This is a genomic window from Pseudactinotalea suaedae (assembly GCF_009733815.1).
Lineage (GTDB): Bacteria > Actinomycetota > Actinomycetes > Actinomycetales > Beutenbergiaceae > Pseudactinotalea > Pseudactinotalea suaedae.
The window spans coordinates 230022-286327 of record NZ_WNXY01000003.1; the positions used below are offsets into that span (position 1 = coordinate 230022).

The 56306-nt window shown below is 71.7% G+C and carries 53 protein-coding genes (2 of these 53 cut by a window edge); 20 read left to right on the forward strand and 33 right to left on the reverse strand.

The window, feature by feature from the left end; translation table 11 throughout:
* The 7 genes from GPA04_RS06625 to purL all read right to left on the reverse strand — a co-directional run.
* Positions 1–1705 carry the start of an ExeM/NucH family extracellular endonuclease gene (locus tag GPA04_RS06625; RefSeq protein ID WP_156223286.1) on the reverse strand. It extends 3254 nt beyond the left edge of the window, so only the first 1705 of its 4959 coding nucleotides appear in the window; the start codon lies at positions 1703–1705; its stop codon lies beyond the left edge, outside the window.
* A 189-nt stretch (positions 1706–1894) separates the two neighbouring features.
* Positions 1895–2911, reverse strand: coding sequence for a ribosome small subunit-dependent GTPase A (rsgA, locus tag GPA04_RS06630; RefSeq protein WP_241680645.1), 1017 nt, complete (start codon positions 2909–2911; stop codon positions 1895–1897).
* A 48-nt stretch (positions 2912–2959) separates the two neighbouring features.
* Positions 2960–3499 (reverse strand): AAA family ATPase, encoded by a 540-nt coding sequence (locus GPA04_RS06635; protein ID WP_156223288.1) that lies wholly within the window; start codon positions 3497–3499, stop codon positions 2960–2962.
* Complete coding sequence (locus tag GPA04_RS06640; protein ID WP_156223289.1) at positions 3499–4488, reverse strand: NAD-dependent epimerase/dehydratase family protein; 990 nt, start codon at positions 4486–4488, stop codon at positions 3499–3501. Before GPA04_RS06640 ends, GPA04_RS06635 begins: the two co-directional genes overlap by 1 nt.
* Before the next feature lie 138 nt (positions 4489–4626).
* Positions 4627–5679 (reverse strand): hypothetical protein, encoded by a 1053-nt coding sequence (locus GPA04_RS06645; RefSeq protein ID WP_156223290.1) that lies wholly within the window; start codon positions 5677–5679, stop codon positions 4627–4629.
* Positions 5680–5908: 229 nt separating this feature from the next.
* Positions 5909–7525 (reverse strand): FAD-dependent oxidoreductase, encoded by a 1617-nt coding sequence (locus tag GPA04_RS06650; RefSeq protein WP_156223291.1) that lies wholly within the window; start codon positions 7523–7525, stop codon positions 5909–5911.
* 48 nt (positions 7526–7573) lie between these two features.
* On the reverse strand, positions 7574–9901 hold the full coding sequence (gene purL / locus GPA04_RS06655) for a phosphoribosylformylglycinamidine synthase subunit PurL (protein WP_156223292.1): 2328 nt from the start codon (positions 9899–9901) through the stop codon (positions 7574–7576).
* Between the two features lie 183 nt (positions 9902–10084).
* Here purL and GPA04_RS06660 point away from each other — a divergent pair, with 183 nt between their 5' ends.
* Complete coding sequence (locus GPA04_RS06660; RefSeq protein WP_156223293.1) at positions 10085–11980, forward strand: beta-propeller domain-containing protein; 1896 nt, start codon at positions 10085–10087, stop codon at positions 11978–11980.
* A 26-nt stretch (positions 11981–12006) separates the two neighbouring features.
* Here the strand turns inward: GPA04_RS06660 and GPA04_RS06665 are convergent, their stop codons facing one another.
* Together GPA04_RS06665 and GPA04_RS06670 are read right to left on the reverse strand one after the other, a co-directional pair.
* Positions 12007–12798 carry an HAD-IIA family hydrolase gene (locus tag GPA04_RS06665; RefSeq protein WP_156223294.1) on the reverse strand — a complete coding sequence of 264 codons (792 nt, stop codon included), beginning with the start codon at positions 12796–12798 and terminating at the stop codon, positions 12007–12009.
* A 28-nt stretch (positions 12799–12826) separates the two neighbouring features.
* Positions 12827–13438 carry a TetR/AcrR family transcriptional regulator gene (locus GPA04_RS06670; protein ID WP_241680664.1) on the reverse strand — a complete coding sequence of 204 codons (612 nt, stop codon included), beginning with the start codon at positions 13436–13438 and terminating at the stop codon, positions 12827–12829.
* An 81-nt stretch (positions 13439–13519) separates the two neighbouring features.
* On the opposite strand from GPA04_RS06670, the gene GPA04_RS06675 reads away from it, so the two are divergent.
* The gene (locus tag GPA04_RS06675) at positions 13520–14983 is read left to right on the forward strand and encodes a DHA2 family efflux MFS transporter permease subunit (RefSeq protein WP_156223296.1); all 1464 of its coding nucleotides are present in this window, start codon (positions 13520–13522) and stop codon (positions 14981–14983) included.
* 264 nt (positions 14984–15247) lie between these two features.
* On the opposite strand, the gene GPA04_RS06680 is transcribed toward GPA04_RS06675, so the two are convergent.
* The 3 genes from GPA04_RS06680 to GPA04_RS06690 form a co-directional block, all read right to left on the reverse strand.
* Positions 15248–16390, reverse strand: coding sequence for a pyridoxal phosphate-dependent aminotransferase (locus GPA04_RS06680; RefSeq protein ID WP_156223515.1), 1143 nt, complete (start codon positions 16388–16390; stop codon positions 15248–15250).
* A gap of 115 nt (positions 16391–16505) precedes the next feature.
* Positions 16506–18590, reverse strand: a complete 2085-nt coding sequence (locus GPA04_RS06685) for an acyl-CoA dehydrogenase family protein (RefSeq protein WP_156223297.1) — start codon at positions 18588–18590, stop codon at positions 16506–16508.
* Complete coding sequence (locus GPA04_RS06690) at positions 18587–19249, reverse strand: TetR/AcrR family transcriptional regulator (protein WP_241680646.1); 663 nt, start codon at positions 19247–19249, stop codon at positions 18587–18589. Before GPA04_RS06690 ends, GPA04_RS06685 begins: the two co-directional genes overlap by 4 nt.
* Positions 19250–19335: 86 nt before the next feature.
* Here GPA04_RS06690 and GPA04_RS06695 point away from each other — a divergent pair, with 86 nt between their 5' ends.
* The 6 genes from GPA04_RS06695 (at position 19336) to GPA04_RS06720 (ending at position 25029) form a co-directional block, all read left to right on the forward strand.
* A complete protein-coding gene (locus GPA04_RS06695) occupies positions 19336–20688 on the forward strand; it encodes an acetyl-CoA C-acetyltransferase (RefSeq protein ID WP_156223298.1) in 1353 nt (450 codons plus the stop codon).
* A complete protein-coding gene (locus GPA04_RS06700) occupies positions 20688–22040 on the forward strand; it encodes a 3-oxoacyl-ACP reductase (protein WP_156223299.1) in 1353 nt (450 codons plus the stop codon). The genes GPA04_RS06695 and GPA04_RS06700 overlap by 1 nt, the downstream gene beginning before the upstream one ends.
* Positions 22040–22951: a MaoC/PaaZ C-terminal domain-containing protein gene (locus tag GPA04_RS06705; protein WP_156223300.1), complete on the forward strand. Its 912-nt coding sequence runs from the start codon at positions 22040–22042 to the stop codon at positions 22949–22951. Before GPA04_RS06700 ends, GPA04_RS06705 begins: the two co-directional genes overlap by 1 nt.
* Before the next feature lie 166 nt (positions 22952–23117).
* Entirely contained in the window at positions 23118–23678 is a 561-nt protein-coding gene (locus GPA04_RS06710; RefSeq protein ID WP_162458537.1) for a HEAT repeat domain-containing protein, read from the forward strand.
* Between the two features lie 80 nt (positions 23679–23758).
* Positions 23759–24682 (forward strand): SRPBCC domain-containing protein, encoded by a 924-nt coding sequence (locus GPA04_RS20980; protein ID WP_162458538.1) that lies wholly within the window; start codon positions 23759–23761, stop codon positions 24680–24682.
* Entirely contained in the window at positions 24679–25029 is a 351-nt protein-coding gene (locus GPA04_RS06720; protein WP_156223302.1) for an ArsR/SmtB family transcription factor, read from the forward strand. Before GPA04_RS20980 ends, GPA04_RS06720 begins: the two co-directional genes overlap by 4 nt.
* A 16-nt stretch (positions 25030–25045) precedes the next feature.
* Here the strand turns inward: GPA04_RS06720 and rnhA are convergent, their stop codons facing one another.
* The 5 genes from rnhA to GPA04_RS06745 form a co-directional block, all read right to left on the reverse strand.
* A complete protein-coding gene (rnhA, locus tag GPA04_RS06725) occupies positions 25046–25516 on the reverse strand; it encodes a ribonuclease HI (protein WP_436277905.1) in 471 nt (156 codons plus the stop codon).
* The gene (purQ, locus tag GPA04_RS06730; RefSeq protein WP_156223303.1) at positions 25513–26193 is read right to left on the reverse strand and encodes a phosphoribosylformylglycinamidine synthase subunit PurQ; all 681 of its coding nucleotides are present in this window, start codon (positions 26191–26193) and stop codon (positions 25513–25515) included. The genes rnhA and purQ overlap by 4 nt, the downstream gene beginning before the upstream one ends.
* Positions 26190–26447, reverse strand: a complete 258-nt coding sequence (gene purS / locus GPA04_RS06735) for a phosphoribosylformylglycinamidine synthase subunit PurS (protein ID WP_156223304.1) — start codon at positions 26445–26447, stop codon at positions 26190–26192. The genes purQ and purS overlap by 4 nt, the downstream gene beginning before the upstream one ends.
* Positions 26448–26488: 41 nt before the next feature.
* On the reverse strand, positions 26489–27532 hold the full coding sequence (locus GPA04_RS06740) for a LacI family DNA-binding transcriptional regulator (protein WP_162458539.1): 1044 nt from the start codon (positions 27530–27532) through the stop codon (positions 26489–26491).
* A gap of 62 nt (positions 27533–27594) precedes the next feature.
* Complete coding sequence (locus GPA04_RS06745) at positions 27595–28467, reverse strand: phosphoribosylaminoimidazolesuccinocarboxamide synthase (protein ID WP_156223306.1); 873 nt, start codon at positions 28465–28467, stop codon at positions 27595–27597.
* A gap of 136 nt (positions 28468–28603) precedes the next feature.
* Here GPA04_RS06745 and GPA04_RS06750 point away from each other — a divergent pair, with 136 nt between their 5' ends.
* The 5 genes from GPA04_RS06750 (at position 28604) to GPA04_RS06770 (ending at position 34712) form a co-directional block, all read left to right on the forward strand.
* Positions 28604–29707, forward strand: a complete 1104-nt coding sequence (locus GPA04_RS06750) for a TNT domain-containing protein (RefSeq protein ID WP_156223307.1) — start codon at positions 28604–28606, stop codon at positions 29705–29707.
* Between the two features lie 25 nt (positions 29708–29732).
* The gene (locus tag GPA04_RS06755) at positions 29733–31166 is read left to right on the forward strand and encodes an ATP-binding protein (RefSeq protein ID WP_156223308.1); all 1434 of its coding nucleotides are present in this window, start codon (positions 29733–29735) and stop codon (positions 31164–31166) included.
* Positions 31167–31318: 152 nt separating this feature from the next.
* Positions 31319–32692, forward strand: a complete 1374-nt coding sequence (locus tag GPA04_RS06760) for an ABC transporter substrate-binding protein (RefSeq protein ID WP_156223309.1) — start codon at positions 31319–31321, stop codon at positions 32690–32692.
* Positions 32689–33807, forward strand: a complete 1119-nt coding sequence (locus GPA04_RS06765; protein WP_156223310.1) for a carbohydrate ABC transporter permease — start codon at positions 32689–32691, stop codon at positions 33805–33807. The genes GPA04_RS06760 and GPA04_RS06765 overlap by 4 nt, the downstream gene beginning before the upstream one ends.
* Positions 33804–34712 carry a carbohydrate ABC transporter permease gene (locus tag GPA04_RS06770; protein ID WP_241680647.1) on the forward strand — a complete coding sequence of 303 codons (909 nt, stop codon included), beginning with the start codon at positions 33804–33806 and terminating at the stop codon, positions 34710–34712. The genes GPA04_RS06765 and GPA04_RS06770 overlap by 4 nt, the downstream gene beginning before the upstream one ends.
* Positions 34713–34800: 88 nt before the next feature.
* Here GPA04_RS06770 and GPA04_RS06775 read toward each other — a convergent pair whose 3' ends face one another.
* The gene (locus GPA04_RS06775) at positions 34801–35019 is read right to left on the reverse strand and encodes a hypothetical protein (protein WP_156223311.1); all 219 of its coding nucleotides are present in this window, start codon (positions 35017–35019) and stop codon (positions 34801–34803) included.
* An 86-nt stretch (positions 35020–35105) separates the two neighbouring features.
* On the opposite strand from GPA04_RS06775, the gene GPA04_RS06780 reads away from it, so the two are divergent.
* Together GPA04_RS06780 and GPA04_RS06785 are read left to right on the forward strand one after the other, a co-directional pair.
* A complete protein-coding gene (locus tag GPA04_RS06780) occupies positions 35106–36059 on the forward strand; it encodes a GlxA family transcriptional regulator (protein WP_156223312.1) in 954 nt (317 codons plus the stop codon).
* A gap of 187 nt (positions 36060–36246) precedes the next feature.
* A complete protein-coding gene (locus tag GPA04_RS06785) occupies positions 36247–37182 on the forward strand; it encodes a GNAT family N-acetyltransferase (protein ID WP_156223313.1) in 936 nt (311 codons plus the stop codon).
* 100 nt (positions 37183–37282) lie between these two features.
* On the opposite strand, the gene purD is transcribed toward GPA04_RS06785, so the two are convergent.
* From purD to GPA04_RS06800, 3 genes are all read right to left on the reverse strand, one after another.
* A complete protein-coding gene (purD, locus tag GPA04_RS06790) occupies positions 37283–38536 on the reverse strand; it encodes a phosphoribosylamine--glycine ligase (protein WP_156223314.1) in 1254 nt (417 codons plus the stop codon).
* 52 nt (positions 38537–38588) lie between these two features.
* On the reverse strand, positions 38589–40289 hold the full coding sequence (locus tag GPA04_RS06795; RefSeq protein WP_156223315.1) for a BCCT family transporter: 1701 nt from the start codon (positions 40287–40289) through the stop codon (positions 38589–38591).
* A 123-nt stretch (positions 40290–40412) separates the two neighbouring features.
* Complete coding sequence (locus GPA04_RS06800) at positions 40413–40847, reverse strand: PPOX class F420-dependent oxidoreductase (protein ID WP_156223316.1); 435 nt, start codon at positions 40845–40847, stop codon at positions 40413–40415.
* A gap of 72 nt (positions 40848–40919) precedes the next feature.
* Here GPA04_RS06800 and GPA04_RS06805 point away from each other — a divergent pair, with 72 nt between their 5' ends.
* Entirely contained in the window at positions 40920–41582 is a 663-nt protein-coding gene (locus tag GPA04_RS06805) for a DsbA family oxidoreductase (protein ID WP_156223317.1), read from the forward strand.
* Positions 41583–41586: 4 nt separating this feature from the next.
* Here the strand turns inward: GPA04_RS06805 and GPA04_RS06810 are convergent, their stop codons facing one another.
* The 3 genes from GPA04_RS06810 to GPA04_RS06820 all read right to left on the reverse strand — a co-directional run bounded on the left by GPA04_RS06810 (position 41587) and on the right by GPA04_RS06820 (position 43622).
* On the reverse strand, positions 41587–42684 hold the full coding sequence (locus tag GPA04_RS06810; protein ID WP_156223318.1) for a hypothetical protein: 1098 nt from the start codon (positions 42682–42684) through the stop codon (positions 41587–41589).
* 7 nt (positions 42685–42691) lie between these two features.
* Positions 42692–42886 (reverse strand): hypothetical protein, encoded by a 195-nt coding sequence (locus GPA04_RS06815; protein WP_156223319.1) that lies wholly within the window; start codon positions 42884–42886, stop codon positions 42692–42694.
* Positions 42887–42983: 97 nt separating this feature from the next.
* A complete protein-coding gene (locus GPA04_RS06820; RefSeq protein WP_156223320.1) occupies positions 42984–43622 on the reverse strand; it encodes a LysE family translocator in 639 nt (212 codons plus the stop codon).
* A 180-nt stretch (positions 43623–43802) separates the two neighbouring features.
* On the opposite strand from GPA04_RS06820, the gene GPA04_RS06825 reads away from it, so the two are divergent.
* On the forward strand, positions 43803–44366 hold the full coding sequence (locus tag GPA04_RS06825) for a DUF488 domain-containing protein (RefSeq protein ID WP_156223321.1): 564 nt from the start codon (positions 43803–43805) through the stop codon (positions 44364–44366).
* A gap of 1 nt (position 44367) precedes the next feature.
* Here GPA04_RS06825 and GPA04_RS06830 read toward each other — a convergent pair whose 3' ends face one another.
* From GPA04_RS06830 to pyrE, 9 genes are all read right to left on the reverse strand, one after another.
* Positions 44368–45654 carry an adenylosuccinate synthase gene (locus GPA04_RS06830; RefSeq protein ID WP_156223322.1) on the reverse strand — a complete coding sequence of 429 codons (1287 nt, stop codon included), beginning with the start codon at positions 45652–45654 and terminating at the stop codon, positions 44368–44370.
* 67 nt (positions 45655–45721) lie between these two features.
* A complete protein-coding gene (locus GPA04_RS06835) occupies positions 45722–46174 on the reverse strand; it encodes a DUF3151 domain-containing protein (protein ID WP_156223323.1) in 453 nt (150 codons plus the stop codon).
* Between the two features lie 99 nt (positions 46175–46273).
* Positions 46274–47578, reverse strand: a complete 1305-nt coding sequence (locus GPA04_RS06840; protein ID WP_156223324.1) for a hypothetical protein — start codon at positions 47576–47578, stop codon at positions 46274–46276.
* 25 nt (positions 47579–47603) lie between these two features.
* Positions 47604–49100 (reverse strand): hypothetical protein, encoded by a 1497-nt coding sequence (locus GPA04_RS06845; RefSeq protein ID WP_156223325.1) that lies wholly within the window; start codon positions 49098–49100, stop codon positions 47604–47606.
* 222 nt (positions 49101–49322) lie between these two features.
* Positions 49323–50342: a class II fructose-bisphosphate aldolase gene (gene fbaA / locus GPA04_RS06850; RefSeq protein ID WP_156223326.1), complete on the reverse strand. Its 1020-nt coding sequence runs from the start codon at positions 50340–50342 to the stop codon at positions 49323–49325.
* Between the two features lie 375 nt (positions 50343–50717).
* Positions 50718–51338: a TrmH family RNA methyltransferase gene (locus GPA04_RS06855; protein ID WP_436277906.1), complete on the reverse strand. Its 621-nt coding sequence runs from the start codon at positions 51336–51338 to the stop codon at positions 50718–50720.
* Complete coding sequence (locus tag GPA04_RS06860; protein WP_156223328.1) at positions 51335–52048, reverse strand: hypothetical protein; 714 nt, start codon at positions 52046–52048, stop codon at positions 51335–51337. The genes GPA04_RS06855 and GPA04_RS06860 overlap by 4 nt, the downstream gene beginning before the upstream one ends.
* An 83-nt stretch (positions 52049–52131) precedes the next feature.
* Positions 52132–52887: a LemA family protein gene (locus GPA04_RS06865; protein ID WP_156223329.1), complete on the reverse strand. Its 756-nt coding sequence runs from the start codon at positions 52885–52887 to the stop codon at positions 52132–52134.
* A gap of 75 nt (positions 52888–52962) precedes the next feature.
* Entirely contained in the window at positions 52963–53535 is a 573-nt protein-coding gene (gene pyrE, locus GPA04_RS06870; RefSeq protein ID WP_156223519.1) for an orotate phosphoribosyltransferase, read from the reverse strand.
* A 42-nt stretch (positions 53536–53577) separates the two neighbouring features.
* Between pyrE and GPA04_RS06875 the strand changes: the two genes are divergently transcribed.
* The 3 genes from GPA04_RS06875 to GPA04_RS06885 all read left to right on the forward strand — a co-directional run.
* Entirely contained in the window at positions 53578–54393 is an 816-nt protein-coding gene (locus GPA04_RS06875) for an exodeoxyribonuclease III (protein WP_156223330.1), read from the forward strand.
* Between the two features lie 140 nt (positions 54394–54533).
* On the forward strand, positions 54534–55322 hold the full coding sequence (locus tag GPA04_RS06880; protein ID WP_162458540.1) for a DUF4190 domain-containing protein: 789 nt from the start codon (positions 54534–54536) through the stop codon (positions 55320–55322).
* Positions 55323–55336: 14 nt separating this feature from the next.
* Positions 55337–56306 carry the 5' portion of a septum formation family protein gene (locus GPA04_RS06885; RefSeq protein ID WP_156223332.1) on the forward strand. Its footprint extends 125 nt past the window's final position, so only the first 970 of its 1095 coding nucleotides appear in the window; the start codon lies at positions 55337–55339; its stop codon lies beyond the right edge, outside the window.

Consider the following 56306-nt stretch of genomic DNA (forward strand, 5'->3'; position numbering starts at 1 on the left):
GGGCGGCCACCAGCGCCGCGAGCGCCTCGTCCCGGTCCTCGCCGAACTTCGCCGAGTTCTCGATCTCCTCGAGGGAGACGACGTCGGCGTCGAGCCCGTTGATCGCCGCGACGATCTTGTCCTGCTGGCGCTGGAGGTTCGTCTCGTCCCAGGCACCGCGGGCGTCGCAGCCGCCGCTGACCGTGATCGGGTTGCCCGCACGGTCGGTGTAGGGCTCGCAGCCGGCGAGGTCGACGCCCAGGGTCGTGAAGTAGTTCAGGACGTTGAAGGTGGCGATGGTGACGTCACCACCGACATCCTCCGGCGCGGCGTTCGCGGCCTGCGTGTTGCCGCCCGAGACCAGGACCACGTCGTCGCCGTTGCCGGTCACCGGAGTCGCCGGCTGGAAGTTCCACTGGAACCGGTAGTCCACGACCACCGGCGACACGAAGTGCAGCTCGGCACCGGTGCGCACGTCGGGGTTGCCCGTCAGGTAGGGCACATCGGCGTCGACATCGGTGCGTTCGGACTGGCCGTCGTCGAGCGTGACGGAGCGGGCGGCGTTGTCGGCGGCGACCTCGTCGAACTCGGCGGTGCCCGGGAGGGCGACGTCGGTCTCCTGGACCAGCGGGCCGTCGAGACCCAGCCCGATCGAGCCGAAGCGGGTGTTTCCCCAGCCACCGAGAGCGTAGGTGTCCGAGACCACGTAGCGCGCGGCCGGTTCGACCAGCATGCCTTCGAAGACCTCGCGTCCGGCCTCCTCGGCAGGGAGCACGAAGTCGGTGATCGGCTGCACCGGCTCGAACGCCTCGGTCAGCTGCGTGACGCCGCCCGCGGGCACCGTGAGCTCGGTGAGACCGTTGAACTCGGTGACCGTGCCGGTCACCTCGATGTGCTGGCCGATCGCCACCTCGCCGACCGTGGCCTCGGAGAACACGAAGATGCCGTCCGACGCGGTCCGGCTGCCCGGATCGACGTCGCCGCCGCTGCCCGCGGTCTGGATGTAGTAGCCGTCGAAGCCGCCGGTCGGGTAGACCCCGGTCACGACGCCCGTGGTGGTGACGGTCTGGCCCACGAGGGTCGAGGCGTCACCGGTGCCCTGGATCTCCGCGATCGTCACCGGGTCGCCGGGCTCAGGATCGGGATCCGGGTCGGGGTCACCGCCGGTGTTGAGGGCCCCGAACGTGCTCGCGGCCGGGCCGGTCCACGTCCCGTCGATGCGTTGCAGGGACTGCCCGGCCGGGGTGGTGTTCGTCTCGGCGACCCCGATGTCGGTGCTGGTCAGTCCGTCCGCGGCGCCGCCGACCCCCGTGAGGACGCCTTCGTAGGAGAGGAACTCGACGACGGCACCTTGCAGATCGACCAGAGCGACGCCGTCGGAGACGCCGTTCTGGATCCCGTCCGACGGGTACTCGGCCACCGCGACGCCTGCCTCGCCGACCACACCGGACAACGTGCTCGTGCTGTACACGGCGCCGTTGCTCCCGTTGTAGAGCACCAGGCTCCAGCCGCTCAGGTCGGTGCCGACCGGCGCCTGGATCTCGATCGCTTCACCGGCGTCGGTGCTGGCGTTGTCGTAGTGGATCTCGCTGATGAAGATGTCGCCATCGGTCGTGACGGCGAGGGCGGGGGCGGCCATGAGGCCGAATCCGGCGAGGGAGAGCGCTGTTGCTGCGGCGAGTGCACGGACGCCAGGACGGGCGGGCGCGAGCCGGGAAGAGGACATGCGTGACCCTTTCGGGGGTGTGATCCAGGACACGGAGAGCCCCGACGGTAGCGGAGGCCGTCAGCCCGTGGAGGTCGATTCGATGACGAACATGAAACATTCGTCCATCGGGCACCGGACTCACGGAACGTTCGTCCATCGTTCACCTCCCGTCACTTCCATCACCCGCGGGAGCGCGTCCCGGGCGGGTCACCCCTCGACGTGGATGTGCCCGGAGCGCCGCATCGACCTGATCGTGCGGGCGAGCTGCTTGGCCTCCCGCGTCTTGGCCGCCGCCACCCGGGCGTCGGCACGCGCCGCCTGGCGCGCGGCCTCTCGACGAAGCGAGTGCCAGGACTCGAGCCGACGTTCGGGCAGGTCACCGGCGTCGACCGCCGCGACGACGGCGCAGCCTGGCTCGGTCGTGTGGAGGCAGTCACGGAATCGGCACCCCTGGGCGAGGTCCTCGACGTCCGAGAACGTGGCGGCGACCGCGGCCTCGGTGGCGACCAGCCCGATCGACCGGACTCCTGGGGTGTCGATGAGCCACCGGCCGTCGGGCAACCCGATCAGCTCGCGGTGGGTGGTGGTGTGCATGCCGCGCCCGTCGCCGCGCACCTCACCGGTGGCCATGACCTGGCCGCCGGCCAGGGCGTTGACCAGGGTCGACTTCCCGGCACCCGACGGTCCGACGAGCACGAGCGTGCGCGCCGGCCCGATCACCTCGACGAGCTCGGGCAGCCCCTCGCCGGTGCTGGCCGACACGGCGACGACCTCGACGCCGGGGGCGACCTCGCGCGCGTGCTCGAGCCAGCGCTCGGTGTCGTCGACGAGGTCCGACTTGGTCAGCACCACGAGCGGCGTGGCGTCCGAGCGCCAGGCGATCGTGACCAGCCGCTCGATGCGGCCGAGCGAGGGCTCCGGCTCGAGGTGCTCGGCGATGAGCACGACGTCGACGTTGGCGGCGATCACCTGCACCCGCGAAGTCGTGCCGACCGTGTCGCGCACCAGCTCGGAGGTCCGGGGCAGGATCAGGGTGCGGTCGCCGTCACGTACCGCTCGGTCGCCCACGGCCGGGACGACCGGGTCGCCGACGGTCATCGGCAACGTGCCGTCGCGATCGGTGCGGACGACGAGGGTCTCGCTCGAGGGCACGGCGGCGTCGCCGTCAGGCGTGATCCTGACGGCTCCCCTGTCCACGCGCGCCACGCGCCACATCGAGCCCATCGCCATCAACGCTAGGCGCGGGCGGCAAGCGAATACCCTCCCCGGCGATCAGCTGCGGTCGGGCACCCAGCCCAGCAGCGCGAGGATCTCCTCGACGACGGCCTCCCGCGGGCGCCCGTCCGTGCTCACGACGTGGTCGTCGAGAGCGGCTCGGTCCAGGGTCGCCGCCAGCTCCGGGGCACGGGCCACGTGCCAGTCCCGCTCCGCGTCGGTGGCCGAGCGCGCGCTGACCCGCTCCTGCAGCACCGCCACCGGCGCAGTCAGCCGGATCAGTGTCGGCCGCAGCCCGAGCGCCTCGGTGAGGTGGTCGCGCTGCGTCTTCGTCTCCACAACTCCCGCCAGCACCAGCGAGGTCATGCCGTGCCGGGCGTAGACCGCGGCGACCGCGGCCAGGTTCTCCCACGTCACGGCGAGCCGGAACGGGTCGCCCGGCGGCGCCGGCCATCCCGAGGCGAGATGGTCGAGGTCGACGACGGCGCCCGGCACCCCGGCCGCCGCGAGCGCCGTCCCCAGCGCGGACGCCGTGGAGGTCTTGCCCGAGCCGACGCTGCCGTTGAGCAGCACCGCACGCCGCAGGGAGGGCGGCATCAGCGGCTGCTGAGCGCCGTCAGCAGCTCGAGCTCCTCCGTGCGTGTCAGGCCGGCGCGACGACCGCGGTCGAAGCCGAGGCGGCGCTCGTCCGTGAGCGCCTCGTCGATCATGCGGCGGTAGGGACGCCAGCCCAGACCGGCGTCGCACGCGCGCCGCGAGGCACGCGTGACCGTCAGCTCATGGCCGGCGGGCAACCAGAACGGCAGCGACCGCGGCCCCATGAAGTAGCCGACACCCTGGGCCAGCAGCCAGTCGTGGTCGGCCGTGACGACCGGCCCGCTGTGCCCGGCGGCCGTGCGCGCCTGAGCGATCAGGTCGGTGAAGGCGATCGGCTGGCCGTAGGTGTCGTAGATGCCGTGCTGGCTCGGGTCGGCACCCACCGCGACGAGCCAGGTCGCCAGGTCCGCGGCGCTGACCGTCTGCACCTGTGCGTCGCCGAGGTCGGGCAGCAGCACCGGCTCGCCGCCCGCGCGGGCGAAGGCCGCGGGGTAGTACCCGAACCGGTCCGAGCCGTCGCCACGCCCGCCGATCAGCCCGGCGCGCGCGATCACGGCCCGGTCGCCGAGACGGGTCGTGACGATGTTCTCGCACGCCACCTTCGCGCAGGCGTACTGGTCCGCATCGGCATGGTCGGCGTCGAGGGGGTCGTGGAGCGGGTCCGTCTCGTCACCGGCCGGGGTGTCCGTCGCGCGGTACACCGAGCCGGACGAGACGTAGGCCCAGCGGGCCGCCCGGTCACCCAGGGCGTCGACCGCCGAGCGCACGAGGCCAGGCTGCCACGCGACGTCGAGCACCAGGTCCCAGTCCCGGCCGCGCACGTCGTCGTACGCCCCGGGATCGGCGCGGTCCGCGCGCACGAGTCTCACGCCGTCGGGCACCGCTGCGGTCCCACGCGCCAGCGCCGTGACCTCATGACCGCGGGCCAGACCGGCGCGGGCGATCTCCCCGCCGAGCCACCCGGTCCCTCCCAGCAGCAGCACGTCCATCGCCCCACCTTGCCACGCCGGCCCCGGACCACCCGTCCCCCACGCCCCACCTCGGCCAGCCCGGCCCCACCCCGCCCAGCTCTCCCCTTCTCGTACCTGAGCGCGGTTCTCGTACCGTGCGCACTACGAGACGCGCGCTCAGGTACGAGAACCGCGCCCGGGACGGAGCTGCAACGCGCGTCGTGCCGTCCGTCCGACCGGGACCGGGAACGCGTTGCGGAGCCGCTGGCCAACCGCAGGCGGATCGAGCAGGTCGGCTGTGGTGAACCGCTCGAACCGCACGATCGGCGCTGCAGTCCGCCGGATGAGGTCCTCCCGTTCCTTCTCTTCGAGGACGATCCTGGCCGCGCGCGCTGGGTCCCGTTCGTCGCCCGCGTACTTGACCGCGCCGTCGAACTCCGCCACCAGCAGCCAGCGACCCGCTGGGCCCTCGCCCTCCCACCCGAGGTCGGTGAAGAACTGTCGGGCCCTGGATGAGCAGACGATGCTGCACATCCGGTTCCGGAAGGCCCGCGGTGAGTGCGATCCAACGCAACCGGCTCTCCGGCGGCGTGTCCGCGAAACCCGTGCCAGCGGCGATGACGGCGCGAGCCCGTACCACCCCCGGCACCGACCCGAGGCCGGAAGACGGCGCAGCACCGTCGCCCGCAGCCGTTCCTGCCGCACGACGGACTTCTCCCAGCGGTGCACCGACACCCGCGCGAGCCGTCGGAAGGCACTGTCGACCACGACCAGCGCCCGATCGGCGGGCAGGAACCGGGCGCAGTCGAGGATCGTGCGGACCGCTGCGGTGGCCGGCAGCCCTTCGATCACGATCACGTCATCGTCGACGAGCTGGGCACGCACGTGGCGCTCGACGTCATCCGTTCCGACGCCACCTGGGTTGACCGTCTGGATCAGCCGGATCCGATCGTCCACCGTCGCGACCGACCAACCGTGCAGCAGGGCTGCCGTCTCGTGGCTGAAGGCGAACCTGGTGGTGTAGGTCGCCGCCACCGCGACGCACCGCGCCAGCATCATCGTCCGACGACGCTCCCACCTCGCCTGCGCAGGATCCGGTCGGATGTAGGCGCCACGTCGCAGTCTCGTCAGGGCGCCGGCCTGGATCGCCGGGCGAAGCGTGTCGAACCCGTGATCGCGGGTCGTCATCACCTCGGGCAGCTCGATGGGCATGTCGACCTCGATGGGCATGTCGACACCGTGGCCCACATCCACACAGGCCGGTAGGCGCGTCCCGTGGCTGCTGTGGATGGACGTGCATCGGCGAGCCCTGTGGATGACGCGCAGGATGCAGCCGACATTCTCGTAGCTGAGCGCGGTTCTCGAACTGTGCACGCTACGAGAACCGCGCCACGTTACGAGAAGGCGGTTCCCGGAGGCAGGAGACCGGGCCGCGCCGAGGCCGGGTGGGCGGCGCCCATCAGACCAGCGCCAGGTACTGATGGACGAAGGCGATGCCCATGCCACCCTCACCGACGCCCGCGGCGACCCGCTTGACCGAGCCCGAGCGGACATCACCGATGGCGAAGATGCCCGGGACGCTGGTCTCGAGCGCGAACGGACGGCGAGCGAGCGCCCAGTGCCCGCGCTCGGCGGCGTCGGGGCCGGTGGCCACGAAGCCGTGCTCGTCGCGTGCGATCTCCTGGGGCAACCACTGGGTGACCGCGTCCGCGCCGATCATGACGAACAGCACCCGCGCCGGTCGTCGCGTGGTCGACCCCGTCTCGGCGTCGGGCCCGCGGACCTCGATCTCCTCCAGGTCGGCCTCGCCGTGGAGGGCGACCACCTGGCTGCGCGTCTCGACGCGGATCGCGGAGTTGGCGGCGATCTGATCGATCAGGTACCGCGACATGCTCGTCTCCAACGACGCGCCGCGCACCAGCATGGTGACCGACCGCGCGAACCGCGAGAAGAAGATCGCAGCCTGACCGGCGGAGTTGCCCGCCCCGATGATCACGATGTCCTGCCCCGCGGTGAGCGCCGCGTCGCTGCGGGCCGCGCCGTAGTAGACGCCGCGTCCCAGATAGCTCTCGACGTTCGCCACCCCGAGCGTGCGCCACTCGACGCCCGTGGCGATCATGATGACGCGCGCACGCAGCGTCTGGCCGCCGTCGAGCACGACGGCGTGCTCGCCGGGTGTGAGCGAGGTGACCGACCGGGTCACGACGATCTCAGCACCCAGGCGCTTGGCCTGCTGCAGGGCGCGGCTCGCGAGCTCGTCCCCGGAGACACCGAAGGGGAAGCCGGTGTAGTTCTCGATCCGGCTGGACGTGCCGGCCTGCCCGCCCGGTGCCAGGCACTCGACGACCAGCGTCCGCAGCCCCTCGGCCGCGGCGTTCACCGCCGCCGTGAGGCCCGCGGGGCCGGCGCCCAGGATCACGACGTCGTACTCCTCGTGGGTCGGCTCGACGTCGAGCCCGACGGCCACGGCCGCCTCCCGCATCGTCGGCGCGAGCAGCCTGGTGCCGTCACGCAGCTCGAGGACCGGGTCGGTGACGACGTCGCCGTCGGGCAGCACCCGCTCGATCGCGACCTGGTTCCTGGTCAGGAACGTGGCGAGCTCACGCACACGGGCGTCGACGCGCGGTCCGTGCAGCCGGGCCACCGGGTCGGGCTGGGTGGCGGCCCAGGTCTGCAGATCGCCCAGGTAGCCGCGCGCGACATCGCCCACCGTGGTCGTCACCGAGGGCGCCATCGCCGCGAGCGTGTAGTACTCGGCGGGGCCGAGTCGCAGCACGCGCGAGGCCCGCGTCGCCCTGCCGCTGGCGGGGAACTTCGTGCTCAGCGTCATCGGCACCTCGCCGAACGCCATGCCGTGGGTGCGCTCACCGATGACCCGTTCGTCGCCGTTGACGATCTTGGTGATCTCGACGTGACCCTCGAGCACCACGAACAGCGACCGCTCGTCGCCCTCGTGCGCGAAGTACTCACCCGGGACGAGGTGGATGTCCTCGACCGCTCCGACCAGGTGATCCAGGGCCGGCTGCTCGAGCGCGGCGAACAAGGGGACCTCGCGGAGCTCCGCGCTCGTGATCACGGCCAGACGCTACCGCGCCGGGCGGTCCAGCCTCTAGGGGCCCGCGCCTCAGCCGAACGCCTGCGGCAAGGTGCGCCCGCTGACGTCGCGAAGCTCGCTGACCGGGATGCTCACCTCGTTCGCCCCCGGCAGCGTGAGCGTCAGGCTGTCGCCGCCCGTGACACCGACACCGGCTGCCGGCACGCCGTGCTCGGCGGCGAGCAGCAGGAGGCGGTCACGGTGATCCGCGCGCACGGCGACCAGCGCGCGGGCGCCGGACTCGCTGAAGAGCGCGGACGTGGCGTCGACGCCGTCACGCGTCGCCGGCTCCTCGAGCGCGACGGTGGCACCCAGGCCGAACCGCAGCACGCTGTCGACGAGGGTCTGGGCCAGCCCACCGACCGAGACGTCGTGCGCGGCGGTCACGAAACCTCCGCTCGAGGCCTGCACCAGCACCTGCGCGAGCGCGCGCTCGGCCGTCAGGTCCGCCATCGGCGGGCGGCCGCCGAGGTGGCCGTGCACCACGCCCGACCACGCCGATCCGGAGAGCTCCTCGCGGGTGGTCCCGAGCAGCACCAGCTCGAGACCGTCCTCGCGCCAGCCCGACGGTGTCACCCGAGCCACGTCGTCCAGGACCCCGAGCACCCCGATCACCGGGGTGGGGTTGATCGAGGCGTCGATGTGCCCGACGCCGACGTCACCGGCCAGGGTCGAGTTGTACAAGGACACGTTGCCGCCGGTCACCGGGACGCCGAGCTCGGCGCACGCGTCCGCGAGGCCGGTGATCGTCTGCACCAGCTGCCACATCGCGTCGGGGTCCTCGGGCGAGCCGATGTTGAGGCAGTCCGTCACCGCGAGCGGCCGCGCACCGACCGTGGCGACGTTCCGATAGGCCTCGGCGAGCGCGAGCTGGGCACCCGTGTACGGGTCGAGCTTGCTGAACCGGCCGTTGGCGTCGGTCGCGATGGCGACCCCGAGCCCGCTCTCCTCGTCGACGCGGACCACGCCGGCGTCGTCGGGCTGGGCGAGCGCGGTGTTGCCCTGCACGTACCTGTCGTACTGGTCGGTCACCCAGGACTTGCTCGCCAGGTTCGGGGAGCCGGCGACGGCGAGCACCTGAGCGCGCAGCTCCGCCGCCGTGCCGGCCCGCGGCAGGGCCTCGGCGGCGTCGGCGTTGAGGGCGTCCTGCCAGGCCGGCCGCGCGTGGGGGCGGTCGTACACCGGGCCGTCGTGCGCGACGGTGCGCGGGTCCACGTCGACGATGCGGTGACCGTGGTGGTCGATGGTGAGCCGACCGGTGCCGGTGACCTCGCCGATGACGGCGGACTCGACGTCCCACTTGGTGGTGATCGCCAGGAAGGCGTCGAGCTTGTCGGGCGTGACCACCGCCATCATCCGCTCCTGCGACTCCGACATCAGGATCTCGCCCGCGGTCAGGCTGGGGTCGCGCAGCAGCACGTTCTCGAGGTCGACGTGCATGCCGCCGTCGCCGTTGCTGGCGAGCTCGGAGGTGGCGCAGGAGATGCCGGCCGCGCCCAGGTCCTGGATGCCCTCGACCACGCCGGCGGCGAACAGCTCGAGGCAGCACTCGATGAGCACCTTCTCCATGAAGGGGTCACCGACCTGCACGCTGGGCCGCTTGGACGGCTTGTCGGCGTCGAAGGTCTCGGAGGCGAGGATCGAGGCACCGCCGATGCCGTCGCCGCCGGTGCGCGCACCGAAGAGGACCACCTTGTTGCCGGCACCGGAGGCGTTGGCGAGGTGGATGTCGTCGTGGCGCAGCACCCCCACGCACAGCGCGTTGACGAGCGGGTTGCGCTGGTAGGAGCTGTCGAACTCGGTCTCACCGCCGATGTTGGGCAGGCCCAGGCTGTTGCCGTAGCCGCCGACGCCACTGACGACGCCATGGACCACGCGTGCGGTGTCGGGGTGGTCGATCGCACCGAAGCGGAGCTGGTCCATGACCGCGACCGGGCGTGCGCCCATCGAGATGATGTCGCGCACGATCCCGCCGACGCCGGTCGCCGCACCTTGGTAGGGCTCGACGTAGCTGGGGTGGTTGTGGGACTCGACCTTGAACGTCACGGCCCAGCCGTCGCCGATGTCGACGACGCCCGCGTTCTCCCCGATGCCGACCAGCAGGTGCTCGCGCATCTCCTCGGTGGTCTTCTCGCCGAACTGCGCCAGGTGGATCTTGGACGACTTGTAGGAGCAGTGCTCGGACCACATCACCGAGTACATCGCGAGCTCGGCGTTGGTGGGCCGACGGCCGAGGATCTCGCGGATCCGGGCGTACTCGTCGTCCGCCAGGCCCAGCTCCCGGTACGGCTGCTCGAGATCGGGGGTGGCGGCGGCGGTCTCAATCGTGTCGGCAGGGCCGGCAGCAGCAGGGGTCACGTGCACTTCCTTCGGGCGCGGGCAGGCGGGGCCAAATCTACGTCAGCCGCGGCGGGTGGGACGAAGGCGTCCACGGCCGGTGGCCGCCCCGCCGTCGAGAACCGAGCCCCGGCCGCGCGTCGGCGAGGCGACCGCCACGACAGAGGGTTGAAACCGGGACGTCGCTGGTGACACAGAGAGGACATGAGACCCACGCGAGGTGTGCTCGCCGTCGCCGCGATCGGTTCCTTGCTGCTGACAGCGTGCACAGCCACGCAGCTCCCTCCGCCGCAAGCGGCAGGCCCGGGTGCGATCCCGTTGGCCGCGTTCGACTCGTGCGACGACCTGCTCGCCCACCTCAAGGGCGAGGCGGCCGAGCAGGTGACCGCGTGGGGCCTGGGGCCGTCCGGGCCGATCATGTTCGCCGCTGAGGACCAGGCCGTGACCGACGGTGCGGAGAGCAACGCCGGTGGCGGCGACTCGGCCGTCTCGAGCACCAACAACCAGGTCGAGGGCGTCGACGAGGCGGACGTCGTCAAGACCAACGGCGAGGTCGTCGTCACGTCGGTCAGCGGCAAGATCCGGGTCGTCGACGCCTCGACGGCCGAGGTCGTGGCCACGATCGCTGTGCCCGGTATGTCCGAGGGTTTCGCCGAGCTGCTCCTGGACGGCGACGACCTCGTGGTGCTCGCCGCCGAGTGGGGTGGCTGGGCGGCCGACGGCGCCGCGCCCGTGGAGCGCACCACGATCCACCGCGTGGACCTCAGCGACCCGGCGAACCCGCGAGCCGTGGGCAGCACCCGGGTCGAGGGCAGCTACCGCTCCGCGCGGATGATCGACGGCACCGTGCGGCTCGTGCTGGTCAGCCAGCCCCCGGGCCTGGCGTTCACGCACCCCGCGGACGGCTCCTTGTCGGCGGAGTCCGACGCGCTGGAGGCCAACCGGCAGATCGTCGCCGACTCCACGATCGACGACTGGCTGCCGCACCGGCAGCCGATGGACGCCTCAGGTAACGGTGGCGAGCCCGAGCTGCTGCTCGACTGCACGGCGATCGGCCGCCCTGGCGACTTCAGCGGCTTCTCGACGGTCTCGGTGATCACGCTCGACGACGACGGCGACGCCACCCCGACCTCGGCGGCGGGCGTGCTCGCCGAGGCAGGGACCGTGTACGCCTCGACCGACCGGCTGATCGTCGCGACGACCCCCTGGTGGATGTTGTGGGCGCAGGACACCGACGACGGCCCGCACACCGACCTCCATGCCTTCGACATCTCCGAGCCCGGCGCCACGACCTACGTCGCTTCGGGTCGGGTCGAGGGATGGCTGCTCAACCAGTTCTCGCTCGACTCCGCCGACGGCATCACGCGCGTGGCGACCACGCGCAACCCGCCCTCGGCTGCCGAGCCGAGCTCGTCCTCGCTGGTGGTGCTCACCGAGGACGGCGACGAGCTGGTCGAGGCGGGGCGCGTCGACGGTCTCGGCGAGACCGAGCAGATCTATGCGGTGCGCTACCTCGGACCCGACCTCGCCGCCGTCGTGACCTTCCGGCAGACCGATCCGCTGTACCTCATCGACACGAGCGACCCGAGCAGTCCGCGGGTCACCGGTGAGCTCAAGATCCCCGGCTACTCCGCCTACCTGCACCCGTGGGGCGAGGACCGGCTGCTGGGGGTCGGCCAGGACGCGACCGACGAGGGTCAGACCACCGGCTTGCAGGCGTCGCTGTTCGACATCGCTGACACCGCCGCACCGGAGCGGGTGGGGCTCCTCACCTGGGAGCACACCTCGTCGACGGTGGAGTGGGACCACCGAGCGTTCCTGCTCTGGGAGGACCGGGTGTACCTGCCGGCGGAGACCTACGACTGGGAGTCGGACACCGACGGCACCGGCAAGCTGCAGATCGGGATCGTCACGGTCGACCTCGCCGACGGCACCCTCACCGAGGGTCCACGCATCGACACGGCGGGGGCGAGCGATGCGTGGGCGGGCAGCGTGATCCGGGTGCTCGTGACGGGCGACACCCTCTGGGCCGTCGGGCAGAACGACCTCTACCGGTTCGACCTCGCCACGCTCGAGGGTGGGCACGTCACCAGGATCTGACCCGGCCGACCTGGCTCGGTGTGGTCTCAGACCAGGTCGGCGACGCCGTCGAGCACATGGGCGGGGCGCTGCCGCTCGGGCAGCGCGCCGGCCTCGGCGGCGGTCGAGTCACCCGTGAGCACGAGAGCGGTGGCCGTCCCGGCGGCCACACCCATGGCGATGTCGGTCGCCAGCCGGTCGCCGACCATCAATACGCGGTCGAGCGAGATCTCCGACCCCGCCAGCGCGAGCTCCAGCACCGCCGGGTCGGGCTTGCCGAAGGTCCGCTCGCAGCGTGTCCCCGTGCTGGCCTCGATCGCCGCGACGATCGCTGCCGCGTCCGGCTCGCCGCGCCCGCCCGGGTACGGGCAGAACCGGTCCGGGTTGGTGCTCATCAGGCGTGCGCGCCGGTGGTACCAGATCGCGTCGAAGGCGATCTGCAGCTTGGCATAGCTGAAGGATCGGTCGTAGGAGGCGAGCACGATGTCGATGCGCTCCGGGTCCTGCCCGACGGCGATGCCCGCCTCGGTCAGAGCGCTCACCACGGGCTCGGGCGCGATCGGGAAGACCACCGCGTCGGGGGCGTGCTCGAGCAGCCAGCGGACCGCCGTCACCGTCGGGGTGAGGACCTCGTCGAGGTGGACCTCGATGCCGAGTCGGGTGAGCTTGTCGACGTACTGCTGCGGCGAGCGAGTGACGTTGTTGGAGACGAACCTGACGAGCGCCCCGCCCTCACGGAGCGAGGCGACGGTCGCGGACGCACCCGGGAGCAGGTCGTCGCCGAGGTAGAGGGTGCCGTCGAGGTCGAAGACGTAGGCGTCGTAGCGCGGGAGGGGCACCTCGTCAGGCTACCCAGACCGGCACCGGTCAGCCGCGCTCGTCCGCGAGGGCCCGCACGATGCCGGCCTTCTGCGGCATCGCGGTGGTGATCATCTCGCTGACGTCCGGATCGTCCCAGTCGGCGGCGAGCCGCAGACCGACGAGGGTGTTGATCAGCATGCCTCGGTCGAGGATCCCGACGACCTCCTCCGACGTGAGGCCGATCTCGTCGCGCAGGCAGCGGTACACGCGCATCCAGCCGGCGCGCGCCACCGGACCGATCTCGGGATCGGCTCCGAGCATGAAGGCCTGCATGAGGCTCAGCAGGATCCCCCGGTCCCGCAGCAGGTCCACGTAGTTCCGCCCGATGCAGAGCGCGAGCTCGGTCTCCGGATCGGTGGCGCGCTCCTCCTCGAAGGCCGCGGCCGCGTCGCGGAACATGGCGAGCAGGCGGTCGAGCGAACGCGTCAGCACCGCCTCGAACAACGCCGCCTTGGAACCGAACATGCGCACGACGTAGGGCTGGCTGACGTCCGCCTCGCGTGCGACGGCGTCGGTGGTCGCGCCCACGTAGCCGCGCTCCCCGAACACCTTCGCGGCCGCCTCCAGGATCAGCTCGCGACGCTCGGTCGCGGGCATCCTGCGCGCCGGTGGTGACATCACGGTTGACAGGTTATCACTTGATTACTTACGCTTCCGAGAGCAAGTAATCATTCGATAACCACTCCGAACGGAACCTCCATGTCAGTCGAGCTCGCCGGGCGCCGCCCGGCCTTCCCGCTCGTGATCCTCGCGACCGGCATCCCGATGTTCATGGCGACGCTCGACAACCTCGTCATGACCAACGCCCTCCCCGTCATCCACGTGGACATGGGCGCCACCGTCGAGGAGCTGCAGTGGTTCATCAACGCCTACACGCTCGCCTTCGCCGGCGTCATCCTGCTCGCCGTCGCGCTCGGTGACCGCCTGGGCCGCCGCAACGTCTTCATCACGGGGATCGTCCTCTTCACGCTGGCCTCGGTCGCTGCCGCGCTGAGCACCGACCCGACCCAGCTGATCATCGCCCGGGCGGTGCAGGGCGTGGGCGGCGCGGGCATCATGCCGCTGTCGTTGTCGTTGCTGGCCGGCGCCGTGGACGAGCGGCGTCGACCGCTGGCCATCGGCATCTGGGGAGGTGTCGCCGGACTCGGGGTCGCGGCCGGACCACTGGTCGGAGGTGCCGTCGTCGAGGGGTGGGACTGGCACGCGATCTTCTGGCTCAACGTGCCCGTCGGGCTGATCGCCGTCCCGCTCGCGCTGCTCGTGCTACCGGCCGGGACCCGGTCGCGGCTCCCGATCGACGTGGTGGGCATGCTGCTCGCCGGTGTGGGGGTCCTCGGTGTCGTCTACGGGATCGTGCGCGGCAACGACGCGGGCTGGGGCTCGGCGGAGGTGATCGGAGCGCTGGTGCTCGGCACCGCGCTGATCGTCGCGTTCATCCGCTGGGAGCATCGCCATCCCGCGCCGCTGCTGCCGCTGCGGCTGTTCCGTGATCGCAGCTTCGCGATCGCGAACGTCGTCGGTCTCGGCTTCAGCTTCGGCATCTTCGGCGCGGTCTTCATCCTCATCCAGTACCTGCAGGTGGTGCAGGGCGCCTCCCCGCTGGAGGCGGCCGTGCAGACGATGCCCTGGACGATGGCTCCCATGGTGGTCGCGCCGCTCGCCGGGCTGATCGCGCCCCGGGTCGGTACCCGGCTGCTCATCGTCACCGGGCTCACGCTGCAGGCCGGAGCGCTCGGCTGGCTCGGGCTCACCCTGGCGACCGAGACCCCGTACGGTGAGATGCTGCCCGCATTCCTCGCCGCGGGGATCGGCATGAGCCTGGTGTTCGCACCCTCCTCGACGGCGGTGCTCGCCACCATCACCGAGGCCGACACCGCGAAGGCGTCGGGGACCAACTCGACCATGCGGGAGGTCGGCACCGCCCTCGGCATCGCGGTGCTGACCGCGGTCTTCACCGGTGCCGGCGGCGAGCTGACGCCCACGGGCTACGTCGCGGCCGCCCAGCCCGCCGTCCTCGTCGGCGCCGTCGCGCTCACGCTCACAGCCGCCGCAGCGCTACTGCTCCCCGCCGGCCGCAGCCGCACGCGGACCGCCCCTGCGCCCCTGACGGCGACACCCCCGCACGACCGCGACCCCGACCAGATCTCGGCCCTCACCCCCTGACCGATTTCAACGCACTTTCGACCCAGCCCCGATTTCACCGCACTTTCCGCACCGACCAGGTTTCAACGCACTTTCCGCACCGACCAGGGTTCAACGCACTCACCGCGACGGCCGGGTATCACCGCATCCCGACCCGGAGTTCGGTGCATCAGTCCCCGGGCCGGAAGTGCGGTGAAATCGGACTCGGGGCGAAAGTGCGTTGAAATCGAGTCCTGCCGAAAGTGCGTTGAAATCGGGGCTGGGTCGAAAGTGCGTTGAAATCGGTCAGGGATGGGCGGCCTGGAAGGTGGCGATCCGGTCGAAGGCCTCGGTGACGGCAGGTGCGCCGGCGGCGAACGAGAGCCGGACGTACCGGCCGCCGTCGACACCGTCGAAGTCGACCCCCGGCACCAGCGCGACACCCTGCTGCTCGAGCAACGCCTGGCACCACGTGGCCGAGTCCGGGTAGGTCCCGAGCGGGACGCCCGCGTACAGGTAGAACGCGCCGTCGGCCGGCGCGACCGGTCCCCACCCCAGGCGGGCTGCGCCGTCGAGAGCGAGCGCTCGCGTGCGGGCGAGGTCGGCCAGCCGCGCGTCGGCCTCGGCGTAGGACTCCGGCTCGAACGCGGCGAGCGCCGCGTGCTGAGCGGGAACCGGCGGGCACAGCGCCAGGTTGCCCGCGAGCGCGTCCACGGCGTCGCGCAGGTCCGCAGGGATCAGCGCCCAGCCGAGACGCCAGCCCGTCATGCCCCAGTACTTCGAGAACGAGGACACCACCACGGAGCTCGCGGCCGCCTCGAGCTCCCATGCGCACGTGCCGCGTGGGTCGGGCATGCCGGGCTCGGGATAGGTGAGGCCGTGGTAGATCTCGTCGGAGACCAGCCGGGTACGGTGCGCGGCGCACCACGCGGCGATCTCGGCGAGCTCGGCGCGCGAGGTCATCGACCCGGTCGGGTTGGCCGGCGAGGCGAGCACGAGACCCGCGAGCGGACCTGCCTGGTCCAGCAGCGCCGTCGTCGGCTGAAATCCGCTCTCGGGACCGACCGCGATCTCGACGACCTCGCACCCGAGCGCCGCCAGGATGTTCCGGTACGCCGGATAGCCGGGCCGCGTCAGCGCGACCCGGTCGCCGTGCTCGAACGCCGCGAGGAACGCCAGCAGGAAGGCACCCGAGGAGCCGGTGGTGACGGCGACGGCGTCCGGCTCGAGCTCGAGGTCGTACCAGCGCCGGTAGTGGCCGGCGATCGCACGCCGCAGCGGCTCGACCCCCACCGCGGGGCTGTAGCCGAACGGCGCCGCGTGCTGGTGCAGCTCAGCCGCCCGGGTGTGCACGAGCGCGGGCGCTCCCCCGGCGGGCTCGCCCGCGCACAGCGAGATCACGTCCCTCCCGGCGGCGCGCATGCGCTCGACGGCGGCGAGCACCGTCATCACCTGGAACGGCGGTACCTGCGACCGGCGCGAGGCCGTCACGACTGCGCACCCGCGGCCCGCTCGGTGCACCACGCCACCTGAGGTCGCATGGCTTCAGGCTAGTGCCGCCGCGTCAGCGGGCCTTGGCCGCCTTCTTCTCCGCGTCGCGGAGCGCCTTCTCGCTGATCGCTTCCTGCCCGCTCGCCCGCAGGCGCCGGTAGTAGTCACGCGCCTCGTCCTGACGCTGCGCCTCGACACCGGTCCCGATCGTCGCCCCGACGTGCTCCGGTGAGTACCCGAAGGACTCGACGAGGTCGAGCGCGTACGGGCGCAGCCGCGCGAGCAGCCGGTTGATGTAGGAGGTCACGGTGCGGGCGCGCTGGCTGGAGATCCGTCCGTTGATGAGGTACCACGCGAGGTTCCGCTCGATCGTGACCAGCCCGAACAGGTCGCGCAGCCAGGTGAGGACCTTCCTGGTCTCGGCGTCCTTGATCGTCGCGAGCGCCTCGGTGAAGGCCTCCCACTGCAACAGGTCGGCGTGCGCGCGGGCGGCCTCGATCAGGTCGTTCTGGTGGTCGTTGAACAGCGCGGCGGCGACCTCGGGGGCGGCGGTGCGCGCCGGGCGCAACCCGTCGGCGATCTCCTCGACCATCGTCTCCACGCGCTCCTCGAGCAGCTCCCGCTGCACGGCGGGGTCGCGGATCTCGAGCGCGGAACGCGCAGCCGAGCCGAAGTCGGAGATCGACTGCGCCGCACGGCGCAACGGGGTGCGGTGCAGCGTCATGTCGGCGGCTCGGTCGGCCACGTAGCGCACGGTGCCGGCGACGTTCATGCGGGCGATCGAGCGGCCGTAGTCGGTCAGCAGCCGCTTCCCGACCAGCTGCAGCAGCACGGTGTTGTCACCTTCGAACGTGGCGTACACGTCCAGGTCGGAGTGCCACCCGGTGAACTTGTTCTCCGCCATGTATCCGGCGCCGCCGCAGGCCTCGCGGCACTGCTGCACGGTCTCCAGGCACAGCCAGCTGGTCATCGGCTTGCTCGCCGCGGCGAGGGTCTCGAGGTCCTCGCGGTCGGCGTCGGTGTCGAACTCGCCGGAGAACACCTCGTGGAACCGCTGCAGCAGGTGGTTGTGCATGAACTGCGCCGCGTAGGTCCGAGCGATCAGCGGCAGCAGCCGCCGCTGGTGCCGCTGGTAGTCGAGCAGCACCATCTCGGTGTGCGGGTCGGCAGCCGTGAACTGGCGGCGCTCGTTGCCGTACCGCACAGCGGTGGCCAGCGCCATCTTCGAGACGGCGTTCGCGGCACCGGACAGCGACACCCGGCCCTGCACCAGCGTGCCGAGCATCGTGAAGAACCGGCGCCCGGGGCTGTCGATCGGGGAGCTGTAGGTCCCGTCGGCGGCGACGTCGCCGTACCGGTTGAGCAGGTTCAGCCGCGGCACCCGCACGTGGTCGAACGCGAGCCTGCCGTTGTCGATGCCGTTGAGCCCACCCTTGAGGCCGTCGTCCTCGCTCGAGACGCCGGGCAGCAGCGCGGCGGCACGACCATCCGGCCCGACCTCACGGATCGGGGTGTAGAAGGCGTGCACGCCGTGGTTGACGCCCTGGGTGATCAGCTGCGCGAACACGACGGCGGCGGTGCCATCCTTCGCGGCGTTGCCCAGGTAGTCCTTCCACGCGGCGCGGAACGGGGTGTGGAGCACGAACTCCTCGGTCGCGGGGTCGTACGTCGCGGTGGTGCCGATCGCGGCCACGTCGGAGCCGTGTCCGATCTCGGTCATCGCGAAGGCGCCGGGCGTGGTCAGGTCCAGCGCGCCGGGCAGGAGCTCGTCGTGGTGCCGCTCGGTGCCCAGGTGCAGGATCGCCGAGGCGAACAGACCCCACTGCACGCCCGCCTTGATCTGCAGCGAGGGGTCGGCGACGACGAGCTCCTCGAACCGCGCGAGGCTGCCGCCCGGGTCGTCCTGGCCGCCGAGCCGCTCGGGGAAGGCGCGCTGCACGGCGTGACGCCGGACCAGCTCGTGCATCTGCTCGAGCACGCGTTCACGGTGCTCGGGGTAGGTGAGCCCCGGGACCCGGCGCAGCTCAGGTTCCAGGCAGAGGTCGCGACTCTCACGACGCAGGTCGGCCCAGCGGCCGTCGAGCGCCGCGTTCACGGCGGCCCGGTCGACCGTGAGGCCCTCGGTTCCGGTCTCGGGCGAGGTCAGGGTGGCGCTCATGATTTCTCTCCTGTGCTTCTGATCCGTGAGGTCGCGCTGGCACCACGCCAGAGCCAGCCGGCCAGCAGGTCGACCATCTCTGTGGCACCGAGTCGTTGTGAGGGTTCGAGGTCGAGCCAGCTCTCGCCGGCGCCGCGGACGAAACCGACCATCCCGTCGGCCCACAGCCGCGACAGGTGCCCCTCGGGATCCGCCTCGCCGAGGAGCTCGGCGAGCGGTGCCGACACGGCGCGTGCGACCGTGTCGAGGAAGGTCGACATCGTGGCGCCGTTGGGCTGCGCGGTGACGAACCGGTAGACGTTGGGCGAGTGCGTGAGCGTGCTGACGTAGACCTCGACCATCGCTCGCATGCGCTGCTGGGCCGGACCCTCGGCGCGCGAGGCCTCCTCGAGCGCGTCGGCGATCTCGTCGAGCACGTCCTGCCCGACGGCGGCCTGCAAGCCCGACTTGTCGGTGAAGTACCGGTACACGATCGACTTGCTCGTGCCCATCGCTGCGGCCATCTCGTCCATCGACAGGTCCGGGCCGCGGCGGTGCACGGCCTTGCGCGCGGCACGGCTGAGCTCGGCGCGCCGCTGCTCGCGGTGCGCCTCCCAGCGGGTGGAGCGGCCGTCGGCCGCCTCCGCGCGTTCGAGATCTTCCGACGTGATCGAGGTCACGGACCGAGAGTATCAGGTACTCTAGGTTCTAGACAGTTCCGCCGACGGCACCGTCGGCGAGGTCCACAGCCAACGAGCGAGGTTCGATGAGCACGACCAGCACGACGACACAGTCCAGCCAGGCACCGGCGAGCCCTCCCACCCAGACGCGACGCGCCGCCGTCGTCGGGGCGAACCGGATCCCGTTCGGCAAGGCGGGTGGCGCCTACTCCTCGGCCTCGAACCTCGACATGCTGACGGCGGCCCTGTCGGGTCTCGTGGCGCGGTACGGGCTGGCCGGCGAACGGCTGGGTGAGGTCACCGCGGGCGCCGTGCTCAAGCACTCCCGCGACTTCAACCTCACCCGTGAGGCCGTGCTGGGGGCGAGCCTGTCGCCGCAGACACCGGCCTCCGACGTGCAGCGCGCGTGCGCCACCAGCCTCGAGGCCACCTGGGACATCGCGAACAAGATCGCGCTCGGCCAGATCGAGTCGGGCATCGCCGGCGGCGCCGACTCCACCTCGGACGCCCCGATCGTGGTGACCGACCGGCTGCGCCGCACGCTGCTCAAGCTGGCGCGAGCCAAGACCCTGCCGCAGCGCCTGCAGCTGCTCGCCGGGCTGCGCCCCGGCGACCTCGCCCCGGTGGCGCCCGACGTCGCCGAGCCCCGCACCGGCCTCTCGATGGGCGAGCACCAGGCGCTCACCACCCGCGAGTGGGGCATCGCACGGCAGGCGCAGGACGACATCGCACTCGCGTCGCACCACCATCTCGCCGCCGCCTACGAGCGCGGCTTCTTCGACGACCTGATCACGCCCTACCGCGGCCTGACCCGGGACGAGGCGCTGCGCGCGGACACCTCCGCCGAGAAGCTCGCGAAGCTCAAGCCGGTGTTCGGGCGCAACGGCGAGAACCCCAGCATGACGGCGGGCAACTCGACGCCGCTCTCCGACGGCGCCGCCACCGTGCTGCTCGCCTCCGACGCCTGGGCCGCCGAGCGCGGGCTGCCGGTGCTGGCGCACGTCGTCGACGCCGAGGCCGCCGCTGTCGACTTCGTCCGCGGCGAGGACGGCCTGCTGATGGCCGGCGCCTACGCCGTGCCACGACTGCTGCACCGCACCGGTCTGACGCTCGACGACTTCGCGTTCATCGAGATCCACGAGGCGTTCGCCTCGACCGTGCTCACCACCACGGCCGCGTGGGCCGACGAGGACTGGTCCCAGCGCAAGCTCGGGATGCCCGCGATCGGCGAGATCGACCGCAGCCGGCTCAACGTCGTCGGGTCCTCGCTCGCGGCGGGCCACCCGTTCGCCGCCACCGGCGCCCGCATCGTCGGCACGCTCGCCAAGCTGCTCGCCGAGCGCAAGGCCGCCGACGGCGGCGAGACACCGGTCCGTGGGCTGATCTCCGTCTGCGCCGCAGGCGGTCAGGCCGTCGCGATGATCCTCGAGGCCGCCTGATGGCCACCGACACCTACCTCGAGCTGGTCAACACCGGCGTCACGAAGCAGATCGCCAAGAAGCTGGGGCTGCCGCGACCGGCCCAGCTGCGCCGCACCGACCCCCGCCGCGTCGACAGCCCGCTCGCCACCGGACCCGTGGTCGTGCTCGGCGAGGGGCACGACGCCGACACGCTCGCCACCGCCCTGCTCGACTGGGACGTGGACGTGCGACGGCACGTCACGATCGGCACCAAGGTGGGGGCCATCGTCGTCGTGCTCACCGACATCGTGGACCCGACGCAGGCGAGCCAGCGCGTGCTCGCGACCGCCGGGATGCTGCGCGACCTGCTCCCCAGCGGCCGCGTCATCACGGTGTCCCGGGCCGCGACCGATGAGGACGCCCCGGCCGTGGCCGCCGCCCGCGCCGGTGTCGACGGGTTCGTGCGGTCCCTCGGCAAGGAGCTGCGCGCGGGAGCGACGGCGAACGGGGTGGTCCTGACCGACGGCGCCGACGTCGCCGGCGTGAGCGCGCTCGGCACGCTCCGGTTCTGCCTCTCGGCGCGCAGCGCCTACGTCGACGGGCAGCTGCTCGCCGTGCGCGACGGCGGCCAGGCGCCCTCGGACTGGACGCGTCCGCTCGAGGGTCGCGTCGCCGTCGTCACCGGCGCGGCGCGCGGCATCGGTGCGGAGATCGCGCGCGTGCTGACACGCGACGGCGCCAGGGTGCTCGGCGTCGACATGCCCGCGTCGGGCGAGTCGCTCAGTGCGGTGATGAACCAGGTGTCGGGCGTCGCCCTGCAGCTCGACATCACCGCCGAGGGGGCAGCGGAGGCGATCCTCCGCCTCGCGCGCTCCCGCTTCGGTCGCCTCGACATCGTGGTCCACAACGCCGGCATCGTGCGCGACAAGCTGCTCGCCAACATGACGCCCGACAAGTGGGACGCGGTGATCGCCGTCAACATCGCGGCGCAGCTGAGCATGAACGAGACCTTCATGGCGGCCGACGACCTCGCGCCCGACGGGCTCCGACTGGTCTCGCTCGCATCCACCTCCGGCATCGCGGGCAACCGTGGCCAGAGCAACTACGCGTTCTCGAAGGCGGGGGTGATCGGGGCGACCCGTTCGCTCGGCCGGACGCTGGCCACGACCGGTGGCACGGCCAACGCCGTCGCCCCGGGCTTCATCGAGACCGACATGACCGCCACGATGCCGCCGCTGACGCGGCAGGTCGCGCGGCGCCTCAGCTCGCTGCAGCAGGGCGGGCTCCCGGTCGACGTGGCCGAGGCGATCGCCTTCCTCGCCTCGCCGCAGGCCGGCGGGGTCAACGGAGAGGTGCTGCGGGTGTGCGGCCAGAACATGGTGGGTCGCTGATGGCTGAGCACACCGAGCTGCGCGAGGTGCACCTCGACCGGGTGCCCTCGCTCGGGTCGCTCTACGCCCAGGCCCTGGGGAGGATGGCCCAGACCGTGATGGCCGGGCGGCCACCGACCACGCTCCCCGCGGTGCGCTACGCCGCCGACGGCGTCCGAGCCGACGCCGACCAGCTGGCCGGTTACCAGCAGCTGCTGGGCGAGCCCGGCACCGATGCGCTGCCGGCCGGATACGTGCACGTGATGGCCTTCCCGGTCGCGGTGGCCGTGATGGCTCGCGTCGACTTCCCGCTGCCGCTGCTGGGGATGGTGCACCTGGCGAACGTGGTGGAGCAGCGCGCACCGATCCACCTCGGCGAGACGGTCGACGTGCGTGCCTGGGCCGAGAACCTGCGCCCGCACCGGGTGGGCACGCAGGTCGATCTCGTCACCGAGGTGAGCCGGGACGGCGAGGTCCGCTGGCGCGGTGTGAGCACCTACCTCGCCAAGGGCAGGAAGCTCGCGGGCGCGGACGCCACCCAGGGCACCGAGGGCTCCGAGCACACCGAGCGCTCCGAGGTGGCCCTGCCGCCGGTCGCGGGCCGGTGGAAGCTGGGGGCCGACATCGGGCGCCGCTACGCGGCGGTCTCGGGTGACCGGAACCCGATCCATCTGTCCGGCCTCTCGGCGAAGCTGTTCGGCTTCCCCCGCGCGATCGCGCACGGCATGTACACCGCCTCGCGCGCGCTCGCCACGGTGGGTGTCGCACGCGGGGAGGCGTTCCGGTGGAGCGTGGAGTTCGGCAAGCCCGTGCTGCTCCCCGGGGCGGTGACGTTCGGGCTCGCCCCTGCCGCCGGCGGCGGCCACCGCTATGCCGGCTGGGACGCGAAGAGCGGCAAGACCTACTTCTCGGGTTCGATCACCCCCCTCTGACATCGCGGCGACCCCGCTTCCCGCGCCGATCCCGCTGACCCCCGAACCCCACACCGATCTCCCGCCCCTCGCCCCCACACACCCGGAAAGCGCTCTGGGGTCGCCCGGGTCCACCGGCTGGACCCAGATGACCCCGCACAGCGCTCGCGCCGGGCACCATGGCGGGATGACGACGGCGCGTGGCCACCCACGAGAGTGGGTCGCCGACGCGTGCGCCCGCCACGGCGAGGAAGCCGTGCTCGCGTGGTGCGCGGAGCTGCTCGGTGGGGCAGCGCCCGAGAGTCGCGACCTCGACGTCCACCTGGACCTCGACCTGATCGGCGGCCCAGGCGCCACGCGCATGGTGCGCGACTCGGGGGCGGAGTACTTCCCGCGCGTCTGGGCAGCCCGCGCGATGCGGTACGCCTGGCGCGAGAGCGGACCGGCCGGCGCAGCGGCGCAGGCAGCGCTGGTCGTCGGGCTGCGCGATCCCCACTGGCGCGTGCGCGAGATGTCCGCGAAGGTCGTGGCGCTGCACGAGGTCGGTGCGGCGGCCGACGCGCTGGCCCCGCTCCTGAGCGACGAGGTGCCGCGCGTGCAGGCGGCAGCCGCGAGGGCGATCGGCGAGATCGGCGAGCACGAGCACCTGGCCGCCGTCGATGCGGCGGTCACCGATCCCGACGGCATGGTCGCCCGCGCGGCCGAGCGGGCGCTCGACCGACTGCGCGAGCGGCTCGACCTGACATAGCACATGCAACATCCGGGTTGCACTTCACACGAAGCGGCGTTACCGTTACTGCAACCTACTAGTTGCACCTGGAGGACATCATGACCGCAGCAGAGATCGACGTCGACACCAGCACGGTCCACCGCACGATCCGCATCGACGCCCCGCGCCCGCTGGTCTGGGCGACGCTGACCTCGCCCGAGCAGATCGCGCAGTGGTTCGGCGACCGCGCCGAGTTCCCCGACGGCGTGCATGCCGGCGCGCAGGGCTTGTTCGGGTGGTCCGGGCACGGCGACCACCCCGCCCGCATCGAGATCTACGAGCCGCACGCGCGGTTCGCCTTCACCTGGGGCAGGCCGGGAGAGCCGATCCGCGAGGACAACTCCACCACCGCCGTCTTCACCCTCGACGAGGAGGGCGAGGCCACCGTGCTGACCGTGGTCGAGTCCGGTTTCGACACCCTCACCACCGACGACCTCAAGCGCCGTGCGGCCCTCGAGGACAACGCGCAGGGGTGGACCAGCGAGCTCGACGAGCTCACCGCCTACGTGACCTCGCTGCGCGAGGGTCGCTCCGCCGTCGCCGATCTCGAGACCGGCACCATCACGCGCACGGTCCTCGTGGCGGCGGACCAGGGCGCGACCTGGACCGCGCTCACCACCCTGGCCGCGATCGAGGCCTGGTGGGGGCACCCGGCCACCTTCGCCGACGGCGTCCGGCCCGGTTCCCTCGGCACGTTCGAGTGGGCGGGGCACGGGTTGTTCCCGGTGGTCATCGACGTGGTCGAGGAGCCCGGTCGGTTCGCGCTCACCTGGGGCGAGCTGGGCGAGACGACTCCGGGTGCGACCGCCACGCACGTGACCTTCGCGCTGACCGCGGTGGGCGAGCAGACGCTCCTGACCGTCGTCGAGACCGGCTTCGAGAACCGCGTGGCTGCGGCTCGACGCGAGGCGATGGAGGGCAACGTCGACGGCTGGAACGCCGTGCTGGACTCGTTCACCCGGTTCGCCGAGGCGCGGCGATGACGACCCCGGTCGACCTCGAGGACCTGGCGGAGATCACCGACATGTGCGGCGCCCTGTCCGACCAGACCCGCTGGGAGATCCTGCGGCTGATCGGGGTGGAGGCGCTCTCGGCCAGCGAGCTGGCGCAGCGGTTGCCGATCACGAGACAGGCGATCGCGCGCCACCTCGGCGTGCTCGCCGAGGCCGGCCTGGTCGAGACCGAGCACGCCGGACGCCAGCTCCGCTACCGGGCCCTCGGTGGCCGGCTCAGCGAGCTGGCCCGCCATCTCGAGACCATCGGTCGTGGCTGGGACCGTCGCCTCGAGCGGATCAGGTCGATCGCCGAGGAGCAGGCCTCGCGCGACTGACGAGGTCCCGTCGGAGTCAGCGGACGGTGTCGACGCCGAGGTTGGCGAGCTGGTCGGCGCGCTCGTTCCCGGGGTCGCCGGCGTGGCCCTTCACCCAGATCCAGGTCACGTCGTGCCGCTCGACCTGCACCGCGAGCTCGCGCCACAGCTCGGCGTTCTTTACCGGTTTCTTGTCGGCGGTGCGCCAGCCGTTGCGGATCCAGCCGTGGATCCACTTCTGCATGCCGTTCATGACGTACGCCGAGTCGACGTGGAGCCGGACCGTGCACGGGCGGGTCAGCGCCCGCAGCCCCTCGATCACCGCCTGCAGCTCCATGCGGTTGTTGGTGGTGGTCGGGTCACCGCCGTGGAGCTCCTTCTCGACGCCGTCCCACCGGATCAGCACGCCCCAGCCGCCTGGTCCGGGGTTGCCCTTGCACGCCCCGTCGGTCCACATCTCGACGAGGTCGACCCCGTCGACGAGATCCGCTGCGACCGTTCCGGTCACGCGGTCGCGAGGGTGGCGGAGATCGCCGAGGCGAAGAACGTCAGTCCGTCGACGCCGGGGCCGAAACCCGGCTCGATCGCGTGCTCGGGGTGCGGCATCAGGCCCACGACGTTGCCGCGCGCGTTCGTGATGCCGGCGATGTCCCGGCGGGAGCCGTTGGGGTTGCCGCCGACGTAGCGGAACACCACACGGCCCTCGGCCTCGAGCTCGTCGAGCGTGCGCTCATCGGCGATGAACTGGCCGTCCTGGTTCTTCAGCGGGACGACGATCTCCTGGCCGGCGTCGAACCGATGGGTCCACGCGGTGTCGGCGTTCTCGACGCGGAGCGTCTGGTCCTTGCAGACGAAGTGCAGGTGGTCGTTCTTGATCATGGCGCCGGCGAGCAGGTGCGACTCGCAGAGGATCTGGAAGCCGTTGCAGATGCCCAGCACCGGCAGCCCGCCGTTCGCGGCGTCCACGATGCTGCTCATCATGGGCGCGAAGCGGGAGATCGCGCCGGCGCGCAGATAGTCGCCGTAGGAGAAGCCGCCGGGCAGCACCACGGCATCGACGCCCGCGAGGTCGCCGTCGGCGTGCCACAGCCGCACCGGCTCACCACCGGCGAGCCGGACGGCGCGAGCCGCGTCCCGGTCGTCGAGCGATCCGGGGAAGGTGACGATGCCGACGCGGGCGGTCACGGCTGCGACCCCAGCACGTGCACGGACACCACGTCCTCGATCACCGGGTTGCTGAGGACCTCGGCGGCGGCCTTGCGCGCCTGCTCCAGCACGGCCTCGGTCACCTCGCCCTCGACCTCGAGCTCGAACCGCTTGCCCTGCCGCACCGAGGCGAAGGAGCTGAAGCCCAGCCGCGGCAGCGCACCGGCGACGGCCTTGCCCTGGGGGTCCAGGATCTCGGGCTTCGGCATGACCTCGACGATCACTGTGGTCACTGACGCGCTCCTCGACTGACGTGCACTGGTCAGCCTCCAGCCTATCGGCGCCGGGAGGCCCTCGCGTCCGTCGGGCCTGCCGTCCCGGCCGGGACGGCACGCGTGCTGTCCCGCACCACGAGGGAGGCCTCCGGCATCACGAGGCGCGGGCCGCCGTCGTCGCCGGCGAGCTGCGCGAGCAGCATCGCGCAGACCGCATCGGCGGCCTCCTCGTTGCCCGGCTCGATCGTCGACAGCGAGGGCACGGTGTAGCGACCGCTGGGCAGGTTGTCGAAGCCGATCACGGCGACCTGCTCGGGCACCGCGAGACCGGCGTCGGCCAGCGCACGGAACGCACCGGCCGCCGCGGAGTCCGCCAGCGCGAACACGCCGTCGATGCGGGTCCCGCGGCGCAGCAGCCCGGTCAGCGCCTCGTGCGCGCTCTCGGCGGTGAGGTAGCAGTCGACCACGAGGTCCGGGTCCACGGTCAGCCCGCGTTCCTCGTGCGCGGCGCGGTAGCCCTTGACGCGCAGCTCACCCACCGACTCGCGATCGCCGTCGACGCCGCCCAGGGCGACGATCGCGCGGGAGCCGCCGTCGAGCAGGTGCCCGGTGGCCAGCCTGGCGCCACCGATGTTGTCCATGTACACGTGGTGGTAGCGGCTCTTCATGGCCCGCTCACCCACCAGCACGACCGGCTTGTCGGGCTGTCGCTCGTCGAGGTCGTCGACGTCACCGGAGGCGACCGAGAGCACCACCGCGTCATAGGTGTCCATGTGCGCGGTGGCGAGCACGTCGAGCTCGGCGCGGAGGCGACCGCCCGTGCCCTCGATGGCGAGCCGCAATCCGTGCGCGCGCAGCCGACGGGCGAGCCGGTCGGCGAGGTGCCCGTAGTACTCCGCCTTCAGGTCGGGAACCGCGAGCCCGATGATGCCGGTGCGGCCGCGGCGCAGCGAGCGGGCGGTGGTGTTGACGCGGTAGCCGAGGTCGGCGATCACCTGCAGCACCCGGTCACGGGTGGCGTCGCTCACGCGGGCGGAGCGACCGTTGATCACGTTGGAGACGGTCATGGTCGAGACGCCGGCGGCGCCCGCGACGTCATGCATCGTCGCGCTCCGGCCGCGACCGTTCCGGCCAGGCCGGTCCTCCTCCACCATCGCCGTCCGCCTCAGCCGAACGAACGCCCGGTGAGCCGCTCGTAGGCCTCGACGTAGCGAGCGCGGGTGCGCTCGACCACGGCCTCGGGCAGCGGCGGAGGGGGGACGTCGCTGGACCTGTCCCAGCCCGACGACGCGGAGTCGGTCAGCCAGTCCCGCACGTACTGCTTGTCGAAGCTCGGCTGGGCGTGGCCCGGTTCCCAGGAGTCGGCGGGCCAGTAGCGCGAGGAGTCGGGGGTGAGCACCTCGTCACCGAGAATGATCTCGTCGGTGCCCGGGATGCGCCCGAACTCGAACTTCGTGTCGGCGAGGATGACCCCACGCTCGGCAGCGATCTCCGCGGCGCGGGTGTAGAGCTCGAGCGTGAGGTCACGCAGCCGCGTCGCGACGTCCTCGCCGACCGTTGCTGCGGCCTTCTCGAACGTCACGTTCTCGTCGTGCTCCCCCAGGTCCGCCTTGGTCGCGGGCGTGAAGATCGGCTGCGGGAGCTTCGAGCCGTCGACCAGGCCCTCGGGCAGCGGCACCCCGCAGACCGAGCCGCTCTGCTGGTACTCCACCAAGCCGGAGCCGGTCAGGTAGCCGCGTGCCACGCACTCGAGGGGGAACATCGCCAGCCGGCGGCACACCATCGCCCGGCCCGCCACCGCGGCCGGCACGTCGGTTGAGATCACGTGGTTCGGCACCCCGAGGGTCTCGAACCACCACAGGCTGAGCGCGGTCAGCACCGCACCCTTGTCGGGGATCGGCGTCGAGATCACGTGGTCGTAGGCGCTGATCCGGTCGCTCGCCACCACGAGCACCTCCTCACCGCCCGCCTCGCGCTCGTACAGGTCACGCACCTTGCCTGAGTAGACGTGGGTCCAGCCGGGGAGCTCAGCAGCCATGACCGCATCCTTCCAGGAGCGACCGCACCGGCTCGCCACCTGCGCGGGCCGGACCGGGGTGATCTCGAGCCACCTCGTAGCCCGTGCGTACCCCAAAGCGCTTTCCGGCGGATGTGGGCGGCTAACCTGCGACACCATGGAGCCTGCCGCGCCCACGCCGGACCCCGGTCTGCTGAGCGCGCTCCGCGACGCGCTGCTCGCGGCGGCCGGCGACCCGCCTGCCCGTGTCGAGGCCGAGTGGTCGCAGGCGGGCACGCAGCACAGCGGTCGCGCGTTCCGGGTCACCGAGGCGGGGCCGCAGCGCATCCTGGTGCCCGACGGCGCGGTCGCCGCCTTCGCCGCGCTCCGCAACCAGATGACGGCGCCGGGGGTCGGCGCATGGCTGTCGGCGCGCGCCGCCGTCGCGCCCGAGGGCGACATCGCGTTCGAGCCCAACTACGACGTGCGGCCCTCGTGGAACTCCCCCACGACCTCGATGCTCGACACACCCGACGAGCCCCGCGTGCCCGACGAGCACCGGTGGCTGATCGATCTCAAGAGGCACCCCCGCGACCGGGCACACATCCCCGCCTGGCTCGCACCGGACGCCGTCGAGGGCGAGGCGGCCGCCGAGCTGCGTGCGGCACTGGACGGCTCGGGGGTGGCGAGGGGCGCCGTCGTGCTCCCCGGCGACGACCCCTTGCAGGCCTTCGAGGGCCACCTCGAGGTGGTGCGGTACTCGCCCGCCCACTTCGCGCTGCGCGTGACCGACTACGGCCAGCACCACCTGCTGGGCGAGTACCGCAGCGAGCGGGAGGCGTGCATCGGGGTGTGGCAGTACCTGACCGCACCGATGCCCCCACGCATCCGGGTCACCCAGGCCGAGCTCGCCGCCCGGGCGCAGGGGGCGCAGCGGGCGTTCGCCGAGCTGCACGCACGGCTGCTCAACGTGGGGCTCGGCGGGCTGATCACCAACCTCGCCGTCGGGGTGCCGTACGACCGGTTCGGTGGTCTCGACGGCCTCTACTTCTTCGGCTGGGGCACGCCGTGGGAGCAGCGGTCGCTGCCGCCGACCGCGAACGCGCGCGGAGCCCAGCTCGTGCCGTTCGTCGCCCTTCGGCCGGTCGAGGTGCAGGCGGAGATCGTGGCGCCCTGGTTCGGGCAGCCGGGTGGCGGGATCCGGTTCCACGTCGAGGGCGGCCGGGCGATGCGGGATCTCGTACGTGAGCAGGTCATCGCGCTCGTCGAGGTCGTCGGTTGACCCGCGCGTCGTGTTGGATCGGGGAGTGACCACCGACGACGCCGACCTCACCCGCTTCCTCACCGCCTTCGGTCGGCTCGCGGAGTCGGCGAACCACTACGCGAGCCGGGACCGGCTGGGCGACAAGCAACGCCTCGGCGACCGGCTCGCGGAGCACCTCGGCAGCGACCCCGCGACGATGCCCGTGCTCACCGAGGAGGTCAGCCCATTCCGGTTCGCCGACGTCGACCTGGCGCTCGAGGCCATCCTCGAGGAGGCAGGTGGCGGCGAGCTGATCGGCGTGGGCGGTGGCGAGCAGCGCTGGCACACGAGCCTCTCGGAGATGCTCAACGCCACGTACGTGGACTTCCCGGTCGGGCCCGTCGACTACGAGAAGGTCCCCACCGGACCGGACACCGAGCGGTCGGCCGTCGCCTTCGGGATCTACCTGTTCCGCTGGGAGGACGACGGCGGAGCTCACCCGGTCGCGGTCCTCACCCGCGGCACCCGGGCCCAGTACGGCGCGACACCGCGCCTGGAGGTGCTCGCCGCCGACAGCGGCATCGCCGCCGCGCTGCTGGCGCGCGTCGGCGAGCTGATGAGCTCGCGCAGCGTGCTGCGCGGGCAGATCGTCACGTTCGGCGGATCCGAGTTCGAGGCGACGCTGGGCGTCCCGAGCCAGGGGCAGGTCACCTTCCAGCCCCGCCCGAGCATCCCGGCCGCCGACATCGTGCTGCCCGCCGGCACGCTCACCAAGGTGGAGCGGCACGTGCTGGGCATCGGCGCGCACCGCGAGACGCTCGCGCGCGCCGGACAGCACCTCAAGCGCGGGGTGCTGCTGTACGGGCCTCCCGGAACCGGCAAGACCCTGACCGTGCGGCACCTGCTCGGCATGGCCGAGAACACCACGGTGATCATGCTGACCGGGATGGCGTTGCAGCTGATCTCGCTCGCGACGCAGACCGCGAGGGCGCTGCAGCCCGCGATCGTGGTCCTCGAGGACTGCGACCTGGTCGCCGAGCAGCGCGACCAGTTCCACTCCTCGCCGCTGCTGTTCGAGGTGCTCGACGCCCTCGACGGCCTCGCCGCCGACTCCGACGTGACGTTCCTGCTCACCACCAACCGGGTCGACGTGCTCGAGCCCGCGCTCGCCCAGCGTCCGGGCCGGGTCGACCTCGCCGTCGAGATCCCCCGACCCGACCGCGCCGCGCGACGGCAGCTGCTGACCCTCTACGGGCGAGGCCTCCCCTTCTCCGACACCGTGCTCGACGAGGTCGCCCGCGACTCCGACGGCACCACCGCCTCGTTCGCCAAGGAGCTGGTCAGGCGTGCGGTGCTGCTCGCCGCCGTCGAGGAGCAGGCCCTCGCCGACGACCACCTGCGCGCCGCGCTCGCCGAGATGATGACCGACTCCTCGGCGATCACGCGCGCCCTTCTCGGGGGCGGCGACTGGCCCGACTCCGGCGGCGGTTACGCCTGAGGTGAGCTCCGCCGTCGACGACGACGGGCAGCAGGTTGCAGTTCCGTAACGCTCCCGTATCCCCCACGCCCCTCGTGCCTCGCCTGTAGGTTGCCAACCGGGGGGCCGATCGCGGCCCCTGCACATGTGCGGACCAAGACGAAGGAGTCGGGATGCGAGGAGCGAAGCAGCGCCTGCTGGCGCTCGCGTGCACCGCAACGGCAGGGGCACTGCTCCTGACCGGGTGCTTGCAGAATCCGAACCAGGGCGGCGGTGGTGCGGCCGGCGGCGGCGGCGACATCCTCGCGGACAACAACGAGACCGACGGCGACGGCATCGTCACCATCCTCGGCGCGTTCGGCGGGCAGGAGCAGGAGGGCTTCGAGGCCTCGCTCGCCGAGTTCGAGGAGGAGTCGGGCATCACCATCCAGTACACCCCCGACGCCGACTTCACCAACATCATCCGGCAGCGGGTCGGCGCCGGCCAGGCGCCGGACATCGCCCTGTTCCCGCAGCCCGGCGGGCTGCTCGAGCAGGCCGAGGCGGGCGCCGTCCAGCCGATCGACACCTACCTGGACTACAACGCGATCGAGGACACCCTTGTCCCCGGGTTCCTCGAGTCCGCACGTCTCAACGGTCGCGTCTACGGCGCCCCGATGCGGATGGCCGTCAAGTCTCTGGTCTGGTACTACCAGGACGCCTACGCCGCGGCCGGTTACGACACCGCGCCGGCCGACCTTGACGCCCTGGCCGACGTCGCCGCCCAGATCCGTGAGAGCGGCACCACGCCGTGGTGCATGGGCTGGAACTCGGACGCGGCGACCGGCTGGGTGGGCACCGACTGGATCGAGGAGTACATGCTCCGACTGCATGGTCCGGACGTCTACGACGACTGGACCTCGCACAAGATCCCGTTCGACGACCCCAAGGTGATCGCGGCCTTCGAGGCCTTCGGTGAGCTGGTGATGACCGAGGGCAACGTCTACGGCGGCACGCAGGCGGTGCTGGCGACGCCGTTCTCGGAGTCGATCCTGCCCGCGTTCGAGGATCCCCCGGCCTGTTATATCGAGCGGCAGGGCAACTTCATCACCGGCTTCATGCCGGCCGATGTGCAGGAGAACCTCGACGAAGAAGTCGGGCTGTTCGCATTCCCGCCGGCAGCCAGTGGGGACTACACCGGTCAGCCGATCCTCGGCGGCGGTGACCTCGCCGCGCTCATGAACGGCAACGACGAGGACGCGATCGCCGTGATGGAGTTCATCGCCTCCGACCAGTTCGGTGGGCCGTGGGCCGAGGCGGGAGGCTGGCTGTCGCCGCACCAGACGTTCGACATCAGCCTGTACCCGGACGAGATCACCCGGCAGACCGCGGAGATCGTCGCCTCGGCGGACGTGTTCCGCTTCGACGGCTCGGACCTGATGCCCGGTGCTGTCGGCGCCGGCACCTTCTGGACAGGCATGGTCGAGTGGCTGAGCGGCGAGAAGACCACCGAGCAGGTGACGGCCGAGATCGAGCAGAGCTGGGTAGAGGTGGAGGACAACTCATGACGGCCGCCGTCGCGGCGCCGCCGGGCGCGACGCGGGGCGGTTCGCCCGCCCGCCCGCTGCGGATGCTGATCGGGATCGTGGGCGTCGCCGTCGTCGCGTGGTTGACGATCAATCTCTTCCTGTCGGTCGCGTGGTTCCCGGGCGTCTACTTCCACAGCCGGCCGCTGATGGCGGTCGTCGGGATGATCGCCGGGCTCGGCGGCGCTGCGCTGCTGTTCTACTTCGCGAACATCTTCGTGGAGTCGCTGCCGCAGCGGCTGGCCCAGGGACTGATTCCCTACGTCTTCCTGCTGCCGGCCTTCGGCATGATCACGCTGATGCTGCTGTACCCGACGGTGCAGACCGTCAACTACAGCTTCGCCAACAACGACAGCACCCAGTACGTGGGCCTCGCCAACTACAGCGCGATCTTCCGGAGCGAAGAATTCTGGCTGTCGATCACGAACAACCTCCTCTGGTTGCTCATCGTGCCGGCGGTCACGGTGGCCATCGGTGTGGCCGTGGCGCTCTTCGCCGACCGGCTGTCCACCCAGGGCGAGAAGGTCGCCAAGAGCTTCATCTTCCTGCCGATGGCGATCTCGTTCGTGGGTGCCGCGACCATCTGGCGTCTCGTGTACAACCTCGACGCCGACACCGGTCTGCTGAACGCCATCATCACCGGATTCGGCGGCGAGGCCCAGGACTGGCTCCGGTTCTCCACCGCTCGCCTGAACTCGCTGCTCATGATGGTGATCCTCATCTGGCTGCAGGTCGGGTTCGCGATGATCCTGCTCTCGGGCGCCATCAAGGGTGTGCCGGAGGAGACGCTGGAGGCGGCTCGCCTCGACGGCGCCAACGAGCGGCAGATCTTCTTCCGCGTGGTGATCCCGCAGATCCGCGGCACCATCCTCACCGTGTTCATCACGGTGCTGATCCTGGTGCTGAAGGTCTTCGACATCGTGTACGTGCTCACCAACGGGCAGGCGAGATCGAACGTGATCGCGAACATGTTCTTCCAGGAGCTGTTCACGGCGCAGCGGGCCGGTCAGGCGTCGGCGATCGTCGTGGTTCTGCTGGTGCTGGTGCTGCCCGTGCTCTTCTACCAGGTCCGGACCTTCCGTCAGGAGAACCGATGAGCGCCGCCACCGCCACCGGCGCCAAGCCGGTGAAGCCGAAGAAGCAGCCGACCTACATGAAGGACGGACGCCCGCGCAGCGTCGCCTCGATCGTCGTCATGATCGTGCTGGCCCTGCTCTGGACGATCCCGACGCTCGGCCTGCTGGTCACGAGCTTCCGCCCCCGCGAGGACGCCGCCACCTCGGGCTGGTGGTCGGCGATCCTCAACCCCTTCGGGGCGGGGTGGACGCTCGAGAACTACGGCGGGGTGCTGCAGGGGCAGGACATGGCCGCGGGGCTGCTCAACAGCATCGTGGTGGCGGTGCCCGCGACGATCCTGCCGATCATGTTCGCCGCCTTCGCGGCGTACGCGTTCACGTTCCTGGAGTTCCCGGGTCGCGACACGCTGTTCGTGGTGATCGTCGCCGTCATGGTCGTGCCGATCCAGGTGGCCTTCCAGCCGATGCTCGACCTGCTCGGCCCTAACGGCATCGGGATCTCGGGTCAGTTCGTGGCGGTGTGGCTGCTGCACACCGGGTTCGGCATGCCGCTGTGCCTGTACACGCTGCGCAACTACATGAGCACGCTCCCGACCTCGGTCGTGGAGTCCGCCAAGATCGACGGCGCCAGCCACTACCAGACGTTCTGGCGGCTGGTGGCACCGATGTCGATGCCGGCGATCGCCGCGTTCGCGACGCTGCAGTTCCTGTGGGTCTGGAACGACCTGCTGATCGCCAAGCTGTTCCTCAACCCGTCGAACACCACGATCATCGTGCAGCTGCAGCAGCTGCTCGGTACCCAGGGCCAGGGTGAGGAGCTCGTGCAGGCCGGCGCCTTCATCTCGATCATCATCCCCGTGCTGGTGTTCTTCGCCCTGCAGCGCTTCTTCGTCCGCGGACTGACCTCCGGTGCGGTGAAGGGCTGAGGTCCCTCCTCGCACGCCCGGCACGACGACGGCCGGTCACCTCTCGAGGTGACCGGCCGCCGTCGTGCTCGGCCCGGGAGACGCACGCTCAGGCGCGAGGCTCCCAGTCCGAGGAGCTGGGCATCGCACGGCGCAGCGGCTGGCGGGCGAGGGCGTCGGCGCCGGCCAGGAGATCGGCGCGCACGCGCTCGACGTCGCGGTCGCGCGCATCGCCCAGGAGCACGTCTCCGGCGCGGTGGAGCCGGTCGTCGCGGTGGAGCAGGAATGCCAGGACGGCGGTCACGAGGATGATCAGCAGGAAGTCCATGTCAGACATCCTGCGCCCGCGCGATTTCCGCCACGAGTGGCAGTCAGGACATTGCACGCAGGATTCCTGCCAACTAGGGTGAGGGCATGGCCCTGCACAGCGTCGCCGCCCTGCTCCTGGAGCCGATGGCCGCGTTCGAGTACGCCGTCGCGGCCGAGGTGTTCGGGCTGGATCGCACCGAGGACGGCGTGCCGGCCTTCGACTTCATCACGGCCGGACCGGTCGCGGGCCAGCCCGTCGGGCTCACCTCGGGCGGCTGGCTCGTCCCCTCGCACGTGTGGTCGGACGCGATCGGCGCCGATCTCGTCGTCCTGCCGGCCTCCCAGATCAAGGACGAGTACCCCGCCGAGCTGCTGGACGTGGTCCGGGAGGCGCACGCGCGCGGTGCCACGGTGCTGACGATCTGCTCGGGCGCCTTCACTCTCGCCGCCACCGGGCTTCTCGACGGCAAGGAGGCCACCACCCACTGGCGCTACCTCGACCTGTTCAAGCGGCGGTTCCCGCAGGTGGACGTCACGATGGACGTGCTCTACGTCGACAACGGGAGCCTCATCACCGGCGCCGGCACCAGCGCCGGCATCGACGCCTGCCTGCACCTGGTGCGGCGCGAGCTCGGCGCCACGGTGGCGAACGCGATCGCCCGCCGGATGGTGGTGCCGCCGCAGCGTGACGGCGGGCAGCGGCAGTACGTCGCCGCCCCGGTCCCCGAGTGCACCGCCGACAGCCTGCAACCGATCCTGCTCCACGTCCTGGAGAACCTGCACGAGCCGCACTCGGTCTCCTCGCTGGCTCGCCGCGCGGTGATGTCGGAGCGCACCTTCGCTCGGCGCTTCGCCGCCGAGACCGGCACCACCCCGCACCACTGGTTGCTGCAGCAGCGTGTCCTCCGCGCCCGCGAGCTCCTCGAGCGGACCGACTCCTCGGTGGAGCAGATCGCGAGTGAGGTGGGCTTCTCCTCCGCGGCGCTGCTGCGCTCCCACTTCCAGACCGCCGTCGGGACCTCGCCCCAGCGCTACCGCCGCGCCTTCTCGACCGCCTGACCGGTTTCACCGCACTTTCGCCCCCTCGCAGCTTTCAACGCACTTTCGCCCCCTCGCAGGTTTCACCGCACTTCTGCCCCCTCGCAGCATCAGCCCTTGTGCCCCTCGCGGGTTCCTACCGGCTCATCTGACCGCGCGGTGCCTCAATTGCCTCGCCTGGGCAGCGCCGTCGGACCAGACTGCGGGCATGCTGACCTGGAGCACGCTGTCGCCCGAGACGGTCCTGCAGTGGAGCGAGCTGACCAATCTGCTGGCCAAGGTCGACGACACCGACGAGTTCTACGACGCCGACGACCTCGCGGAGGAGCTCACCGAGCACGGCTTCGACCCGGCCCTGGACTCGTGGGCCGTCTGGGACGGCGAGACCATGGTCGCGTACGGCCAGCTCCGGGTCTCGCACGAACGGACCACCGACGGCGACGCCCGCGCCGACCTCGGCGGCGGTGTGCATCCCGACTGGCGCGGCCGAGGCATCGGGACCGAGCTGCTCGCCCGGATGGAGCCGCGGGCTCTTGAGCTGGCTCGCGAGCGCCACCCTGGTGCACCGATCCTGCTCCGCGCGCCGGGCGGCAAGGAGGGTAGCGACGCCCGCCCGCTGCTCGCCGACCACGGCTACTCCCCCGCCCGCTACTTCACCGACATGCGGCGCCCGCTCCCCGGCGAGCCGATCGCCGCGGCGGCCGACCCACGCATCCGGCCGTTCACGCCGGACCTCACCGAACCGCTCCGGCTCGCGCACAACGACGCGTTCGCGACCCACTGGGGCTCGACGGCCCTGACCCCGGAGCGGTGGGCCGACACCATCACGGCCCGCTCATTCCGAGCCGAGGAGTCTCGCGTCCTCGTCGACGACGGCGGAGCGGTCCTCGCGTATGTGCTCTGCGGTGAGTGGGTGGCCAGGGAGCTGTACATCACGCTGGTCGGCACGGTCCAGGCCGCGCGTGGTCAAGGGCTGGCGCGCCGGGTGCTGGTGGCCGCGGTAGCGGCAGCCGCCGCGAGCGGGCGGTACGACGTCGCCGAGCTCGGCGTCGACTCCGAGAACCCGACCGGCGCCGGCAACCTGTACGCCTCCGTCGGCTTCCGACCGATCCGCACGCAGGCCACCTACACCAAGCGCGGCTGAGCACCAGGGCGGCGCGGGTCGCGATCCGACAGCAGCCGAGGCGGCCGTCGCCCGGTCAATCTGCACGAGGTCGCACCGGTGGCTCAGCTGCGCGACGAGCTCAGAGTCCGGCGGCGATGTCGGTGCGGTGCTGGCCACCGGGGATGGCGATGGCGTCGACGCCGGCGTAGGCAGCGGCCCGGGCGGCTGGGATGTCGGTCCCGGTCGCGGTCACCGAGAGCACGCGGCCACCGGCGGTGACCAGCTCGCCCGCCTCGTTGGTGGCGGTCCCGGCGTGCAGCACGTGAACGTCCGGGATCGCCTCGGCTGCCTCCAGGCCGGAGATCACATCGCCCCGGCGTGCCGAGGCGGGGTAGCCGTGGGACGCGAGCACGACCGTGACCGCCGCGTCCTCGGACCAGCGCAACGGCGGCAGCTCGTGGAGGCTGCCGGTCGCGGCGGCGTGGAGCGCGGTCGCGAGCGAGGACTGCAGCCGCGCGAGCACCACCTGCGTCTCCGGATCGCCGAACCTCGCGTTGAACTCGATGACCCGCAGCCCGCGCGAGGTCAGCGCCAGACCGCAGTAGAGCAGGCCGACGAACGGGGTGCCGCGGTTCGCGAGCTCTCGCACCGCGGGCAGCGCGACCCGCTCCACGACCTGCTCGGTGAGCCCCTCGGGCGCCCAGTCCAGCGGTGAGTAGGCGCCCATGCCGCCGGTGTTGGGCCCGTCGTCGCCGTCGAGGAGCCGCTTGAAGTCCTGGGCGGGGGCGAGCGGGACGACGGTACGACCGTCGGCGAGGCAGAACAGCGACACCTCGGGGCCGTCGAGGTACTCCTCGACCACCACCGACGCGTGGTCGAGGCAGGCCTGCGCGTGCGCGAGCGCAGCCGTGCGGTGCTCGGTCACCACGACGCCCTTGCCTGCGGCGAGCCCGTCGTCCTTGATGACGTAGGGCGCACCGAAGGAGTCCATCGCGGCCTCCACCTCGATGAGGGTCGTGCACACGTGCGCCATCGCCGTCGGGACCGCGGCGGCCGCCATGATCTCCTTGGCGAACGCCTTCGAACCCTCGATGCGGGCGGCCGCGGCGTCCGGCCCGAACACCGGGATGCCGACGGCGCGCACCGCGTCGGCCACCCCCGCCACCAGCGGGGCCTCGGGACCCACGACGACGAGGTCGGCCCCGATGCGCTGCGCGAGCGCGGCGACGGCGTCCGGGTCCTCGGCATCGACGGGTGTGTTCTCGGTGCTGTCCAGCCGGGCGGTGCCCGGGTTGCCGGGCGCCACCACCACGGCGGAGGTCGCCGGGTCGAGCGCCAGGGCGCGGGCGAGGGCGTGCTCACGCGCGCCGGAACCGATGACGAGGATCTTCACGGACCCTGACCCTACCGATGCGTGACCGACGCCGACGATGCGCGGCGTGGGCTCACCGGCGCCGACGCGCCTTCTGGACCGGCTCGACCGGGAGGAGCCGGCCCTCCTCGACCAGCGCCTGCGACACCTCCCCGGTGAGCTCCTCTCGTTCCAGCCGCCGCTGGATCCTGAGGGTGCGTGCCCGCTGGCGTCGGAACTGCCGCACGAGCGCCACGCACATGAAGATCATGATCACGCTGAACGGCAGCGCGATCGTGATCGCTATCCCTCGGAGCGCGACGAGACCACCGGCGAGGACCAGCGCCGCGGCGACCAGACCTTCCAGCGCGCCCCAGAGCAACCGGCTCCAGGTGGGCGGGTCCGGGTTGCCCCCCGAGGCGAGCATGTCGATCACCAGCGAGCCCGAGTCCGAGGACGTCACGAAGAACAGCACCACGAGCAGCAGCGCCAGACCGGCGAGCACGGTTCCGCCAGGCAGGCCTTCCAGCATCTGGAACAGTGACAGCGTCTCGTCGACCACGAGACCGTCCTCACCCTCCGTGATCAGACCGCCCTCGCCGAACAGCTCGCGGTAGAGCGCCGTGCCACCGAGGACCGTGAACCACAGGAACGAGAACGCTGTGGGGACGAGCAGCACCCCCACCACGAACTCCCGGACGGTGCGGCCCCTCGAGATCCGGGCGATGAAGATGCCGACGAAGGGCGCCCACGAGATCCACCAGCCCCAGTAGAACGCGGTCCACCAGGACTGCCACTCCACGCCCGCCTCCTCCGCCAGTGCGGTGGTGGCGAAGCTCATCCGGAGGAACTCCTGGAGGTAGGCGCCGATGCCTTCGACGTACTCCCGGAGCAGGAACATCGTCGGTCCGGCGATCATGACGAACAGCAGCAACCCGACCGCCATCACCATGTTGGCGTTGGACAGGTACTTGATGCCCTTCTTGACACCGGTCGCGACCGAGATCAGCGCCAGCAGCGTGATGCCACCGATCAGCAGGAGCTTCACGGCGTTCGACGGCGTGGAGATGATCTCCATGAACTCGAGCCCGCCAGCCACCTGCGCGACGCCGAGACCGAGCGAGGTCGCCACCCCGAACACGGTGCCGACGATCGCGACGACGTCGATCGTGTTGCCGATCCACCCGTCGGTGCGCTTGCCCAGCAACGCCTCGAGCGACCACCGGATCGAGACCGGGCGGTCGCGCACGTGGATCGCGTAGGCGATCGACAGCCCAACGACGACGTAGATCGCCCAGGGGTGCAGTCCCCAGTGCAGGAACGTCGTGACCAGCGAGTCCTGGGCACCGGTCTCATTCATCGTCGCCACACCCGAGGACCGGTTGGGGATGCCCGCGAAGTGGTGCAGCGGCTCGGCGACGCCCCAGAACATCAGTCCGATGCCCATGCCCGCGGCGAACAGCATCGCCAGCCACGAGCTGTACCTGAACTCGGCAGGCTCGTTGGCCTTGCCGAGCACGATGTCGCCGTAGTGGCTGGTGCCGATCCAGACCGAGAACGCGACGAAGCCGGTGACGAGCAGGACGTAGTACCACCCGAACCCGCTCACCACGACGCCGGGCAGCGCGGCGATCACGTCTCGCACCGGTTGCCCACCCAGGACCACCATCAGGACGAACACCACGATCACGGCCAGTGCCGGGTAGAAGACACCCGGTCGCATGCTCCGGTACCAGGGCGTCGCTGCGTCCTCCGGTGCCTCCGACTCCGCGACGTGTTCGGAATCGGCTGTCATCGGCTTACCTCCGTGGCGGTGCGGCTCGCCGACGAGCGCCGGCGATCAGGTCACCTCCCACCGTAGCGATGCCGACCGGACGGCTGCAGGATGGGCGGCGAACCGACCGGACGGCAGCGGGGGTCAGGCGGCGCCGTAGACCCGTTCGACGTCGATGGTCAGCACCAGCCGCTGCTGCTCGACCATCGCCTCGCGGTACTCGTCCCAGTCCGGGTGCTCCTCGCCCCGCGCGTCGCGGTACAGCGCCACGAGCGCCTCGGCGACGTCGTCGTCGGTCGCGGTGGTGACCTCGCTCAGCCGCCCCGTACCTTCGACGACGGCGTAGCCCCAGCCCTCGCTGGGCCGCACGTGCAGGCTCACGCGCGGGTCGCGGCGGATGTTCTTGGTCTTGGCGCGGCTGTCGGTGATCGAGACCCGGATCGTGCTGGCCTCCCGGTCGAGCACGTACGTCACGTCGGACAGCTGCGGCCGGCCGTCACGCTTGATCGTGGTCAGGACGCCGAGGCTGTGGCCGGCGACGATGTCGAGCAGAGCAGAGCTGTCCGGTGCGGTCGTCATGCTCGTGCGAACCCTGGTCGACGGCGGAGCATTCCCGGGAACAGGCGTGCCGGTGGCGCTGTTGGTCGGGTCATGAGGATCGACTTCTGGGCCGACGTGGTCTGCCCCTGGTGCTACATCGGCAAGCGGCGGCTGGAGCAGGCGCTGGAGCAGTTCCCCCACGCCGACGAGGTCACGGTCACGTTCCGCTCGTTCGAGCTCGACCCCGGCGCACCCCGCGAGGGGACCGAGACCGTCGCGGAGATGCTCGGGCACCGGTACGGCGGTGGCCGGGAGGCGGGCCTGCAGATGATCGAGCAGGTCGGTCAGGTCGCCGCGGAGGCCGGTCTGCAGCTCGACCAGTCACGCTCGCTGCACCGCAGCAGCCACGACGCGCACCGGCTGCTCCACCTCGCCCTCGCCGAGGGCGGTCCCTCCGCCCAGAGCGACCTCGAGGAGCGGCTCTTCGCCGCCTACTTCGTCGAGGGCCGCGACATCGCCGACCAGGCGGTGCTCGCCGAGCTGGGCTCCGTCGTCGGGCTGGACGCCGAGCGGGCGGCCGCGGTCCTGGCGAGCGACGAGCTCGAGGACGCGGTCGCGCGCGACGTCGCGCAGGCCCAGGCGTACGGAGCCACCGGCGTGCCCTTCATCGTGATCGACGACCGCTACGGCATCTCTGGTGCGCAGCCCACCGAGCTGTTCCTGCAGACGTTGCAGCGCGCCTGGGCCGAGCGCGGGCAGCCCGTGCCGGCCTGAGCCGCTAACGCTCCTTGCCGGTGCGCCAGTGGGCGCCGAGCCGCAGCGAGCGCTCGTCGACGTCGGTCGGGTTGCGCCGGTCACCGCCTCCGTTGAGGTCCGTCCGGGGGCTGGTGGGTCGGTGCGCGGTCGCCCGGGTCGGCAGGTTCGTCGGAGCCTCGATGACCGGGATCTCGTCCGTGGACGGGTTGGGCCCGTCGTCGTCGGTGGTGCTGCGCGGGGCGAAGGTGCGCGCGGCGTCCTCGGGCAGCATCGTCAGCTCGTAGCGGCCGCGCTCGTCGGGCTCGAGCTGGGGCTGGATCCGCGGCGGCCGGCTGCGGTTGATCGTCTCGGTGCGGGGCGCACGCCCGCCCACCACGGTGACCGGCGGCGCATCCGGCGGGCGCGCGGCGGAGTTCTGGGCTCTGTGTGCACGCTCGGGCACGTCGGTCTCGGCGCGATCGAGCGCGGCGCGGTCCCTGGCGTCGACGCGACGCTCGACCTCCTCCGCACGCAGCACCCGTGGCGAGCGGGGCTCGAGGCCTCCGCCTTCCGCCTCACGGAGCGCGTGCTCGGTCATCGGGATCCGGAAGTCGACCACCCGACCTCCGGGCCGCGCCGTCGCCTCGACGACGTCGACGCCCCAGGCCGACCGCAGTCGCGGCAACGCCCGCAGGATCTCCTCCTGCGACATGCCGGCACGCACGGCCTCGAGGGAGATGACGATGCCGCCGTCGTCGGGGGCGTGACGCAACCGCGGCACGAGGTCGGGTGCCGGGCGCGGGTGGTGGGGGCGCCGTCGGGCCATCGACATCAGCAGGCTGGGCCGGCGCATCCCCTGCGGGACCACCAGACCGGCGCGGCGCATGTCGTCCTCGTGCTCGCCGATGATGTCGCCGAGCTGCCGCAGCCCGATGTCGACCGCTCGGTACCGGAAGAGCCAGTGCAGCAGCACCGGCAGGCCACCGAACATCCCCCGCATGACCGCGAGCGCGAGCGCCACCACGGCGACCAGCAGCATCAGCAGGCCGGCGTCGTCCGTCCAGCCGAACAGCCAGGCGAGAAGCACGGCCCCGGCGGCGACCAGCAGCCGGTTCCGAACGGCGGCGGCGCGGCCGGTCATGGCATCCCTATTCCTCGGTGAAGAGCACCGAGATGATCCCGCCCAACGCGTCGAGGGCCTCGCGTACGGGACCACCCAGCGGGGTCAGCGCGAGCACGAACCCGAACACCACGCCGAGGAACACTCCCAGGCCGACGAGCTTCGAGCGCAGCGCGAGCACCATGCCGATGCCCAGCAGCAGGGCGACGACTCCAGTGGACATGACGTGGCTCCAGACAGTCGGGGTCGGTGCCACGGTAACGGCCGCGCCCAGGCTCACCTCGGATCCGGTGGCGGCGTGTCTGGACCGGTCCGGCCGATCAGGACCGGCTGACGGCCAACCAGCCCCCGAGCCCGATCATGAGGACGCCGCCGGTCCCCACGACGGCGCGGCTGCGGCGGGGTGTCCTGGTCAGCAGCCCGCGCAGCTGGGCGGTCGCCAGCGCCCAGACCCCGTCGGAGCAGATCCCGACCACGATCATCACGGCGCCCAGAACCAACATCTGCAGCTGCGGCGATCCCGCCGCCGGTGCGACGAACTGCGGCAGCAACGCCGCGAACATCACGTAGACCTTCGGGTTGGTCAGGCCGACGAGCGCACCCTGCCGGCCCGCCGCCCACGGCGAGATCGGTCCGACGTCGACCCGGCCGATCGCCTCGGGGTCCAGCGCGTTGCGGTGCCGGATCGCCTGCACGCCCAGCCACACCAGATAGGCCGCGCCCGCGACCTTGAGCGCGGTGAACGCCACCTGCGAGGACTGCACGATCGTGCCCAGACCCAGCGCCACCATCACGAGCACCACCACGCATCCTGCGGCGTTGCCGAGCACGCTCGCCAGCGCCGTCGCCCTCCCGTGGGACAGCACCCGCCCGATCACGAACAGCACGCTCGGCCCCGGGACCGCGATGATCACCAGCGCGGCGAGGAAGAACGCGATCATGCGGTCGGGAGCGGGCACGGGCTCAGGGTACGACCACCGGTCGGGGCAGATCCTCGGACCGGGTCTGAGCTCACCCAGCAGGTCGTGTCGCACGGCCGTCGCCTCACGGTCGCGCCGCCCCACGCCCGCCGACCGGCTCCGGTGCCACCCCGGACCCACAGCGGCGTGTCACGTGCGAAGCAGTGGTCTAGTGGTGCCATGAGCGCGACAGCAGGCACGGTGTGGACGATCGGGCACTGGACCTGCCCGCCGCACGTGGTGCTCGAGACCCTCGAGTCCGCGAAGATCGACGTCCTGGTCGACGTGCGCAAGATGCCGGGCTCGCGCCGCAGCCCTCAGTTCGACGCCGACGAGATGCCGTCCTGGCTCGGCGCCGCCGAGATCGACTACCTGCACCTGAGCGACCTAGGTGGCCGCCGCCCCAGACAACCCGACATCGATCCGATGCTCAACGCGGGGTGGCGCAACGCCAGCTTCAAGAACTACGCCGACTACACGCTCAGCCCGGACTTCGAGCGGGGCCTGGCTCGCCTCACCACGCTCGCGGCGGATCAGCACGTCGCCGTCATGTGCGGCGAGCCGATGCCATGGCGATGTCATCGGCTGCTGATCGCGAACACGCTCACCGCCCGAGGGTGGGGCGTCGTGCACCTGATGAACGGCGCCACACCGCTGCAGCACACCCTCGGTCGGTGGGGCGCCGAGCCCGTGGTCACCGACGGTGTCGTCATCTATCCCGAGTCTCGGGCCGACGCGCCGTGAGCTAACCCAGCAGGTCGTGCCGCACGATCGTCGCCTCGCGGTCGGGACCCACGCCCACCGACGAGATCCGAGTGCCGCTCATCTCCTCGAGCGCCTCCACGTACCGGCGCGCGTTGACCGGGAGGTCCTCCCACGTCCGTGCCAGCGAGAGGTCCTCCCACCAGCCGTCGAGCTCCTCGTAGATCGGGGTGGCCCGGGCGAAGGCGGACTGGTCGATCGGCATCTCGTCGTGGCGGACGCCGTCGACGTCGTACGCCACGCACACCGGCACCTTCTCGAAGCCGGTGAGCACGTCGAGCTTGGTCAGCACGAGGTCGGTGAGGCCGTTGACGCGACCCGCGTAGCGCGCCACGACCGCGTCGTACCAGCCGCAGCGGCGGGGCCGGCCCGTGGTGACCCCGTACTCGCCGCCGGTCTTGCGGAGCTGCTCTCCGACGGCGTCGAGGAGCTCGGTGGGGAACGGCCCCTCGCCCACGCGTGTGGTGTACGCCTTGATGACCCCGACGACGCGGTCGATACGCGTGGGGCCGATGCCGGAACCGGTCGCGGCACCGCCCGCGGTCGCCGAGGAGGACGTGACGAACGGATAGGTGCCGTGGTCGACGTCGAGCATGGTCGCCTGGCCGGCCTCGAACACGACGTTCTTGCCCTCGTCGAGGGCACGGTTGAGCACCAGACCGGTGTCGGCCACCATCGGCGCCACCCTGTCGGCGTAGGAGCGCAGCTCGGCGACGACCTCGTCGATGTCGGCGCTGCGGCGGTTGTAGATCTTGGTGAGGATCTGGTTCTTCTGCGCGAGCGCGCCCTCGACCTTGTCGTGGAGGATCTCCTCGTCGAACAGGTCGGAGATCCGGATGCCGACCCGGTTCATCTTGTCGGCGTACGTGGGCCCGATGCCGCGGCCCGTGGTGCCGATCTGCCGCTTGCCCAGGAACCGCTCGGTGACCTTGTCGAGCGTGCGGTTGTAGGAGGGGATGACGTGGGCCGAGCTCGAGATCAGCAGCTTGGAGGTGTCGACGCCACGACCCTGCAGGCCCTCGAGCTCCTCGAACAGCACCGCGAGGTCCACGACCACGCCGTTGCCGATGATCGGGGTGCATCCCGGCGACAGGATCCCCGAGGGCAGCAGGTGCAGCGCGTACTTCTCGTCGCCGACGACGACCGTGTGGCCGGCGTTGTTGCCGCCGTTGAACTTGACGACGTAGTCGACGCGCGAACCGAGCTGATCGGTGGCCTTGCCCTTGCCCTCGTCGCCCCACTGTGCCCCGAGCACCACTACTGCCGGCATGTCATGCCTCTTTCATCGGCGGACTGTCCCGGGGGTCGAGCCTATCGACCGGGAACGACATCGATCGTCACGGGGCCTCCGGCGGAGCGAACCGCAGCGTGTCGCTCGGGTTCCCGAGGACGTCGTCGGCGGCGGGGTCGCAGTCGTGGGCGAAGGCGCGGCAGCGGTCGGCCTCGTCCTGCTCGCCGATCACCTCGGCCGCGCTCGTCAGCGCGAGCAGGCTGATGAGGAAGCCCTGGTTGGGCACGTGCGTGGCGGGCACCGGACCCGCCCCGCGCCAGCCCGCGCGCCGCAGCGCGTCGAGCCCGCGGTGGTAGCCGGTCCGGGCGAAGGCGTAGGCGGCCACCGGGTCCTCCCCGGCCAGCGACTCCAGGGCGAGCCGCCCCCAGGCGTAGGAGGCGGCCGGGAACGCCGCAGCGGCTTCGCGCAGCGAGGATCCTGCCGCCAGCGCCGCACGGGCGGCGGTGTCCGGGTGGTCGTCGGGCAGCAGGGTGGGCTCGGGGCCCAGGAGGTTGGTCACGCCCCCATTCTGCCCCGGACCCGGCTGTCCCTGCGGGCGACCACCAACGCTCGGCGACCGTTGGGGGGCTCGTGCTCCTACCCGGTCGGTCGGAGCCGATCAGGGGTTCGCGAGCCTGATGTGGTCCCGCACGAAGCGGAACGCCGGGTCGTCGCGGGCGGCGACGCCGTCGAGGTCGACGCGCCGGTGGACATCTGCCGGGAGCGTGCCGCCCGGCAGCCGCACGACCTGGGCCTCGTACCAGTCGTCGACGATGTGAGCCTGCTGCTCGTTGTTGAAGCTGCCCCAGGACTGGCCCTGCCAGCCCTTCTCTCTCAGCCGGGCCGACGAGTCGCCCGGGGTGTAGTCGTACGTCCCGCCGAGGTCCGAGATCAGGCCGACGAGCGACCGCTGCGTCACCTGCCAGGCGTGCACCAGCTCGTGCACGAACAGCTGGCCGGGTCTGGTGTAGCTCTCGCTGTCGGGCTTGGCGTAGGACAGCGGCTGGTCCCACCCCTGCGTGCCGAGGTTGACGAGGATGCTGCCGCCTCGGCCCGGCATCACGAAGGCGCGCTCGCCGTTGTCGCCGTTCTGGTAGAGGTTGGTGATCCGCACCCGCCCGTAGTCGATCGTGTCCGAGAAGATTCGCCGCGCGAAGGCGATCTCCTCCGGCCGCAGGCCACGGTCCTTGACGTCGGTGGCCAGATTGAGCACCTCACCCGCCGCGAGCCCTCCGACGAGGACCGGCACCAGCCCGAACGGACCCGCGAGCAGGACCTGCCCTCCCGCGACCAGCAGCGAGCCCCACACGGTCTGGGCATCACCGGCGATGCCGAGATCGGCCAGCTCGTGACCGAGCACGAGCACCCACCCGCTCGGTCCGAGCAACCCGTTGAGCACCACGCCACGGGCGAGGAAGTCGATCAGGTCGGCCGCCGTGCCGAGCACGCCGCCGAGCTCGGCGTGCATCGAGTGCGCCAGGGTCAGGTTCGCGCCGCGGATCTGGCGCCACTGCGCGGCGATCACCGGGTGGGTGTCGTGCTGCGCGAACGTGTGCTGTCGGTCCCCGGGGGTGTCGGTGCCGTAGACGCTCCCGCTGTGCACGCTGGCGAGGTAGTTCCCGTCGGGCAGCCGGAGCCAGAGGTTCAACCCGTAGTCGTAGGAGTAGAACCCGGTCGCCCGCATGTGCCCGCTCACGCGGTAGCGGCCGTCGCTGGAGAGCTCATAGCTGCCGCGACCGTTGATCGGCGCCCCGTCCGTGGTGTGGATCGCGGTGGTGAAGGTGCGCGACTCCACCGTCCCGAGAGCCGCGATCAGCGCACGCAGCGAGACCGGGTCCGGCACGGGCATCTCGACGGCGACCTGGCGCATCGAGTCCTCGCCGCGGGCCCAGGACGCCTGCAGGGCCTCCCGCAGCGTGGTCATGACCCGCTCCTGACAGCCCGGCCGCTCATTGCAGCGCCACCAGCACCCGGACCAGCCCCCGCCCGCGGGCGAGCCCCTGCATCGCCTTGCCGAGCACGGCTCCGAACGCTCGCTCGCGGTCCGCGACCCGCATGGCATGTCCCGGCACGTCCGAGGTCGTGAGGAGGTCGCCCACGCGGATCGGCGCGGCATCGGCGTCGACCCAGCAGCAGACCTTGCCCACGAGCGCGACCGGCAGCTTGGCCTCGGCGTCCGCCTGGTCGAGCAGCACGCCCGGGCGGTAGTCGCCGGCGCCGGAGACGACACCGGCGACCCGGCCGTCGTAGCCCGTCGTCGAGATCCGGAGCCGACCGTCGTCGTCGAGCACCAGGACCGAGCCGGGCCGGATCTCACGGTCGTCGACATCGAAGCCCTCGGCCAGGTCCGCGCCGATCAGCCGGACGTCCCCGGCGACCTCGATGTCGCCACCGACGCGGACGTCGCCCTTGGCCCTGATCACACCGGTGGCCTCGATCTTGCCGGCGACCCGCACCGCGCCGGTCACGTCGACTGCGCCGACGAACCGCCCCGCGATGTCGCCCACGCCGCTGATGGCGGCCGCATCCCGGGTGCCCGACCCGACCGTTCCGAGGACACCGTTGCCGCCGTTCGCCTTCGTGTGTCCCCAGACGCCGTTGCCGCGCGGTCCGGGTGCGCGGAACAGCTCCGGGACGTAGCCGCCCAGCCAGGGCGAGTGGATCTGCGGGGCCAGCGCGCCGCGGTCGTCACGCCCCACCCAGGACGGCAGCCCGCGCTCGATCCCGTCGACGAACTCGTCGCTGTGCCTGACGACCTCGCCCCACTCGGCCGGTCGGTGCTCGGCGTGCGCGTCCGAGGCGAGCATCGCCGTCGTTGCGGCACTGAGCTCGAGACCGTGGTCGAGGAGCTCCTCGAACGGCCCAGGCCCCTCGGCGATGCCGTGGACGCCGTTGCCGCGCACCGAGGCTCCGAGCACGCCGACCTGCTCGTGGTGGTAACCGCTCACCCCGGCGTCGCCGCCGCGCCCCAGCACGCCGGACCCGGCGCCGGCCCCCTGCACGCCGTGCACGGCTGCCCTCCGGGGCACCGACGTCTCCCCGAAGACGGCGGCGCCGGTGTGCGCGCCGTCGGTGCGGGCGACAGGTTCGGTGGAGTCGTTGACGGCGTGGATCGTGTTGCCCTCCGAGGTGTGCCCGAAGGCGACCAGCGCGACGCCGCTCGCCGACTCCAGCTGCGCGGCCGCACCGGTCCGGGAGTGGCCGAGCAGCCCGGCGGATCCTTCCGAGCTCCCCCACACGCCGGCGGCGGACCCGTGCCCGTGCCCGCGGACGCCGGCACCTCCGGGCACGCTCGAGGCACCCCGCACCCCCGCACCACCGGTCTCGGCATCGGGTGGCAGCGCGGCCGTCCCGGTGTTCCTGCCGACGACGCCGTCCCGCTCGCTCGCCTCGGTGCTGGCGACCGCACCGTCGTCGGACGGGTCTGATCCGAACTCTCCGGGCATGGTGACTCCCTCGACGTGTCTGCCCCGACACACCAAGGAGCACCCTGACCGCCGAGTGATACCGCGGGCCTCGCACCGGAACCACGAACCCGACGCGAGGCACCCCAGGCGGCGAGGCGGCGCAGGACGCGTGAGCGCCGGCCCAGCCCGGCCCCGGACAGACCGACGGCGGCCCTCACGAGGTGAGAGCCGCCGTCGGGCGGTGCTGAGAAAGGGCTGGGATCAGCCCTTGTTGCCGGCCGAGCGCAGCTGCTGGCAGGCCTCGACCACGCGGGCGGCCATGCCGGCCTCGGCGGCCTTGCCCCAGGCACGGGGGTCGTACGCCTTCTTGTTGCCGACCTCGCCGTCGATCTTGAGGACGCCGTCGTAGTTGGTGAACATGTGCCCGACGACAGGGCGCGTGAACGCGTACTGGGTGTCGGTGTCGATGTTCATCTTGATGACGCCGAAGTCGACGGCCGCGGAGATCTCCTCGGCGGTCGAGCCGGACCCACCGTGGAAGACCAGGTCGAACGGCTTGTCCTTGCCGATCTTCGCGCCGACCTCGTCCTGGATCTCCTTGAGGATCTCCGGGCGGAGCTTGACGGCGCCCGGCTTGTACACGCCGTGCACGTTGCCGAAGGTCAGGGCGGTCAGGTAGCGACCCCTCTCACCGGCGCCGAGGGCCTCGACGGTCTTCAGGCCGTCCTCGACCGTGGTGTAGAGCTTGTCGTTGATCGCGGCCTCGTGGCCGTCCTCCTCGCCACCGACCACGCCGACCTCGATCTCCAGGATCGTGCGGGCGGCCTGCGAGAGCTCGAGCAGCTCGGCGGCGATCACGAGGTTCTCCTCGATCGGCACGTCGGAGCCGTCGTACATGTGCGACTGGAACGTGGGGAGCTGACCGTTCTTGACCTGCTCGGCCTCGATGGCCAGCAGCGGGCGCACCCAGGAGTCGAGGTTGCCCTTGACGCAGTGGTCGGTGTGGATGGCCACGGTCACCGGGTAGTTCTTGGCGACCTCCGTCGCGTAGGCCGCGAGCGCGAGCGAACCGGCCACGCGGTCCTTGATGGTGGCGCCGGAAGCGTACTCGCCGCCACCGACCGACACCTGGATGATGCCGTCGGACTCAGCCTCGGCGAAGCCCTGCAGGGCGGCGGTGATGGTCTGTGAGGACGTGATGTTGATCGCCGGGTACGCGAAGGAGCCAGCCTTCGCCCGGTCGATCATGTCGGCGTAAGCCTCGGGAGTTGCGATGGGCATGCGGGTCTCTCCATGAACGACGGCGGGATGTCGGGTCCAGTCTGTCACCGCCACCTTCCCCTCGGGAACGTGGCCCGTGAACCGGACGCCCTCACCCGCCCGGCGTCTCCGCTTGCCGTCCCCCTCCCGCCCCCTCCCGCCCCCCTCCCGACCTGGTTCGAGGTAATCGGCGACCCCCGCGCGGTCCCGCATGACCTCCACCCGCTTTCCCCGCCCCGCGCCCCCAGCCGGTTCGAGGTAAACGGCGACCACGGCGCGGTGGCGGATTACCTCGAACCCACTTCCCCCGGCTCCCGCTCTGGGCGCGGTCGAGGTAATCGGGGACCGCGAGAGGGTGGCCGATTACCTCGAACCGGTGAGGAGGGGCTGGCGGGGTCAGGTGTGCTGGATCGCCCACGCCCACATCGCGACGGCTGCGGCGGCGCCGGCGTTGATCGAGCGGGTGGAGCCGTGCTGGGTGATATGGAGCACCGCCTCGCAGACCTGCTGCGCCTGCGGCGTCAGGCCCGCCGACTCCTCGCCGAACAGCAGCGCGCAGGCCCGGGGCAGGCTCCGACCCTCCAGCGGCACCGACCCGGGCACGTTGTCGACGCCGAGGACCGGGACCCCCGCGCCCTCGGCCCAGGTGGCGAAGGCGGCGGCGTCCTCGTGATGGTGCACGTGCAGGTAGCGGTCGGTGACCATCGCACCGCGGCGGTTCCACCGGCGGCGGCCGATCACGTGGACGCCGGCCACGTTGAAGGCGTTGGCGGTACGGACGACCGACCCGATGTTGAAGTCGCGGCCCCAGTTCTCGATCGCGACGTGCAACGGGTTCCGCCGGGTGTCCAGGTCGGCGACGATCGCCTCGAGGCGCCAGTACCGGTACTGGTCGGCGACGTTGCGGTGGTCCCCCGCCGCGAGCAGGTCCGGGTCAAGGCGCGGATCGTCCGGCCACGGCTGCGGGTGCGGCCCGACGCCGCGGCCCTCGACCAGGTCATCCTCCGCCTCGGTCACGGGAGCGCCCAGGTGACGTAGACGCTGGCGCCGAGCCACACGGCCACGGCGATGAGCACGCCGAGCAGCACCGGGTGCCGGTGCGCCCACAGCGTCGCGCCGGGGTAGGACGCCTCGATGTCGGCGCCACGGGTAGTGCTCGGCCGAGCGGCGCCGACGCGCCGGGCGATCTGCTCGACCTCGGCGTAGGCGTACAGGTCGGAGGTGATCATGAACCCGTACCGACGGCGACGACGGCGGATCGAGAGCCGCCGCACGTGCTGCCGCCCCGTCCGGGTGCGGCGCACGTAGGAGTGCAGCACGGGGGTCTCCAGCTCCTCGCGCAGGTACGTCGTGGTGCCCCGCAGCGAGCGCCGGGTGATCCCGGACGGATCGACGCGCACCTGGCCGTACAGCGTCTCCACCAGCACGGCCAGAGCGATGGCCAGCAGCACGCCGTAGAGAATCGCCAGCCAGCTCGGACCAGACCGCGCCGCGAGGATCATCACGACCAGGACGGCCGAGGCGATCGCCATCGCGACCGTGAGGAACCTGTTGGGTCGAAAGACCGCGGCCTCGCCCGGGTGCCACGGTCCGCCGGCGGTCGACGGCGGAGCGAGCGGGTCCCACGAGCTCGCAGCCGGACGTCCCGCAGCCGGGGCCTGACCATCGACTGCCCCGTAGGGCAGCGGCACGCCGTCCCAGGGCGCGCGCCCGTCATGTGGTGACATCCCTGTCCTATCGATCTCTACACGACGATGCTCCGCCGTCGAGCCGTGAGGGCCGACGGCGGAGCATCGTGGGTGAGTGGGGCTCAGCCCTGGGGCGGGTAGCCAGGCTGGCCGCCGCCCTGACCGGGCTGCGGGTAACCGGGCTGGCCACCGCCCTGGCCGGGCAGGAAGCCGCCCGGCTGACCGCCCTGGCTCGGGCCGGGCGCGTCGGTGATGTGCGGGGCCGGGTGCGGCGGGGTGCCGTACTGACCGACCTGGCCCTGGGTGTCGGCGAAGGACACCCGCGGCGCGGCCCGAACGATCGGGTCGTTGGTCTCGAAGTACTCGGCACGGTGGAAGTTGAACATGCTCGCGATGATGTTCGGCGGGAAGCTCTCGACCTTGGTGTTGAGCTCGCGCACGTTCGCGTTGTAGAACCGGCGGCCGGCAGCGATCCGGTCCTCGGTGTTGGTCAGCTCGTTCTGCAGCGACACGAACGCGTCGACGGCGCGCAGCTGCGGGTAGGCCTCGGCCACGGCGAAGAGCCGGCCCAGGGCGCCGCTCAGCGCGTCCTCCTGGCGGGCCTGCTCGGCAGGCGAGGCGCCCGGCGTGGCGGCGGCGGCGCGCGCCTGCGTGACTTCGTCGAACACCGCGCGCTCGTGGGCCGCGTAGCCCTTGACCGTGTCGAGGAGGTTCGGGATCAGGTCGTAGCGGCGGTGCAGCTCGACGTCGATCTGGCGCCAGGCCTCCTGCACGAGGTTGCGGAGCCGAACGAAGCCGTTGTACGTCGCGATCGCCCAGAGCACGGGGATCAGCACCACAACGACGACGACGATGAGAACGATGACTCCGGTGTCCATGCGGGCCTCCTTCTGAAGTCAGGGTCCACGACCCGGGGTCGAGGTCGGCCGAGCGGGTCGCCCGGTTCGTCGAGCCTACTGGCGGCCCAGCCCCAGATCGCTCGTGGAGAGCAAGGAGACGTAGGGAAGTTCTGCCCTCGCGAACACCTCGGTGGCCTCGGTCTGCCTGTCGAGGATCGTCGCGACGCCGACCACCTCGGCACCGACAGCTCGCGCGGCCTCGACCGCCAGCATCGGGCTGGCGCCGGTGGTGGTGGTGTCCTCGACGACCACCACGCGGCGGCCGGTGATGTCCGGTCCCTCCACCTGCCGCTTCATGCCGTGCCCCTTGGCCTCCTTGCGCACGAGGAAAGCGTCGAGGTCGAGCCCGCGGCTGGCGGCGGCGTGCTGGATCGCGCACACGACCGGGTCCGCCCCCATCGTGGGGCCGCCGACGGCGTCGATCTCGCCCACCCCCATGCCCGCCTCCTCCAGCATGTCGAGCATGAGGTGCCCGATCAGCGGTGCGGCCTCGTGCTGCAGCGTCAGCCGCCGCATGTCCACGTAGTAGTCGGCCTCGCGGCCGCTGGAGAGCGTCACCTTGCCGTGCACGACGGCGAGCTCGCCGATCAGCTGGGCGAGGCGCTGCTTGGGGGTCTGCTCCGGCATCGTCACGGCGCTCAGGCTACCCAGGGCGGGTAGCGTCGCAGGGTGCGGATCGCGACGTGGAACGTGAACTCGATCAGGGCGCGCGCGGAACGCGTCGCTGCGTGGCTGGAGCGCAACGAGGTCGACGTCCTCGCGATGCAGGAGACCAAGGCCGCCGACCATCTCTTTCCCTACATGACCTTCGAGGCCGTCGGCTACGAGGTCGCGCACGTAGGCACCAGCCAGTGGAACGGTGTCGCGATCGCCTCGCGGGTCGGGCTCGACGGCGTCGCGTCCGGTTTCGCCGGTCAGCCCGGCTGGGGTGAACCGGTAGCCGCGGAGGCTCGCGCGCTCGGGGCGACGTGTGGCGGTGTGCGGGTGTGGAGCGTGTACGTGCCGAACGGCCGGTCCCTCGACGACCCGCACTACCTGTACAAGCTCGACTGGTTGCGGGCGCTGCGCGAGGCGGCAGCGGGCTGGCCGGCGCTCCCGACCGTGGTGATGGGCGACTGGAACGTGGCGCCCACCGACGCCGACGTGTGGGACCCCGGGTACTTCGAGGGGAAGACCCACGTCTCAGATCCTGAGCGCACCGCACTGGCGGCGTTCGCCGAGGCGGGCTTCACCGAGCTGACCGCAGCGTTCACTCCCGGCCGCTTCACCTACTGGGACTACCAGCGGCTGGCCTTCCCGAAGAACCGTGGCATGCGCATCGACCTGGCGTTCGGGAACCCGGCGTTCGCCGCACGACTGCGCGGCGTCGCCATCGACCGCGAGGAGCGCAAGGGCGCCGGGGCGTCCGACCACGTGCCGGTCGTGCTGGAGGTCGAGACGGGGTCGGGCGAGCCCCTCGAGCTCGCTCCTGATGGGCACCTCTGACCCGGAGCCGGGTCTCACCATGGCGGCCGATGGCCGATAGTGTTCCGCACATGGGTCAGCCGCCAGCATCGTGGCCGAGCCCTGACCAGTCGTCCTTCGGACCGCCGGCCGGGGCTCCCGGTCCAGCGACCCCGGCGCCGGTGCCATCGGCCTGGCAGGACCCCTCCGGCCGGTCGGCCCCGCCGACCGCTCCGCCGGTCCCGCAGCTGCCGACCCAGCAGCCGTTCGCTCCTCCCTCGGGCCAGAGCATGTACGGGGCGCGTCCCGCCCCGGTGCCGCAGCAGCAGGCGCAGGGTGGCTACGGCGCGTTCACCTTCCCGGTCGCCCCGAAGCAGAAGCTCGAGCCGCTCGCCGTCGCCGGCGTGGCCACCTCGCCGCTCGGTCCGGTCGGTATCGCGCTCGGTCTGCTCGCGCGCAACCGGATCAAGCAGACGCGACGGCGGAGCATGGCTCTGGCGTGGACCGGCGTGGCGCTCGGCGCGCTGTTCACGTTCGGATGGGCGCTGGCGACGTCGGTGCTGTCGATGAACGGCACCATCGACCGCGCGCTGGAGAGCCCGCAGCCCGGTGACGTCTCGCAGCCGCGCACGGTCGCCGCCGCGAACCTCGCGGTCGGCAACTGCATCCAGACACTGCCGCCGGCGCAGCAGGTGGGCGAGGTCAGCCTCGTCCCGTGCGCCGACGATCACATCGCCCAGGTCGTCAGCCTGCACGCACGTTCCGGAGACTTCCCGGGTGCGGACTCGCTCGCTGCTGACGCCACGGCGACCTGCACCGCCGACATCGAGCAGCTCGATGCCGGCGATGCCTCGTTCGTGCCCTGGTATCTCGTCCCGTCCGAGGCGGGCTGGGACCAGGGCAACACCCAGGTGGTCTGCCTGCTCCGTGGCGACGCGGGCCCCCTCAACGTCGATCTCATCAATACCTAGGAAAGGGGATCCACATGAGCACGCCATGGAATCCGTCAGGGCAGGACCCTCAGCAGCCGGGCCAGCCGCCCCAGCAGCCGGGCCAGCCCCCGCAGCAGCCGGGTGACCAGCCCGCCTACGGGGCACCCCAGCAGCCGGGCCAGGCACCGAGCTATGGGGCCTCCTCCCAACCGGGTCAGCCGCAGCAGCCCAGCTACGGCGCGTCCTCCCAGCCCGGTCAGCCGCAGCAGCCCGGCTACGGGGCCTCCTCCCAGCCCGGTCAGCCGCAGCAGCCCGGCTACGGCCAGCCGCAGCAGCCGACCCAGCAGTTCGGCCAGCCGCAGCCCGGCCAGCCGCAGCAGCCGGGTCAGCCCCCGTACGGCCAGCAGCCCGGTCAGCCCGCCTTCGGCCAGCAGCCCGGTCAGGCGCCGGGCTTCGGCGCCGGTTCGCAGCCGGGCTACGGCGGCTTCGGTGGTCCCGGCGGCCCCGGTGGCCCCGGTGGTGGCTACGGCGGCGCGGGTGGCCCCGGCGGGCAGCCGCCGAAGAAGAACTCGATGCCGATCATCATCGGCGTCATCGTGGGCATCGCCGTGATCGTCGGCATCTTCTTCGCCATCCAGGCGCTGACCGGCGGCGGCGGTGACGACCCGACGGCGGACCCGACCACCACGCAGGAGCCGACGGACGAGCCCACCACCGACGAGCCGACCGACGATCCCACCACGGAGGAGCCGACCGACGAGCCGACCGGCGACGTCGTCGAGATCGCCGACACCGAGGTCGTCCCCGGTGACTGCATCCTCTCGATCGAGTACAACGCGAACAACATGTGGGAGAAGGTCGACTGCTCGACCCCGCACGAGTTCGAGGTCGTCGCCGAGAGCACCTCGGACGCGGCGGAGTTCCCCGGCGAGGACGTCCTGACGGCCGAGTCCGAGGCGTTCTGCACCGACGCCGTGACCCCGTTCTTCGACATGGTCGCGGACTCGGAGAGCGTCAACTTCA

What these genes read in the sequence shown, in the direction of transcription:
- rsgA (WP_241680645.1), bottom strand. Translation starts at nt 2,911, where the DNA reads ATGGGCTCGATGTGGCGCGTGGCGCGCGTGGACAGGGGAGCCGTCAGG.
- GPA04_RS06635 (WP_156223288.1), bottom strand. Translation starts at nt 3,499, where the DNA reads ATGCCGCCCTCCCTGCGGCGTGCGGTGCTGCTCAACGGCAGCGTCGGC.
- GPA04_RS06640 (WP_156223289.1), bottom strand. Translation starts at nt 4,488, where the DNA reads ATGGACGTGCTGCTGCTGGGAGGGACCGGGTGGCTCGGCGGGGAGATC.
- GPA04_RS06645 (WP_156223290.1), bottom strand. Translation starts at nt 5,679, where the DNA reads ATGCCCATCGAGGTCGACATGCCCATCGAGCTGCCCGAGGTGATGACG.
- GPA04_RS06660 (WP_156223293.1), top strand. Translation starts at nt 10,085, where the DNA reads ATGAGACCCACGCGAGGTGTGCTCGCCGTCGCCGCGATCGGTTCCTTG.
- GPA04_RS06670 (WP_241680664.1), bottom strand. Translation starts at nt 13,438, where the DNA reads ATGTCACCACCGGCGCGCAGGATGCCCGCGACCGAGCGTCGCGAGCTG.
- GPA04_RS06675 (WP_156223296.1), top strand. Translation starts at nt 13,520, where the DNA reads ATGTCAGTCGAGCTCGCCGGGCGCCGCCCGGCCTTCCCGCTCGTGATC.
- GPA04_RS06680 (WP_156223515.1), bottom strand. Translation starts at nt 16,390, where the DNA reads ATGACGGTGCTCGCCGCCGTCGAGCGCATGCGCGCCGCCGGGAGGGAC.
- GPA04_RS06685 (WP_156223297.1), bottom strand. Translation starts at nt 18,590, where the DNA reads ATGAGCGCCACCCTGACCTCGCCCGAGACCGGAACCGAGGGCCTCACG.
- GPA04_RS06695 (WP_156223298.1), top strand. Translation starts at nt 19,336, where the DNA reads ATGAGCACGACCAGCACGACGACACAGTCCAGCCAGGCACCGGCGAGC.
- GPA04_RS06700 (WP_156223299.1), top strand. Translation starts at nt 20,688, where the DNA reads ATGGCCACCGACACCTACCTCGAGCTGGTCAACACCGGCGTCACGAAG.
- GPA04_RS06705 (WP_156223300.1), top strand. Translation starts at nt 22,040, where the DNA reads ATGGCTGAGCACACCGAGCTGCGCGAGGTGCACCTCGACCGGGTGCCC.
- GPA04_RS06710 (WP_162458537.1), top strand. Translation starts at nt 23,118, where the DNA reads ATGACGACGGCGCGTGGCCACCCACGAGAGTGGGTCGCCGACGCGTGC.
- GPA04_RS20980 (WP_162458538.1), top strand. Translation starts at nt 23,759, where the DNA reads ATGACCGCAGCAGAGATCGACGTCGACACCAGCACGGTCCACCGCACG.
- GPA04_RS06720 (WP_156223302.1), top strand. Translation starts at nt 24,679, where the DNA reads ATGACGACCCCGGTCGACCTCGAGGACCTGGCGGAGATCACCGACATG.
- GPA04_RS06740 (WP_162458539.1), bottom strand. Translation starts at nt 27,532, where the DNA reads ATGCATGACGTCGCGGGCGCCGCCGGCGTCTCGACCATGACCGTCTCC.
- GPA04_RS06745 (WP_156223306.1), bottom strand. Translation starts at nt 28,467, where the DNA reads ATGGCTGCTGAGCTCCCCGGCTGGACCCACGTCTACTCAGGCAAGGTG.
- GPA04_RS06750 (WP_156223307.1), top strand. Translation starts at nt 28,604, where the DNA reads ATGGAGCCTGCCGCGCCCACGCCGGACCCCGGTCTGCTGAGCGCGCTC.
- GPA04_RS06760 (WP_156223309.1), top strand. Translation starts at nt 31,319, where the DNA reads ATGCGAGGAGCGAAGCAGCGCCTGCTGGCGCTCGCGTGCACCGCAACG.
- GPA04_RS06765 (WP_156223310.1), top strand. Translation starts at nt 32,689, where the DNA reads ATGACGGCCGCCGTCGCGGCGCCGCCGGGCGCGACGCGGGGCGGTTCG.
- GPA04_RS06770 (WP_241680647.1), top strand. Translation starts at nt 33,804, where the DNA reads ATGAGCGCCGCCACCGCCACCGGCGCCAAGCCGGTGAAGCCGAAGAAG.
- GPA04_RS06775 (WP_156223311.1), bottom strand. Translation starts at nt 35,019, where the DNA reads ATGGACTTCCTGCTGATCATCCTCGTGACCGCCGTCCTGGCATTCCTG.
- GPA04_RS06780 (WP_156223312.1), top strand. Translation starts at nt 35,106, where the DNA reads ATGGCCCTGCACAGCGTCGCCGCCCTGCTCCTGGAGCCGATGGCCGCG.
- GPA04_RS06785 (WP_156223313.1), top strand. Translation starts at nt 36,247, where the DNA reads ATGCTGACCTGGAGCACGCTGTCGCCCGAGACGGTCCTGCAGTGGAGC.
- GPA04_RS06795 (WP_156223315.1), bottom strand. Translation starts at nt 40,289, where the DNA reads ATGACAGCCGATTCCGAACACGTCGCGGAGTCGGAGGCACCGGAGGAC.
- GPA04_RS06800 (WP_156223316.1), bottom strand. Translation starts at nt 40,847, where the DNA reads ATGACGACCGCACCGGACAGCTCTGCTCTGCTCGACATCGTCGCCGGC.
- GPA04_RS06805 (WP_156223317.1), top strand. Translation starts at nt 40,920, where the DNA reads ATGAGGATCGACTTCTGGGCCGACGTGGTCTGCCCCTGGTGCTACATC.
- GPA04_RS06810 (WP_156223318.1), bottom strand. Translation starts at nt 42,684, where the DNA reads ATGACCGGCCGCGCCGCCGCCGTTCGGAACCGGCTGCTGGTCGCCGCC.
- GPA04_RS06815 (WP_156223319.1), bottom strand. Translation starts at nt 42,886, where the DNA reads ATGTCCACTGGAGTCGTCGCCCTGCTGCTGGGCATCGGCATGGTGCTC.
- GPA04_RS06825 (WP_156223321.1), top strand. Translation starts at nt 43,803, where the DNA reads ATGAGCGCGACAGCAGGCACGGTGTGGACGATCGGGCACTGGACCTGC.
- GPA04_RS06830 (WP_156223322.1), bottom strand. Translation starts at nt 45,654, where the DNA reads ATGCCGGCAGTAGTGGTGCTCGGGGCACAGTGGGGCGACGAGGGCAAG.
- GPA04_RS06840 (WP_156223324.1), bottom strand. Translation starts at nt 47,578, where the DNA reads ATGACCACGCTGCGGGAGGCCCTGCAGGCGTCCTGGGCCCGCGGCGAG.
- GPA04_RS06845 (WP_156223325.1), bottom strand. Translation starts at nt 49,100, where the DNA reads ATGCCCGGAGAGTTCGGATCAGACCCGTCCGACGACGGTGCGGTCGCC.
- fbaA (WP_156223326.1), bottom strand. Translation starts at nt 50,342, where the DNA reads ATGCCCATCGCAACTCCCGAGGCTTACGCCGACATGATCGACCGGGCG.
- GPA04_RS06860 (WP_156223328.1), bottom strand. Translation starts at nt 52,048, where the DNA reads ATGTCACCACATGACGGGCGCGCGCCCTGGGACGGCGTGCCGCTGCCC.
- GPA04_RS06865 (WP_156223329.1), bottom strand. Translation starts at nt 52,887, where the DNA reads ATGGACACCGGAGTCATCGTTCTCATCGTCGTCGTCGTTGTGGTGCTG.
- pyrE (WP_156223519.1), bottom strand. Translation starts at nt 53,535, where the DNA reads ATGCCGGAGCAGACCCCCAAGCAGCGCCTCGCCCAGCTGATCGGCGAG.